At 48.0% G+C, this 57,671-nt stretch carries 55 protein-coding genes and 1 other annotated feature (1 of these 56 running past the window's edge); of the genes, 25 read left to right on the top strand and 30 right to left on the bottom strand.

The genetic code is table 11. The features are described 5' to 3' along the window. On the top strand, positions 1-910 hold the final stretch of the coding sequence (locus WIG73_RS06305) for a lectin like domain-containing protein (protein ID WP_337399752.1). 1,592 nt of this gene lie to the left of the window's left edge; the window shows 910 of its 2,502 coding nt (coding positions 1,593-2,502); its start codon lies off the left edge, out of view; its stop codon occupies positions 908-910. 42 nt (positions 911-952) lie between these two features. On the opposite strand, the gene WIG73_RS06300 is transcribed toward WIG73_RS06305, so the two are convergent. From WIG73_RS06300 to WIG73_RS06215, 18 genes are all read right to left on the bottom strand, one after another. Further along, a complete protein-coding gene (locus WIG73_RS06300; RefSeq protein ID WP_337399751.1) occupies positions 953-2,038 on the bottom strand; it encodes a polysaccharide deacetylase family protein in 1,086 nt (361 codons plus the stop codon). A gap of 25 nt (positions 2,039-2,063) precedes the next feature. After that, positions 2,064-3,131: an acyltransferase gene (locus WIG73_RS06295; RefSeq protein WP_337399750.1), complete on the bottom strand. Its 1,068-nt coding sequence runs from the start codon at positions 3,129-3,131 to the stop codon at positions 2,064-2,066. A 93-nt stretch (positions 3,132-3,224) separates the two neighbouring features. Next, a complete protein-coding gene (locus tag WIG73_RS06290) occupies positions 3,225-3,890 on the bottom strand; it encodes a TrkA family potassium uptake protein (protein WP_249313537.1) in 666 nt (221 codons plus the stop codon). Between the two features lie 32 nt (positions 3,891-3,922). Then, positions 3,923-5,044: a glycoside hydrolase family 88 protein gene (locus WIG73_RS06285; RefSeq protein ID WP_337399747.1), complete on the bottom strand. Its 1,122-nt coding sequence runs from the start codon at positions 5,042-5,044 to the stop codon at positions 3,923-3,925. 14 nt (positions 5,045-5,058) lie between these two features. After that, entirely contained in the window at positions 5,059-5,679 is a 621-nt protein-coding gene (locus WIG73_RS06280; RefSeq protein ID WP_337399745.1) for a thiamine diphosphokinase, read from the bottom strand. Next, entirely contained in the window at positions 5,676-6,329 is a 654-nt protein-coding gene (rpe, locus tag WIG73_RS06275; RefSeq protein ID WP_177679235.1) for a ribulose-phosphate 3-epimerase, read from the bottom strand. Before rpe ends, WIG73_RS06280 begins: the two co-directional genes overlap by 4 nt. A gap of 44 nt (positions 6,330-6,373) precedes the next feature. Further along, complete coding sequence (locus WIG73_RS06270; RefSeq protein ID WP_337399744.1) at positions 6,374-7,324, bottom strand: uroporphyrinogen decarboxylase family protein; 951 nt, start codon at positions 7,322-7,324, stop codon at positions 6,374-6,376. 65 nt (positions 7,325-7,389) lie between these two features. Then, the gene (rsgA, locus tag WIG73_RS06265; protein ID WP_337399743.1) at positions 7,390-8,271 is read right to left on the bottom strand and encodes a ribosome small subunit-dependent GTPase A; all 882 of its coding nucleotides are present in this window, start codon (positions 8,269-8,271) and stop codon (positions 7,390-7,392) included. 21 nt (positions 8,272-8,292) lie between these two features. After that, positions 8,293-10,191 carry a Stk1 family PASTA domain-containing Ser/Thr kinase gene (gene pknB, locus WIG73_RS06260; RefSeq protein WP_249313543.1) on the bottom strand — a complete coding sequence of 633 codons (1,899 nt, stop codon included), beginning with the start codon at positions 10,189-10,191 and terminating at the stop codon, positions 8,293-8,295. 27 nt (positions 10,192-10,218) lie between these two features. Continuing rightward, a complete protein-coding gene (locus tag WIG73_RS06255; protein ID WP_177679244.1) occupies positions 10,219-10,938 on the bottom strand; it encodes a Stp1/IreP family PP2C-type Ser/Thr phosphatase in 720 nt (239 codons plus the stop codon). A gap of 15 nt (positions 10,939-10,953) precedes the next feature. Beyond that, positions 10,954-11,994 carry a 23S rRNA (adenine(2503)-C(2))-methyltransferase RlmN gene (gene rlmN / locus WIG73_RS06250; RefSeq protein ID WP_337399742.1) on the bottom strand — a complete coding sequence of 347 codons (1,041 nt, stop codon included), beginning with the start codon at positions 11,992-11,994 and terminating at the stop codon, positions 10,954-10,956. 16 nt (positions 11,995-12,010) lie between these two features. After that, positions 12,011-13,345 (bottom strand): 16S rRNA (cytosine(967)-C(5))-methyltransferase RsmB, encoded by a 1,335-nt coding sequence (rsmB, locus tag WIG73_RS06245; RefSeq protein WP_337399741.1) that lies wholly within the window; start codon positions 13,343-13,345, stop codon positions 12,011-12,013. A gap of 28 nt (positions 13,346-13,373) precedes the next feature. Then, a complete protein-coding gene (locus WIG73_RS06240; protein ID WP_337399740.1) occupies positions 13,374-14,021 on the bottom strand; it encodes a TIGR03936 family radical SAM-associated protein in 648 nt (215 codons plus the stop codon). After that, positions 14,014-15,846, bottom strand: coding sequence for a TIGR03960 family B12-binding radical SAM protein (locus WIG73_RS06235; protein ID WP_337399739.1), 1,833 nt, complete (start codon positions 15,844-15,846; stop codon positions 14,014-14,016). Before WIG73_RS06235 ends, WIG73_RS06240 begins: the two co-directional genes overlap by 8 nt. 16 nt (positions 15,847-15,862) lie before the next feature. Continuing rightward, on the bottom strand, positions 15,863-16,609 hold the full coding sequence (recO, locus tag WIG73_RS06230; protein WP_337399738.1) for a DNA repair protein RecO: 747 nt from the start codon (positions 16,607-16,609) through the stop codon (positions 15,863-15,865). Positions 16,610-16,624: 15 nt separating this feature from the next. Beyond that, positions 16,625-17,515: a GTPase Era gene (gene era / locus WIG73_RS06225; protein WP_337399737.1), complete on the bottom strand. Its 891-nt coding sequence runs from the start codon at positions 17,513-17,515 to the stop codon at positions 16,625-16,627. Between the two features lie 11 nt (positions 17,516-17,526). Next, entirely contained in the window at positions 17,527-18,273 is a 747-nt protein-coding gene (locus WIG73_RS06220; RefSeq protein ID WP_249313550.1) for a WecB/TagA/CpsF family glycosyltransferase, read from the bottom strand. Further along, complete coding sequence (locus WIG73_RS06215; protein WP_337399736.1) at positions 18,266-19,747, bottom strand: glucosyltransferase domain-containing protein; 1,482 nt, start codon at positions 19,745-19,747, stop codon at positions 18,266-18,268. Before WIG73_RS06215 ends, WIG73_RS06220 begins: the two co-directional genes overlap by 8 nt. A gap of 217 nt (positions 19,748-19,964) precedes the next feature. On the opposite strand from WIG73_RS06215, the gene WIG73_RS06210 reads away from it, so the two are divergent. The 3 genes from WIG73_RS06210 (at position 19,965) to WIG73_RS06200 (ending at position 22,364) form a co-directional block, all read left to right on the top strand. Next, the gene (locus WIG73_RS06210; RefSeq protein ID WP_337399735.1) at positions 19,965-20,843 is read left to right on the top strand and encodes a stalk domain-containing protein; all 879 of its coding nucleotides are present in this window, start codon (positions 19,965-19,967) and stop codon (positions 20,841-20,843) included. A gap of 62 nt (positions 20,844-20,905) precedes the next feature. Next, the gene (locus tag WIG73_RS06205) at positions 20,906-21,406 is read left to right on the top strand and encodes a sigma-70 family RNA polymerase sigma factor (protein WP_337399734.1); all 501 of its coding nucleotides are present in this window, start codon (positions 20,906-20,908) and stop codon (positions 21,404-21,406) included. Next, on the top strand, positions 21,393-22,364 hold the full coding sequence (locus tag WIG73_RS06200; RefSeq protein WP_337399881.1) for a DUF4367 domain-containing protein: 972 nt from the start codon (positions 21,393-21,395) through the stop codon (positions 22,362-22,364). Before WIG73_RS06205 ends, WIG73_RS06200 begins: the two co-directional genes overlap by 14 nt. 34 nt (positions 22,365-22,398) lie before the next feature. On the opposite strand, the gene WIG73_RS06195 is transcribed toward WIG73_RS06200, so the two are convergent. Further along, entirely contained in the window at positions 22,399-24,186 is a 1,788-nt protein-coding gene (locus WIG73_RS06195; protein ID WP_249313554.1) for an ABC transporter ATP-binding protein, read from the bottom strand. Between the two features lie 315 nt (positions 24,187-24,501). Between WIG73_RS06195 and WIG73_RS06190 the strand changes: the two genes are divergently transcribed. The 11 genes from WIG73_RS06190 (at position 24,502) to WIG73_RS06140 (ending at position 38,817) form a co-directional block, all read left to right on the top strand. Then, positions 24,502-25,575: a D-alanine--D-alanine ligase family protein gene (locus WIG73_RS06190; protein WP_337399733.1), complete on the top strand. Its 1,074-nt coding sequence runs from the start codon at positions 24,502-24,504 to the stop codon at positions 25,573-25,575. A 3-nt stretch (positions 25,576-25,578) separates the two neighbouring features. Continuing rightward, positions 25,579-26,391 (top strand): glutamate racemase, encoded by an 813-nt coding sequence (murI, locus tag WIG73_RS06185; RefSeq protein ID WP_177679568.1) that lies wholly within the window; start codon positions 25,579-25,581, stop codon positions 26,389-26,391. 10 nt (positions 26,392-26,401) lie between these two features. Next, positions 26,402-26,836, top strand: a complete 435-nt coding sequence (locus WIG73_RS06180; protein WP_177679570.1) for a DUF1934 family protein — start codon at positions 26,402-26,404, stop codon at positions 26,834-26,836. Continuing rightward, positions 26,833-28,524 (top strand): arginine--tRNA ligase, encoded by a 1,692-nt coding sequence (gene argS / locus WIG73_RS06175; RefSeq protein WP_337399732.1) that lies wholly within the window; start codon positions 26,833-26,835, stop codon positions 28,522-28,524. Before WIG73_RS06180 ends, argS begins: the two co-directional genes overlap by 4 nt. 31 nt (positions 28,525-28,555) lie before the next feature. Beyond that, on the top strand, positions 28,556-30,010 hold the full coding sequence (locus WIG73_RS06170) for a S41 family peptidase (RefSeq protein WP_337399731.1): 1,455 nt from the start codon (positions 28,556-28,558) through the stop codon (positions 30,008-30,010). A 7-nt stretch (positions 30,011-30,017) separates the two neighbouring features. Then, positions 30,018-31,169 carry a peptidoglycan DD-metalloendopeptidase family protein gene (locus WIG73_RS06165; RefSeq protein ID WP_337399730.1) on the top strand — a complete coding sequence of 384 codons (1,152 nt, stop codon included), beginning with the start codon at positions 30,018-30,020 and terminating at the stop codon, positions 31,167-31,169. A gap of 34 nt (positions 31,170-31,203) precedes the next feature. Further along, a complete protein-coding gene (locus WIG73_RS06160; RefSeq protein WP_337399729.1) occupies positions 31,204-32,385 on the top strand; it encodes a S41 family peptidase in 1,182 nt (393 codons plus the stop codon). 63 nt (positions 32,386-32,448) lie between these two features. Next, on the top strand, positions 32,449-35,604 hold the full coding sequence (locus WIG73_RS06155; RefSeq protein ID WP_337399728.1) for a phospholipid carrier-dependent glycosyltransferase: 3,156 nt from the start codon (positions 32,449-32,451) through the stop codon (positions 35,602-35,604). Between the two features lie 20 nt (positions 35,605-35,624). Then, a complete protein-coding gene (gene rlmB / locus WIG73_RS06150; protein ID WP_337399726.1) occupies positions 35,625-36,374 on the top strand; it encodes a 23S rRNA (guanosine(2251)-2'-O)-methyltransferase RlmB in 750 nt (249 codons plus the stop codon). 36 nt (positions 36,375-36,410) lie between these two features. Further along, entirely contained in the window at positions 36,411-37,379 is a 969-nt protein-coding gene (locus WIG73_RS06145) for an ROK family protein (RefSeq protein ID WP_337399725.1), read from the top strand. Positions 37,380-37,455: 76 nt separating this feature from the next. Then, the gene (locus tag WIG73_RS06140; protein WP_337399723.1) at positions 37,456-38,817 is read left to right on the top strand and encodes an FAD-dependent oxidoreductase; all 1,362 of its coding nucleotides are present in this window, start codon (positions 37,456-37,458) and stop codon (positions 38,815-38,817) included. 35 nt (positions 38,818-38,852) lie between these two features. On the opposite strand, the gene WIG73_RS06135 is transcribed toward WIG73_RS06140, so the two are convergent. After that, the gene (locus tag WIG73_RS06135; protein WP_337399722.1) at positions 38,853-39,344 is read right to left on the bottom strand and encodes a GNAT family N-acetyltransferase; all 492 of its coding nucleotides are present in this window, start codon (positions 39,342-39,344) and stop codon (positions 38,853-38,855) included. Between the two features lie 16 nt (positions 39,345-39,360). Next, a complete protein-coding gene (locus WIG73_RS06130) occupies positions 39,361-39,981 on the bottom strand; it encodes a flavodoxin family protein (protein WP_337399721.1) in 621 nt (206 codons plus the stop codon). Between the two features lie 114 nt (positions 39,982-40,095). Further along, positions 40,096-40,217: a sequence feature (ribosomal protein L20 leader region), on the top strand. Between the two features lie 34 nt (positions 40,218-40,251). Between WIG73_RS06130 and infC the strand changes: the two genes are divergently transcribed. From infC to ychF, 4 genes are all read left to right on the top strand, one after another. Next, positions 40,252-40,755 carry a translation initiation factor IF-3 gene (infC, locus tag WIG73_RS06125; RefSeq protein ID WP_177678392.1) on the top strand — a complete coding sequence of 168 codons (504 nt, stop codon included), beginning with the start codon at positions 40,252-40,254 and terminating at the stop codon, positions 40,753-40,755. Between the two features lie 29 nt (positions 40,756-40,784). After that, the gene (gene rpmI / locus WIG73_RS06120) at positions 40,785-40,982 is read left to right on the top strand and encodes a 50S ribosomal protein L35 (RefSeq protein ID WP_177678381.1); all 198 of its coding nucleotides are present in this window, start codon (positions 40,785-40,787) and stop codon (positions 40,980-40,982) included. Positions 40,983-41,029: 47 nt separating this feature from the next. Beyond that, complete coding sequence (rplT, locus tag WIG73_RS06115) at positions 41,030-41,383, top strand: 50S ribosomal protein L20 (protein WP_177678382.1); 354 nt, start codon at positions 41,030-41,032, stop codon at positions 41,381-41,383. Positions 41,384-41,459: 76 nt separating this feature from the next. Further along, the gene (ychF, locus tag WIG73_RS06110; RefSeq protein ID WP_337399719.1) at positions 41,460-42,557 is read left to right on the top strand and encodes a redox-regulated ATPase YchF; all 1,098 of its coding nucleotides are present in this window, start codon (positions 41,460-41,462) and stop codon (positions 42,555-42,557) included. A 321-nt stretch (positions 42,558-42,878) separates the two neighbouring features. Here the strand turns inward: ychF and WIG73_RS06105 are convergent, their stop codons facing one another. Continuing rightward, positions 42,879-44,075, bottom strand: a complete 1,197-nt coding sequence (locus WIG73_RS06105) for a hypothetical protein (RefSeq protein ID WP_337399718.1) — start codon at positions 44,073-44,075, stop codon at positions 42,879-42,881. Between the two features lie 15 nt (positions 44,076-44,090). Continuing rightward, positions 44,091-44,846, bottom strand: a complete 756-nt coding sequence (locus WIG73_RS06100) for an aldolase/citrate lyase family protein (protein ID WP_337399717.1) — start codon at positions 44,844-44,846, stop codon at positions 44,091-44,093. A gap of 191 nt (positions 44,847-45,037) precedes the next feature. Here WIG73_RS06100 and WIG73_RS06095 point away from each other — a divergent pair, with 191 nt between their 5' ends. Genes WIG73_RS06095 through WIG73_RS06085 form a run of 3 tightly spaced genes read left to right on the top strand, consistent with a single transcriptional unit; the run spans position 45,038 to position 48,666 of the window. Next, positions 45,038-46,072: a LacI family DNA-binding transcriptional regulator gene (locus tag WIG73_RS06095; RefSeq protein WP_337399716.1), complete on the top strand. Its 1,035-nt coding sequence runs from the start codon at positions 45,038-45,040 to the stop codon at positions 46,070-46,072. A 16-nt stretch (positions 46,073-46,088) separates the two neighbouring features. Next, positions 46,089-47,744, top strand: coding sequence for a dihydroxy-acid dehydratase (gene ilvD / locus WIG73_RS06090; protein ID WP_337399715.1), 1,656 nt, complete (start codon positions 46,089-46,091; stop codon positions 47,742-47,744). Continuing rightward, positions 47,737-48,666, top strand: coding sequence for a phosphoglycerate dehydrogenase (locus WIG73_RS06085; protein WP_337399714.1), 930 nt, complete (start codon positions 47,737-47,739; stop codon positions 48,664-48,666). The genes ilvD and WIG73_RS06085 overlap by 8 nt, the downstream gene beginning before the upstream one ends. Before the next feature lie 20 nt (positions 48,667-48,686). On the opposite strand, the gene WIG73_RS06080 is transcribed toward WIG73_RS06085, so the two are convergent. The 6 genes from WIG73_RS06080 to WIG73_RS06055 are packed head-to-tail and all read right to left on the bottom strand — an operon-like array spanning position 48,687 to position 54,327. Next, positions 48,687-49,523: an AraC family transcriptional regulator gene (locus WIG73_RS06080; RefSeq protein WP_337399713.1), complete on the bottom strand. Its 837-nt coding sequence runs from the start codon at positions 49,521-49,523 to the stop codon at positions 48,687-48,689. Continuing rightward, positions 49,523-50,686 (bottom strand): N-acetylglucosamine-6-phosphate deacetylase, encoded by a 1,164-nt coding sequence (gene nagA / locus WIG73_RS06075; protein ID WP_337399712.1) that lies wholly within the window; start codon positions 50,684-50,686, stop codon positions 49,523-49,525. Before nagA ends, WIG73_RS06080 begins: the two co-directional genes overlap by 1 nt. A 14-nt stretch (positions 50,687-50,700) precedes the next feature. Next, positions 50,701-51,588 (bottom strand): Gfo/Idh/MocA family oxidoreductase, encoded by an 888-nt coding sequence (locus WIG73_RS06070; protein WP_337399711.1) that lies wholly within the window; start codon positions 51,586-51,588, stop codon positions 50,701-50,703. A gap of 15 nt (positions 51,589-51,603) precedes the next feature. Beyond that, complete coding sequence (locus WIG73_RS06065) at positions 51,604-52,671, bottom strand: Gfo/Idh/MocA family oxidoreductase (protein ID WP_337399710.1); 1,068 nt, start codon at positions 52,669-52,671, stop codon at positions 51,604-51,606. Between the two features lies 1 nt (position 52,672). Then, positions 52,673-53,542: a sugar phosphate isomerase/epimerase family protein gene (locus WIG73_RS06060; protein WP_337399709.1), complete on the bottom strand. Its 870-nt coding sequence runs from the start codon at positions 53,540-53,542 to the stop codon at positions 52,673-52,675. Between the two features lie 17 nt (positions 53,543-53,559). After that, a complete protein-coding gene (locus WIG73_RS06055; RefSeq protein WP_337399708.1) occupies positions 53,560-54,327 on the bottom strand; it encodes a glucosamine-6-phosphate deaminase in 768 nt (255 codons plus the stop codon). Positions 54,328-54,520: 193 nt separating this feature from the next. Here WIG73_RS06055 and WIG73_RS06050 point away from each other — a divergent pair, with 193 nt between their 5' ends. Then, on the top strand, positions 54,521-55,321 hold the full coding sequence (locus tag WIG73_RS06050; protein WP_337399880.1) for a ZIP family metal transporter: 801 nt from the start codon (positions 54,521-54,523) through the stop codon (positions 55,319-55,321). 90 nt (positions 55,322-55,411) lie between these two features. On the opposite strand, the gene WIG73_RS06045 is transcribed toward WIG73_RS06050, so the two are convergent. Beyond that, positions 55,412-55,765 carry a helix-turn-helix transcriptional regulator gene (locus WIG73_RS06045; protein WP_337399707.1) on the bottom strand — a complete coding sequence of 118 codons (354 nt, stop codon included), beginning with the start codon at positions 55,763-55,765 and terminating at the stop codon, positions 55,412-55,414. Positions 55,766-56,009: 244 nt separating this feature from the next. On the opposite strand from WIG73_RS06045, the gene WIG73_RS06040 reads away from it, so the two are divergent. Together WIG73_RS06040 and WIG73_RS06035 are read left to right on the top strand one after the other, a co-directional pair. Beyond that, complete coding sequence (locus tag WIG73_RS06040; protein ID WP_249313581.1) at positions 56,010-56,231, top strand: helix-turn-helix transcriptional regulator; 222 nt, start codon at positions 56,010-56,012, stop codon at positions 56,229-56,231. Between the two features lie 123 nt (positions 56,232-56,354). Next, entirely contained in the window at positions 56,355-57,395 is a 1,041-nt protein-coding gene (locus tag WIG73_RS06035) for a helix-turn-helix domain-containing protein (protein WP_337399706.1), read from the top strand. Positions 57,396-57,671: the final 276 nt, after the last annotated feature.

Here is a 57,671-nt window from a genome sequence, read left to right as displayed (position 1 = left end):
CCGTGCAGAGGGGACGTTCGTGACGGACGGTTTCACGTCCCGAAACCTTGAGCTTTCCCGAACAGATTTTGTGGAGCAGCCTGAATCTGACATGCCCTATGTAAAGGTGAAGGAAATTGCCTACCGGGCAACCGTGGAACCGGCAGAATTTGCCACGCTGAACCTGTATATGGGAAAGGCGGAAGGATTTAAACTTTATTATGAACCTCCGTCCGGCGGGCAGGCGGAGGTTGAGGAGCAGTTTTTAAGCGTAGATGCTGGCGGCAGGGTTCGGTTAAGCAGGGAGTTTTTAACGCCCTTTTTGGAGTGCGGCGAGGGCGGCGTTTCCCTCTTAGTTGTGTTCACCGGTTCGAACGGCTTAGAAATGAAGACGGACACCTGCCGGGTTGTATTTACAAAATCGGCCTTCGGGGGCGTGTTCAGCGCCCTTGCCAACGTGATTTATAACCCGACGGAAAGCGTAAACAGGGCATATGTGGAGCAGTTAATCAAAAAAAATCTGGCCATAGGCGGCCAGGTTGAAATCAAACAATATGACGTTGCCTATCCCACAAAAACGCAGAACGGATTTTTAACATGCGACATTTTGGTGCTGGACGCGTTCTCAGGGCGGTATTATCAGTTTGCGTTTCATGGGGAGGTGCCCCGGGTTTTACAGGAGGTTACGCTGCAAAACGGGAACTACCGCGTCAGGGTGCGGAACAATGTGGAGGGAATTCGCACGGTGAGCGTGTGTGCAGAATATGGTCCCGGCGGGAGGCTGCTCTCCGTCACCTATAAAAATGTGGCGCTGATTGAAAGCAGTTTTTCCTATCCCGACAAAGGAAACCGCGTGAAGCTTTTTGTTCTTTCCGCAGAAGATTTTATTACGCCTTACGCGCCTGCCTTTGACAGCGATTTCACAAAATAAAAACAGCGCCGGATGCAGCAAATGCGTCCGGCGCTGTTTTTATCAATGAAACGAACTGTATGCCTTTCCGTTTTTTAAGGAAACGCCCTTGGCCTCAGCCAGCTCGCTTATGGTAACTAGTTTGTAGCCCCGGGAGATAAGCTCGGGAATCGCCCGAACCGCAGCCTCGGCAGACTGGCTGTAGAGGTCGTGCATTAAAACAACAGAACCGTCTTTCACATTTTTTAAAATACCGTTTACGGTGCTGTCTGCGTTTCTGGTTTTCCAGTCCAGCGTGTCCACAGACCACATGATGAGCGGTGCGTCAGCCAAAGAAGAAACGGTGCTGTTATAATTTCCATATGGCGGGCGGATTAACGTTGGATTTGCGCCGGTGACGGCAGCAATTGCGTCGGAAACATCTTTTAGCTCCGCTTTCACGCCGTCTGCCCCCAGGGTTTTTAAATTTTTGTGGTTCATGGTGTGGCTTCCAATTTCCATGCCCAGGTCATAGGCCCGCTTGAGCACGGAGGAATGGGGTTTTATGTTATAACCTACCACAAAAAAAGTGGCTTTTGCGTTGTTGGCCTCTAAACAGTCTAAAATTTTTGGCGTAAACTTGCTGGGGCCGTCGTCAAACGTGAGGGCCACCATTTTGGTGCCGGTTGGGGCTTTTTTCGGGAAATCGGCCGGACTTTGATACCACCCGGCATCCAGGTACGAGTCAAGCTCCGTCTTTTTTATATCCAATGTGCGGCCGTCGGTGGCATAAACTGTCATTACAGGCTCCTCATACCAGCCAACCTCTTTATAATCCTGGATTTCGCTTTCATAAACGTCGATGGTGCGGCCGTCAGGGGCATACATGGTAACAAGTTCTACCGGCTCCGGTTCAGGCGTAGGAGTCGGCTCCGGCGCTTTCGTGTTTTCAGGCACCGGCGATTTTTCTGTCGCCGGAGGCGCCTCGTTCTGCTTTTTTATGGGAACAAGCTTGCCGCCGTGCTTCGTTTCGGTTTCAACTGCGCTTTGCCCAACAAGCCTGTCCGAGCCGTCGGGATAATATATCCTTGTCATGGCGCCTGCGCTGACACCTGCACAAATGCCAAAGGACATGATAACATAAAGCATGGTGCAAATAAATTTTTTCATACAAAACCCCTCCTTTACTCCATGTTTATCTGGAGCCGTTCATAAGTTTCCAAATTCCCCCGGCATACCGCTTAAGCAGCATCGACAGGGCCACTAACAGCGCCAGCGTAATTACTGGGAGCAGAAGATACTCAAACAGCGCAGTGACCGGTGTGACGGGAAAAATGAGCTGGTTTGCCGCCTGGAAAAACTCTAAAATCGTTCCGTGGGCGGAATATATGAAAAATGTAATGGTCGTAATATTTTGGGGCAGCGGCTTTGTAATGACGCTATCGAACAGAAACCAGAACGAAACGGCTGACACGGTGCAGAACAAAATGTGAAGCACAAGGGCCTGGGTTACCTGAAACAGCACGAAAAAGGCCTGTCCCAAAACCACGCCCAATACCGCCAGGCGTTTTATCTGTTTCTCTTTTTTATTTACTGCGTCAAAATAGTGCATTCCTACAAAACCGCCCAGCATATAGTAAAACAGGCCGTCGATTTGGATAAATTTTTGGTGGAACACATTCATGGAAAGGTTTCCTGCTGCGTCGGTGCAAAACAACAGAAACACCGCGCTTAAAGTGACAATTGCCACAGGCTTGTTTTTTAGAAGCACATAAATGACTGGGCAAAGCAGTGTGTATAAAATGAGCTGATACATGAACCAATAGCCCAGGTTGTATTTATATAAAAACACGCTCTCTAAAAAGTTTTCAGGGGTGAAAACCACACGGTTGATGTGTAGAACGTCCTCCACAACGTGAAACTTGCCCAAAAGATAAAAAAGCGAAAAGCGGAACAGGTTCCACAAAAGGTATGGAATGATCAGAGAAAAGAAACGGTTTTTCATTTTTTGCGGATATTTGCTGAAATTAAAATCCCGGTAAAACAGAATACCCGAAAACATGAAAAACGATGGAACGCCGATTTTAGCAATGTCACCGGAAATCAGCCGTTCAAAATAGTAAACAAACTTTTCAAAGACGGACTGATTGGGGGAAACAGAAAAATTTCCGAGATTTTCCGTATGGATTAAAATCACCAGAATGCTTAAAAAGGCGCTGTAGCTCAGCAGCTTTTCCTTATTTATGACACGCTCGCCGTTCAATCAAAAAACCTCACAATATATCACATAGTTATCCACTATTATAATATATTGTAAGGTTTTTTTCAAGCATTTCTCAGAATTTTCGACGTAAAATTATGTTTCCGCCTCAAATTTGCGAATATTTTCAGACTTGCCAATGACGATGAGTTTATCCTCCCGGTCAAAAATTTCGTCGGGCCTGATTTCAGTAATCACATCTTTTCCGCGGCTGATCGCGATGATGTTCAGCTTATACTTTTTCCGGATTTCCGACTCTAAAACCGTTTTTCCCGCGAAAGAATCCGGCAAGCTAATTTCTGCAATATCAATGTCACCCTTCAGCTCAAACAGGTTTTGAATCCGCTCAGACAGCAGGCGGCTTGCCAGCCGTTCCGCCATGTCCCGCTCAGGGTAAACCACCTCGGCCCCGATTTTTTCTAAAATTTCACCGTGGTCTGCATTGGTTGCCTTGGCAATGACGCGTTTTACGCCCATGCTCACCAAATGAAGCGTCACCAAAATGCTGGTGTCGATGTTCTCGCCAATTGCCACCACCACGACGTCGCAGTCCTGAATTCCGGTGGCCTCTAACGTTTCCTTGTCCAGTCCATTTTTAATTACAAAGGCATATTGGGTATAGTCCCGCAGCTTCCGAATGCTGTCTTCGCTGGCGTCAATCACCATAATTTCGCTGCCCGATTCCGCCAGATGCACCGCCAAAGCTGTGCCAAACCGGCCTAAGCCGATAATTCCATAGGTCTTTTTTATTTTTGATTTCATGTATGTTCCACGCGCCTTTCGCTTTGCGTTCTTTACCAGAAAAGCATGTCAAAGCCTTTCAGTTTATAAATTGCTTCTGCAAAATAATAGTCTGCATAAATAATCGGGAAGTTGTTCCCATGATAGCTTTCCGAGCCGCACCGAAGGATAGATTCCTCTTTGTTCGTCCAGTCGGCAAACGCTTCCTCAGCCGCGTGTAAAAGCTTCATTGCGGCGTTTTGGTAAAGCCTGCTTTCAAACTCCGGAACAGCCTTGGCAATTTCAATGAGCCCGCAGGCAGCAATCATGCCTGCTGTGGAGTCGTAAATCACCGGCTCCTCCGGGCTTCTGAAATCGGATTTAGGAAGATAGTCGTCGCACACCGCTGCGATAAAGTAGTGGGCAACCCGTTTTGCCGTGTCTAAATATTCCTGCTTTCCTGTATGGATAAAGCTCAGCACAAACCCATAAAGCGCCCAGGCCTGTCCCCGGGACCAGGACGACCCCTCGCCATAACCCTGCCCGCCAAAGGTTTTTACCAGCTCTCCCGTTTCCGGGTCATATTCGTTAATGTGGTTCACCGACCCGTCGGGACGCACATGAAATTTTTGTGTTTTTTCCGCATGGCTCTCGGCAATATAGCGGAACCGGTCGTCTTTGGCGTCAACTGCGGCGCGGTATAAAAGGGGAATGTTCATCATGCAGTCGATGATGGCCCAGCCCTCATGGCCGTCTCCGTTCCAGGCGCGGATAAAGCCGCCTTTGGTGTTATAGCGGGACGCTAAAATCGACGCCGCTGTCATAAACCGCGCGTGCGAGCGCTCGTTTCCGGTGAGCCGGAAGTTCACACCGGCGGTCAAGTTCCACATGAACCCAACGTCGTGATGCAGACCGAAAAAGTTTTCAAGCGCCTTGTCTAACAGTTCTTCCGTTACCTCCGCCGTTTTGCGGTATTCCTCGTTTTTTGTGCCGACATACATCAGCCACATCAGACCGCCCCAAAAGCCGTTTGTCCACCAGGATATGTCCTCACCCTGCTTGTCGTCAAACACGCCGTTCACCGTGGTGTAGGGCAGCTTGCCCCGGGCGGAAATGCAGGTTTTGGAAAGCTTTTTGTCTAACCTTTCCCACATTTCGTCAACCCACTTTTTTTCTGTTTCATTTAATGCAATCATTGTTCCACCGTCCTCTATTTTTTTCTGCAAACCATCAGTAACATCAGCCCGTTTCCCGGGTCAATTTCTGCATATTCCTGAATAAATTCGTTGCTGACCCCCAAAGAGTTTCCCAAATCCATTACCGCGTCGCTTAAGGGATAGTAAACTCCCCGGGCAAACACGTGCTCGCATTTGGTGAGTGGAATTAAAGAAAGACACCGGCCTTCCTGCCGCGGAATCCGCACTGGGGTGTTGATCAGCGTTATGTAATTGTCCTTGTCCGCAAGAGCGACTTTTATGCCGCGGTCAAGCCCAAACTTTAATAGTTGAATATTGGCAAGGGTGTGGTCAATCCGCCCTCCCAGCGCACCTAAAACCAAAATGCTGTCTGCGCCATGGCGGATTGCAATTTGAATGGCTTCCTGGGTGTCGGTCATGTCCTTTTCCGGCCGAAGGCGAACAATTTCCCGGCTTTGAATTTTGTTTTCGTCAAAGAAAGAGTCTAAATCACCAACAAATATGTCTGGTACCAGCCTTAAGCGTTCCGCATAGCTGTAGCCTTTGTCCGCGGCAAGAATCAGGTTGAAATCATCAGGGCAAACGCCCTCCGGCAGACCGTCAAAATCACCGCCGGCAAAAATCAACGCGTTCAATTGTCTATCTCCGTTTCGTTTAAAAATGAGCAAACCGCCTCTTTGGGCGACTGCGCCCCAAAAATTGCGGTGCCTGCAACCAAAACGTTTGCGCCGTTTGCTATGGGAACAGTTTTGTTCGTTAAATTTATGCCGCCGTCGACCTCAATGTCGAAATCCGGGCCGAAAAAGGTTCGCGCTGCCTGGATTTTGGCGTTTACACCGTCAATGTAGCTCTGACCGCCGAAGCCTGCAAACACCGACATAATCAGCGCCATGTCGATTTTGTCCCGGTAAGGGAACAGCCGCTCTGCCGGAACGTCGGGGTTCACAGCCAGGCCGCATTTTATGTTGTGCGACTTTATTTTATCCAGCGTTTCATCGATGTCGCTGCTGCAGCCAATGTGAAACGTAATAATATCTGCTCCGGCGGCCGCAAAATCGTCAATATAGCGCAGGGGGTCCGAAATCATTAAATGAACGTCGAACACCATTTGGCTCATTTTACGAATGCTTTTCATCACCGGCGCGCCAAATGAAATGTTGGGCACAAAATGCCCGTCCATTACGTCGATATGAAGATATTGCGCGCCTGCGGCTTCCACCGCAGACACCTCCTCGCCCAATCGGGAAAAATCTGCCGAAAGAATGGATGGAGCTAATAAAATCATTGGTATTCCTCCCTTTATGCTGCCGTTTTCTGCTGTTCTCTTATTTAATACATGCGCATCCGTTTCCAGATATCCAATACCAGCTGATAGCGTTTGGGATCCATTCCTTTAAACGGCACGTTGCTGGTGCAGAAGATGTATCCGCCGCCGGGCTTTCCGTAGGTCAGACAATATTCCGCGCTGTCTGTCACATCTTGTTCGGTGCCGGTTTGCAGCGCCGCACAATGCACATTGCCGCACAGGCACACTTTGTCACCCACCAGCTCTTTTACCTTTTTAATGTCCACGCCTGCCATGGGGTCTAACGAGTGCAGAGCGTGAGGGTTACATTCCACCAATTGGTCTAAAATCGGCATAATGTTTCCGTCTGTGTGTTTAATGGTATATAATCCGTCTTTTCTGGCAGCGTCAATAATCTGATACAGATACGACTGAATGAACTCGCCAAAGTTTTGGGGAGACAGAAACGGTCCGTTATTATAACAATAATCCGAACAGAGCAGCAGGCAGTCGATGCCGTTTTCCTGCAGCCATTTGTTGTGTTCAATCGCCGCGTCTGCCCGTTTCTGCGCTTCTGCTTTCAGTCCCTTGGGGTCGTCTGCCATGCGGTATGCAAATTCATACATTTCATTGCCGTCCGGGATTGCAAACGTACCGTCGCCGTGGCTTCCGAGCATTACGGTATCGCCTACAATTTCGCGCAGACAGCGATGATACAGGGCTAAGTCGTTTGGATCTTTTAATTCATATCCGTGCGCCGGAATAATGGAATATTCCAATTTGGAATAAACCTCTGCGGTATATTCCGCCTCTTCATAAATGGCGCGGTCCTTTTCCTTTCGGCTCATTTTGCGTTGATTTTCCTCGCTGAACTGCGCACCGAAAAAGGGCCTGCCGAACATTTCCTCTGCTAACTGAAACTCCAGTTCAAAAGTAGGAACCATATCCGGCGTCTGCAAATTTAGCGCCGCCACTGCACGTTCTTTTGGCGTCATAATGCTTCACCTCTTATTGTTCTGATTTAATAGAAAATGATATAAATTTTTAACAGCTGTTCTTTTTAAAGCTGCCAGTCTTTAACATCTTTTAAAGAGTTGTAAAGTGCACAGTAGCTGTTGTAGCGGTTTTGACCGATTTCGCCTCTGTTTAATGCGTCTTTCACCGAGCAGTCCGGCTCGGTGATGTGGCTGCACCCCGGAAACCGGCACTGGCCGCCGTGTTTTGCAATTTCCGGAAACATGGCGGAAAGATTCTGGGCCATCATCTTTTCCACTTCAAAAGAGCCAAACCCCGGTGTGTCGAACACAAAACCTCCGAAGGAGAGAGGGAACAGCTCTGTATGCCGTGTGGTGTGTTTTCCCCGCTGAATTTTATCGCTCACCGCTCCGGTTTTTAAGGTGAAGTTTTCCCCCATGGCGTTGAGCAGACTGGATTTCCCAACTCCCGAGCTTCCGGCCAGTGCGGTAACCTTTCCCTTTAACAGGTCTTTTAAACGATCCACACCCTCGCCTGTTTTGGCGGAGCAGACAATCACGGGAAAGTCTGCCAATGCATATTCCTTTGCTAAATCGGCGGCTTTTTCCCGGTTCAATTCTGCTTTATTAATGCACACGGCACAGTCTACCCCCTGGGATACCGCAGTAACTGTCAGCTTGTCAATCAATTCTAAGGCCGGTTCCGGTGCGCTTATGGCAAAGGTGACCAAAAGTAAGTCGATATTGGAAACGGGAGGCCGGAAAAACTGGTTTTTCCGCGGCCCGATTTTGGTTACATACCCTTCTTTTTCTTCTGGGTCGGTAATTTCAATCTCCACCCTGTCGCCCACCATGGGAACCTGCCCGTCTTTGCGGAACCGGCCCCTTGCGCGACAGGAGAAAACCGTGCCGCTGTCGCATTTTACATAATAGAACCCGCCGATTCCTTTCATGATTGTACCAGTCATTTATGCAAGCCGTCCTTTCGGTTAATCCTCATTTGTGCCGTTGTTGCCGCCCTCGTTTGGTTCGTCATCGCCGCCGCTGGTGGGCGTGGACGAAGGCTTCGGCGTGGAGGAGGGAGATGCGCTTGCCGAGGGCTTTGCAGAAGGTGTTGGCGTGGCGGAGGTTGCCGCTTTGCCGCTGCTGATGCGAATGTCGATGGCTTTATTTTTCTTCACCCGGTTACCTTCAGCTTCAGACTGTTTCACAACCGTTCCCTTTTCCTTTTCGCTTGCCACCTGCTGCACTTCACCAAGCTTTAAGTCGGCGCGCTCTAAAGCAGATTTCGCTTCGTTTTCCGTTTTACCAAGCAAATCGGGAACAATGGTATATTCATTTTCGGTGTTGTCGTTTTTATTGCCGTTGCTTACGTATATGGTAACGACAGAACCCTCCGATGCAGAGGTGCCGGCCGCCGGATGGGTACTGATAACGCGGCCTGCGGCTACGTCGCTGTTGTCCTGCCGTTCCACGGTAACGTCAAATTTCAGCGCTTTTAATGCAGAAGTTGCGTCTGCCTCCGTCATTCCTGCAACTGAGGGGATTTTTTCCATAGTGGCAGGCTGGTCGCCCAATGTGACGGTTATTTTTGCGTTGTTTTTAATTTTTTTGCCGCTTTTTGGGTCCTGCGTTACAATGATGCCCTCATCATCTGCCTGAATTTCCTTGCCGTTTTCCTGCACAATTTTCAGCTTGGTGCCTTCAATTAGTTCCAGCGCCTCGGCACAGGTGTGGTTCACAAGTTCAGGACACTCCACCTCGTTTTTTGAGCCGCCCGTCATAAACGACCAGCCCCAAATCGCTAAGGCAATCACCGCAATACCAGCAAAAATGCCGGCCACAATGCCTAAGGTGTCGCCTTTCTTTTTCTTCTTTTTCGCCTTGGCGAGCTCGGCGCGGGAGGGCTGTTTTTTCACAGGGGCTTTGCCTTGGCTGTTCTGGGATCTGCGCTGGGGGGTGCCGTTTTTCGCACCCTGGGGTGCACCGTTTTTGTTGCTTGCAGTTTGCGGATTAATCGGCGTGAATTTTTTCGTAAACTCATCTCCTTCGTCGTACCGTACCTCAGAGCCCACGTAAACCTTTTTTAAGTCAATCAGCATTTGTGTGGCCGTTTGATACCGTTCGCTCTGTTCTTTTTTCATTGCTTTTAAAATTACCGTTTCCAAGGATTTTGGAATAGACGGGTTAAACACCGACGGGCGCACAGGCTCGGTTTCTAAATGCTGCATGGCAATGCTGATGGCGGATTCCCCTTCAAAGGGGAGCCGTCCCGTCACCATCTCGTAGGTTAAAATGCCCAAAGAATAAAGGTCAGTTTTCGCGTCGGTAAACCCGCCCCGGGCCTGCTCCGGAGAAAAATAATGCACACTGCCCATGGTGAGGCCGCCGGTGGTAATGGTTCCCTGGTTTAACGCCTTTGCAATGCCAAAATCGGTAATTTTTAAAATTCCCTCTTTGGTGATGATAATGTTTTCCGGCTTAATGTCTTTATGCACAATGCCCTTTTTGTGAGCATGCTCAAGACCGGAACAAATTTGGGAAGCATAGTCAACCGCCTCTTTCCACTGGAGAACTCCCTTTGCGCTCAAGTATTGTTTTAAGGTGATGCCCTCCACATATTCCATGACGATATATTCCAAATCGTCTTCGTTTCCTACATCATAAATTGAAACGATATTCGGGTGAGACAGGCTGCCAGCGGACTGCGCCTCAATTTTAAACCGCTTGATAAACTCCAAATCGTCCCGGTATTCCGGACGCAGCACCTTAATTGCCACATACCGGTTTAGAACCAGGCATTTTGCCCGGTAAACAATGGCCATTCCGCCCCGGCCGATTTCCTCTATAATTTCGTATCTCCCATCAATAATCTTTCCACTCATCATGATTTGCCATCTCCGTTTCTGGTAATTTTAAAACCTGATTAAAATTACGGTTATATTATCCGTGCCGCCAGCGGTTTCCGCTTCCGCAACCAGTTTGTTTGCCGCGTCGTTTAGCGTTTCGCTTAAATTTATAACAGACAGAATTTCTTCGTCCTCCACCATGTTCACCAAGCCGTCGGAGCAGAGTAGAATTACGTCGCCCGCCTCTGCCCGAAACTCGTAAATGTCCGCTTCAACGGTCTTGTCCGTTCCCACCGCGCGGGTAATGATGTTCTTCTGGGGATGGCGCCGCGCCTCCTCCTTTGTGATTTTGCCGTTTTCTAAAAGCATTTCCACCAGGGAGTGGTCTTTTGTGATTTGCGTAATTTTCTCCCCGCGGATTAAGTATAGCCTGGAATCGCCCACCTGAACCGCGGTCACGTTGTGTTCCTCCGCAACGCAGGCCGTCATGGTGGTGCCCATGCCCGAAAGATTTCTGGCGTTTACGCTCATTTCATAAATTTCGCGGTTGGCGTCGTTTACGGCTTTTACCAAAACGTCTTTTGCATTTTTGCCGCATTTTCCAAGAACGTCCTTCTGCACAATTCCCACGGCCTTGCCGCTGGCAACCTCGCCTGCGTTGTGGCCGCCCATGCCGTCGGCAACAATGGCCAAAACCGTGCCGGACTGGTCAGGCTCGGACACAAAATAGGAATCCTCGTTTAGAGGACGGATGCGTCCGACGCTTGTAGCTGAACTCACTTCCATTCGTTTATCACCTCGTTAATTTATGTCTGTTTCTATGTGTGCTGCTTTTTTCCTGAGCTGTCCGCATGCAGCGTCTATGTCGCTTCCCAGCTCCCGTCTTACGGTAGCGTTTAAGCCTCTTTCGACAAGCCGTTTTAAAAACGCCGCCACATGCTGTTTTTCTGTTTTTTTAAAATCACGTTCCCGCACGTTGTTCACGGGAATTAAATTGATATGGTAAAGCCCGCCGGAAAACAGTTTTGCCAATTTGTCCGCACAGGCTGTGCTGTCGTTTTTGCCGCGGATCAAGGCATATTCAATGCTGATCCGCCGGTTTGTTTTTTGAATATAATGCGTCATTGCCGCGGTTAAGGTTTCCAGCGGATATTTTTTGTTGATGGGCATAATTTCGCTTCGTAAATCGTTAAAAGGCGCGTGAAGCGAAACAGAAAGCGTAATTGGCAGGTTCAGGCTTGCCAGCTCATAAATTTTCGGCACCACCCCGCAGGTGGACAGCGAAATGTGGCGGTAGCCGATATTCAGCGCGTCTTTATGGTTCACAATTTTTAAGAATTTTACCACGTTGTCAAAATTGTCTAACGGTTCGCCAATGCCCATCATCACAATATTGGAGATTTTTTCGCCGGTTTCCTTTTCTGCCGCCAAGATTTGCTCTAAAATTTCGGCGGCGGAGAGGTTGCGCACCTTGCCGCCGATTGTGGAAGCACAGAACGCGCACCCCATGGCGCAGCCCACCTGGGTGGACACACACAGCGTGTTGCCGTGGTGATAGCGCATGAACACGCTTTCAATCAGGCTGCCGTCGGAAAGGCAGAACAAAAATTTCACGGTGCCGTCTTTTTTCGACACCTGTTTTTCCTGGCAGGTGAGGGTTCCAATATAATAATGTTCCGAAAGGGTTTCTCTCAGCTCCTTAGAAAGGGTGGTAATTTCGCAAATCGCGTCTGTTTTAAAAACGGCGCTGAAAATCTGTCCGGCGCGGTAGCCGGGCAGCGAAAGCGACTTGCAAAGCGCCTGGGTTTCTTCAAATGTAAGGTTTCTGAAATCTGTTTTCATGGGTTAGCCTTTTCTTCTATCTTAATTTTTTCAGTCTGCAAACAAAAAATCCGTCGCTGTTATCCGTGTCCGGAAACAGCTCGATAAATCCCGCTTTGGCCCGCTGTGCCATTTCCCCGGCGATGTGGGGATTTTTCATTGCGTCCATTTCAAAATTCGGATTTTCCTTTAAAAAAGCATGAACGCGCCCCAAGTTTTCGGAAGGGTTTATGGTGCAGGTGGAGTAAACCAAAATGCCGCCGGGCTTTACATACTCTTTTGCCGTGTTTAAAATTTGCTGCTGCACAGATAAAATTTCATCAAAATCGGTAATGTGTTCTTTATATTTTATGTCAGGTTTGCGCCGGATAATACCCAGCCCGGAACAGGGCACGTCCAGCAGGACTTTGTCGGCAATCTGTCTAAGTGCCGGATTGGGCTCCGCCGCGTCTGCCTGTTTGGTTTTTATTATGGTAATGCCCAGCCGTTTTGCCGCCTCGTTTACGGCATGAAGCCGTTTTTCATACAGGTCTGAGGCGTAAATTTGTCCGCAGTTTTCCATCAGCTCTGCTAAGTGCGTGGTTTTGCCGCCCGGTGCGGCGCAAAGGTCTAACACCGTGTCGCCCGGCTCGGGCGAAAGGGAAAGTGCCGCAAGCTGTGAGCTTTGGTCCTGCACAGTGAAAAGAGAAGAAAACTCTCGCCTTGCCTGCTCGCTTGCGCCAAACAGATACAGTCCGCAGTCGGTAAACGGCGTTTCTTTCGTTTCAATGCCGGCGCGGTGCAGTTTTTCAGCCAGCTCCTGCCGGGTTGTTTTTAAAATATTTACCCGAACACAGAGGGGCGGTGTTTCGTTCCCTGCTGCCAAAAGCGCCTCTGCACGGCTCTTGCCAAAGGTGTTTACAAAAAACGAGGTCAACTCCTCGGGGTAGGAGAATTTTACGCTGAAATACTTTACGGCGTCTTTTTTTAAGGGCGAAAGGTCAGCCCCGCCGCTTCGCAGCACCGACCGCAAAACAGCGTTTACAAATCCCGCCGTGCGGCCGCGGCTTCGTTTTTTCGCAAGGGAAACCGCCTCTGACACAGCGGCGTGGTCGGGGATTTTATTCATAAACAAAATCTGATAAACGCCCAACCGCAAAATGTTTAATACCGTCGGTTCAATTTTTTTCAGACGCAGGGATGCGTTTGCGCGGATGATGTAATCTAAATAAAGCTTGTTTCGGTAAACGCCGAAAACCAGTTCTTTTATAAAAGCGGCATCTAAGGGCGAAAAGTTGTTCGCCTTTAAAACCTCCATATACACCAGATTTAAATATCCGTGATTTGTTTCGGTTTTCGTTAAAATTTTAAGTGCCGCCTGCCGCGCAGTCAATTCGTTCACCCCATTTCGGTATGTAAAACTACATCATCGGTTCGCCCCGTTCCGTTAGGATGCCCGTGCGGCAAATGCTGACCGTTTGGGGACGAAATTCTTCTATATATGTTTTCATTGCTTCTATTAATAAATCTGGTTTTAAGTTTGCGTTGCTGCCTGCGGAAATCACTGCAGAAAAAGAATGCTCCTCTTTCCGGCACAAATCCATAATATCGGGCCGAATGTCCGCCACGCCCTCGGAGCGTTTTGTTTTTTTCACAATTTTAACGGTTTCCCGCTCTAAAAAGCGTTCCAGTTTGTCTGCATCTATTTTCGCGTCTGTGGTGATATCATAACTTGCGTAGCGGATTTCCTTTGCTTTTCTGCTGGTTTCGTTTAACTCGCAAATTTGGGGAATTTCCATGCCCAAAGGCGCTGCGGATTTTAATTTTTTCAAGCACTCCAGCATGCTGACGCTTTTTTCAAACTCGGCGTCTAAATATTCGCAGGATGACTCAAACCCCACAGACAGCGGCAGCAGAACCGACATTTTCGGGTGGGGGTTAAATCCGTTGGAATATGCCACGGGCAGCTCCGCCCGGTGAAACATGCGCGTAAACAGGCGGATCATGTCTAAGTGGGACACATATTTCATGTCGCCATACTTTGTAAACTGAATGCGGAATTTAGCCACAGAACCCACCTCCAAAAGACGGAATGACACCGCAGCCGGCGCATTTTTCCCGGCAGTTTGCGGTTGGCTCGCCCCGCTTTGCCTTTTCGTTCTCATTCATCAAAAACGCTTTGGAGACGCCGATGTCAATGTGATCCCAGGGAAGAATTTCTTCATAGCTGCGCTCCCTCTCGTTATAAAATGAGGGGTCAATGCCGGTGTTTGCAAAGGCAGTTTGCCATGTTTCCATGTTAAAAAATTCGTGCCAGCTGTCAAACTTTGCGCCCAGTCGGTGCGCTTCAACCAATACTTTAGAAAGCTTTCGGTCTCCCCGGGCAAACACGCCCTCTAAAATGCTTAAAGAGGAGTCGTGCCAGTTATAAGAAACGTAGCGGTTTTTGATTGCGTCTTTTAAAAGCATCTGTTTTTCAAACAGCTGCCCCTGTGTGTTCTGCCCGAACCACTGGAATGGCGTGAAGGGCTTCGGCACAAAGGAGGAAACGCTCACCGTAACCCGCAGGTTTTTGTTGCGTATTTCCTTCGGCGTGTGTTTGTAGATGGAAACCACCTCGTCTGCCAATTTCGAAATTCCTAAAATATCGTCTTCCGTTTCGGTGGGCAGGCCAATCATAAAATAGAGCTTAATCGTGCCGTAGCCGCCGGAAAATGCCGTTTGCGCCGCAGTGCTTAAATCCTGCTCCGTAATGTTTTTATTAATTACGTCCCGAAGCCGCTGGGTTCCTGCCTCCGGCGCAAAGGTCAGGCCGGATTTTCTTACCTTTTGCACCTTTTGCATAAGCTCCATGGAAAAGTTGTCCAGCCGAAGAGACGGCAGCGACAGGCCGATTTTTTTCTGCTCTGTAAGGGCAAGAAGCCCGTCGGTAAGCTCTTTTAAGCTTGTATAGTCGCTGGTGCTTAAAGAGGAAAGGGAAATTTCTTCATACCCTGTGTTCTGAATAAGCCGCTGGGCCAAGGAAAGCAGCGTTTCCGGCGACCGCTCCCGCACAGGGCGGTAAATCATGCCCGCCTGGCAAAACCGGCAGCCGCGGATGCAGCCGCGGAAAATTTCCAGCATAATTCTGTCGTGGACGATTTCCATAAACGGCACAATGATGTTATCCGGCGCAAAGGAGCTGTCAAAATCTTTTATAATCCGTTTTTTTATTTTGTCCGGCGCATGTTCATCGTTTTTCGTAAAGGATTTGATGGTGCCGTCTTCGTGATACTCCACATCATAAAATTTTGGCACATAAATGCCCTCAATGGCCACAATTTCCCGCAGGAAATCGTCTTTTTTGCCGCCGTTTTGTTTCACCCTGTGGTAGACGTCCATCACTTCCATCATGATTTCTTCTCCCTCGCCCAGCATAAAAAAGTCGATAAAGTCGGCCAAAGGCTCCGGGTTATAAGCGCAGGGACCGCCTGCACAGATGATGGGATATTCCTCGTCCCGGTCCTTTGCATAAAAGGGAATGTGGCCCAAATCCAACATATTTAAAATGTTGGTGTAGCTCATTTCATACTGAAGCGTAAATCCCAAAAAGTCGAACTCTTTGGCAGGCGTTTTGGTTTCCAGCGAAAACAAAGGAATGTTTTCTGCACGCATCTGCTCCTCCATGTCCACCCAGGGGGCAAAGAACCGCTCGCAGTAAATGTCTTCTGCAGTGTTTAGCAGGTGGTATAAAATTTTCATTCCTAAATGGGACATGCCGATTTCATACACGTCGGCAAAGCAAAAGCCAAACCGGATGGAAATATCGTCAAGCGCCTTGTGTACGCTGTTATATTCGTTCCCGATATAGCGGGAAGGTTTTTCAACTGTTTTTAAAATTGCATCTAAATTCATAAATTCCTCCGGAAAATTAAAGTTTTCCTGTAATTTGTTTTAAATATGCCAAAGACGGCAAAGGGCGGGAAAACACCTGTTCGCACATTTTTTCCGTGCACTGGGCAAACTCGTCGATTGCACTTTTTGAAAGCGCAAAGGAAAAGGCCTTTTTGTCGTCGCTGTTTTGCGCATACCGCATGGCGGCCAGGGTGTTTTCGGTGATAATGCATGCGTCGTGAACACCGCCACAGCTGCGGCAAACCGTTCCTCCTGCCGAGGGGCTGAAAAAGCACAGCTTCTCGGTGTCGTCGCACATTGTGCAGGCGTCAAGCTCTGGGGCAAACCCCAAATAGCACAAAAGGCGAAGCTCAAACACGCATTTTATCAGCTCCATGTTCTTGCTGGAGTTTGAGAGCAGGTATAACGTGTTTAAAAGCAGGGGCAAAATGGCTTTTGCGTCCTCAGCGCCGGGGTGAAACGCGGCGGTGAGCTCTGCAAAGTATGATGCAAAGGAAAGCCGCTCAATGTTGGAGGAAAGGCCGAAAAACCCCTCTTTTTGTGCGCTTTGCGTCACAACAAAAAGTTCCTTGCCCGGCCGGAGCACAAAATCGCTGTAGCCAAACACCTGGCTTCCGGCAGCAAGCTTGCTTTTCATGTTTTTAACGCCCTTTACAGAGGCGGAGACCAGCCCTGCCCCGCTGGTCAAAATTTTAATAATGGCGTCTTTTTCTCCCACATAAGTCCGTTTTAAAACAACGCCGTCTGTTTTTATCAGTTCCATGCCATCGCCACTCGTTTATTGTAATTCAAACCCAAAGTTTGCAATTTTGCCCCGTTTGTTCCGCCAGTCTTCATTCACCTTAACCCACAGGGACAAAAACACCTTTTTATCATGCATGCGCTCAAGCTCAGTGCGGGCCTCGGTGCCGATTCTTTTCAGCATTTCGCCGCCCCTGCCGATGATAATTCCCTTGTGGGACTGTTTTTCACAGTATATGTTTGCCTCAATGGTAAGTTTCGAGGCCGACTCCTCAAAAGAAAAGATTTCAATTGCAATGCCATGGGGCACTTCTTTATTCAAGCTCCTGAGCAGCTTTTCCCGAATGATTTCCGCGGCAATCTGGCGCTGGGGCTGGTCGGTTACCATGTCCTCGGGAAAATATTGGGGGCCGGGTTTTATAAATTTTTCAATCTCTGCCTTCACGGCATCTACCCCGTCGCACTTTCTTGCGGAAATGGGCACTACGGCGGCAAAGTCAAATACATTTGTATATACCGTAATAACAGACAGCAACACGTCTTTTTTCACTGTGTCGATTTTATTAATCACCAAAATCACAGGCGTTTTTTGTTTTTTTAAACGCTCAATGATTTTTTCCTCCGTCCGTCCCACGTTGGCAATTGGTTCCACCAAAAGCAAAATGGCGTCGGTGTCAACTAAGGCGTTATTTGCGGATTTTACCATCATCTCCGCCAACATGCTGGTAGGTTCGTGAATTCCCGGCGTGTCGGTAAACACAATTTGTTTGTCTTCGTCTGTTAAAATTCCCAAAATGTTGTTTCTGGTGGTTTGGGGCTTGCTGGAGATAATTGCAATTTTTTCGCCCACAAGGCGGTTTATTAAGGTGGATTTCCCCACGTTGGGCCTGCCGATTATACTGACAAAGCCGGATTTAAATTCTGCCATTTAAAATCTCCTTATTTTTCTAAATATTGTTTCCCGTGGAGCAAAACCGTAAAGCCGAATTTGGGCAGCGCCAACATTCTGACAAACCGGGACGGCTGTTTGATCAGGCGGTAAAGCCACTCAAGCCCCAGTTTCTGAAACCCGACTGGTGCTCGCTTCACCGTGCCTGCAAACACGTCTAAGCTGCCGCCGATTCCCATACATACTTTGGCACCTAGTTCATGTTTATGTGTATCAATCCAAAGCTCCTGTTTGGGAAAGCCCAAACACACAAACAAAAGGTCCGGCTTTTTCTCGTTGATGTCTTCTATAATTCGCTGCTCTTTTTCTGTGTCAAAATATCCGTCCGCCGTGCCGCAGATATTGGTTCCGGGGTAAAGACGGCAAAGGTTTTCCGCCGCAGCCTCTGCCACGCCGGGTTTTCCGCCGAACAAATAAACCGATTTGCCCGTTCCTGCAATTTTGGCTAAAACCATGTTTGCCAGGTCGAATCCGCCCACACGCTCGGGTAGCGGCCGTTTTAAAATTTTTGAAGCGTGCACCACGCCGATTCCGTCAGGCGTTACCATGTCGCCCCGGTTTAAAACCGCACAGTATTCAGGATTTTTATAAGCATATAAAATAATTTCCGAATTGGGGGTATATACGCTGTAAACGGAACCGCCGTCCATTGCCGCAACTAACGTTTCCGCCGCTTCTTTCATTGCAGCGGTGTCAACGCCCACGCCCAAAACATTCAGCCTTTTTTTGTCACTCATTGGTTTCCTCCGTCACATGATAAAATTCATCCATATATAAAACCTGCTTTCCCTCGTTGTCCACATTTTCTAAGGAATATACGGGAGTAATGGTTTTAATCTTTATATTCCGCGCGCAGGCGCGGACAGCGCCGGTAACCGCCCAGTCCGCATAAAAAACGCTTTTCACATGGTCTTTGTAAAAAGACGTCTGCGGTGTGATAACCTCCTGCGAAAGCACTAAAACCGTTTCTTTTTTGCCGGCCAGCACCTCGTCGTCTAAGTGCTGTAACACCTCGTTTACAATTTGGCCGTCCAATTCGCTCACTGCTTTGTAGGTGTGCACCTCATTTACACAGCCCACCAAAAAAACCGACGTTAACAAAAACAGCGCGGCGGTTTTCGCACAGCGGTTTTGAAACGCCAAGGCCAAAAGCGGCGCAAACAGCACGCAAAAACCAGGCAGGCAAACCACAATGCTGCGGTAGGTCAGCCAAACGTCCGGCACCAATATGTTGGGCAGAAGGGGCAAAACAATCAGCAGCAGTCCCAGCGGCACGCACAGCTTTGCTTCGGCAAAGAGTTTATATTTTCCGCCGGCATATGCACAAAGAACAGAAACACATAAAATCAAAATGCTGATAACAATGCCGAAAACGCCGTTCTGCATTAGAATTTTCAGCCCGTCTAAAAAACCTGCGGCAGTGGTGCGGTAAAGTCCGGCGGTGAAGATATATCCAAACTGGGAGAAAAGCTCGCCCAGCCGGGCGCCAATGTGGGTGACAGAAAATTCTGCGGCACGGCTGCCTAAAGCGCCGATGTGGGCCGCCAGCTTATAATAGACTAGCACCGCGGCGGTGCACAAAGCCGGAATCGCCAAAAGCCACAGGCGTTTATACTGTTTTTCATCAAAGGTAAATTTTAAAATAATCAGCCCCTGAATAAGCCCGGACAGCACGGTGACAGACTCATAAAACCCGAAAGAGGCCAGGGAGCAGACCGCGTAAAGCACCAGTTGCCAGGCTTTTCTTTCTTTTATATATATAATTAGAAGATATGCCGTAAGCGCGGCGAAAAACAGCCCCACCACAATCCGTGAAGACGCTGAAATCCAATATGTTCCCTCAAACCCCAGGGGAAGCAGCAGATAAACCGCGTAGAAAAACGGTGTAACGGCGATTCCGCACAACGTGAAACACCGGTCAAACAGCTTTGCAGACAAAAACAACAACGCGCAGAGAATGAGCAGCGCAAGAGCCATGTTGGGAAAAAACGCACCCCAAACCGCCGGGTCGAAAAACGCCGCCAGAGGCCGGTTTGACGCGGTGCCAATTCCGAAATAAACCCTGGAAAGGTTGTCATACAGCGGATAGCAGCCATATTGAACATAGTCGTCCAGCACACAGAAGTAAGAAAATCCCGCGCTGAAAACCTTTATGAGCAGTGCCGCGGCGAAGGCTGTGTCCAAAAATAAGCCTGTCGTTGTTTTTTTCATACAAATCTCCTGTTTATACATAATTATACAAAATATATTATAACACGGAAGCCATGAAAAAACAAGAAAAATCGTTGGTGTTCACAGAATGTAAAGGTTTCGTAAAAGTTTCGATAAATTATTTTTGTTTTCCTGCAACATTTTTGCCTTGCCAGTTGTTTGTATTAGTGAAGGGCCCAAAAAACAAATTATGATACAACTTCAGGAGGTAACAATCATGAAAAAATTTACTACATTATTATTAAGCGGCGCGTTAATCTGCGCACAGGCGTTTGCAGTTTCGGCAGAAGGCAATTTAATATCAGCGGGCGGCGAAAACAACTACAGCATTTTTGTGAATGAAGAAAAACTGGACATTGGGGACAAAACGGTATATACTAAAGGAGATCAAATTATGGTTCCGGTCCGTTTCGTTGGTGAGAAGCTTGGTTTTGCGATTGAGTGGAAAGCGGAAGGCCAGGGAATTTTCTTAGACAACGGAACTGTGAACACATCGGTTTACATAGGGGCAGACAGATACTACAAGGCAAGTTCCGCTGCAATCGGCATGTCTGCGCCGACGGCGCTGGGCGCGGCCCCCGAACTGAAAGACGGCACAACCTTTGTTCCGGCCAACATGTTCAAAATTTTATTTGGCAATGACGATGCGGTTATCGTGAAAGACAACACGATAACCTTTCAGGTGGAAACAGAGTCGCAGGTTCAAATTCCCAACCCTGTAAAAGAGCACAAAACGGTGGAAGACGCAATTGTGGCATCAGGTTTTAACGCTGTTGTTCCAACCAAGCTTCCGGAAGGATATGAAATGAGCGCAGTTACCACTATTTCAAACCGAATACTACAGATTTTTTATGAATCGGGAAACGGTGTAATTTCATACAGAACGGCTGTAGGGGACGAAGATATCAGCGGTGACTATTCTGTTTATGAATCTGTGAAAGACGTAACAATCGGCGGGCTCACCGTAACCGTAAAGGGCGAGGGTGAAACCGTTCACAGCGCAGCTTGGACGAATAGCGGCGAAATGTTTGCCCTTCACGCAGAAAAAGGACTTTCTATGAATGATATCCGCGTTATCATTGAAAATATAAAATAAAATTTTTTAAGGCTGCGGTTTTACAGGCCGTGCGGCGGAAATGAAAAAAGGAGGCATCTTGTTTGGAGTCGACAGAACAGACCATATCGCGGCTTTTGAATTTATACGGTGATATGATACTACGATTATCCTTTTCCTACTTAAAAAACATGCAGGATGCCGAAGATGTTGTGCAGGAAGTTTTTATCAAGTTTATGGACTATACCCCGAATTTTAATGACAGCGGCCACGAAAAGGCCTGGTTCATGAAAACGTCTGTTAACCTTTGTAAAAACAAGTTAAAATCCTACGGGAGAAAACACACCTCCTTTTTTGAAGAGGAGGCACAAATTCCGATCTGCGACAGCTATGACGAGGGAAGCGATGTAACCCGCGCGGTTTTAAGCCTTCCTGAACAGTACCGCGTTGCGGTACACCTTTATTACTATGAGGGATACCGCACTGCGGAAATTGCAAAGCTTTTGCAGCAAACACAGACAACGGTGCGTTCCCATTTATTCAGAGCCAGAAAGCTGCTGAAACAAATTTTAAAGGAGGATTATGACTTTGATGAACCGATATAAAGCGTCGATGGATAAAATTGTTTTGTCCGACGAAATGAAAGCAAAAGTCATGAATGCCGCCCTTTCACATAAAAAAAACAGAAAGAAAATAATATACCGGCGCATCCGGTATGGAAGCCTTGCGGCGTGTGTGCTTTTATTTCTATGTCTTGCGCCGGTTTTAAAAAAAGTTCCTTTTGGCGGGCAGAGCGCTCTGCCGGAGGAGTTTGTGCCGACAGAGCCGCCGGCGCAGCAGACGCCCAATGCACCGCCGTCGGAGAGGGATGAGACAGTTACGGCAGAGAAGCCAACACCCCCTGCCGGCCAGGAAAAACCTGCGGTTAAAACGCCGGCAGGAAAGCCGGAAAAACCAAAGACTGGGAACGGGCAGAGCGATGGGCCTGCACAGACAGCGCGACCGGACGATTCCGGAAACAAGCTGGATACGTCGCAACAATCCGCTCCTCCGGCAGACGCCGAACCCGGCGGGAATGCCTCCTCCGGCGTGCTTCCACCGTTGGAGAGCCAGCTGCCCTCTGACGGAGAACCGCCTGAAGATACGCTTCCTTCTGTTAACGGCGGAAATCCGATGCAGGGCGCAGAGGAATTTTCAGAGCTTCATGCCCTTGCAGGCTTCGATTTTTTTGTGCCGGGATATATGCCGGAAGGGCATCAAATTACAAATATGTCCCAGCTGGGAAAAGATTTTATTCAGGTTGATTATGAAAGTGAAGACGACAGGCTCACCTACCGCACGGGAACCGGATCCGGTGATATCAGCGGCGATTATAACGCCTATGAGCTGACAGAAACCGAGCAATTCGGCGAAAACGCTGTGACGGTAAAGTCAAGCGGAGGGCTGTGCAAAGTTGCCGTTTGGCAAAATGGCCCGGCTGTGTTTTCTATCACCAGCAGCCATGGAATTTTAAAAGAAGAATTAAAAGCCATCATTTTAAATCTTGTATTTATTGAAGAATAAAAAAAGCCGGGCCGCATTTGCGGTCCGGCTTTTTTTATTTGTTATACTTTAAAAGTTCGGCAAACGTGCCGCCTTCCTTTTGACTGAGTGCGTCATAGGAGCCTTCTTCCACAACCTTACCGCTTTCAAACACCAAAATGCGGTCTACATTTCGAATGGTGGAAAGCCTGTGGGCAATGATGATAACCGTGTGGGTTTTCATTAAGGTTTCCATTGCGTCTTGAATGGCGTGTTCCGAGATGTTGTCTAACGCCGAGGTTGCCTCGTCAAATATTAAGATATCGGGGTTGCCCAAAACCGCGCGGGCAATGGCAATGCGCTGCTTCTGTCCGCCGGAAAGGTCTAACCCGCCGTCGCCTACCACGGTGTTCCACCCGTTTTCCAGCTCGTTTACAAACTCGTGCACGTGGGCAATTTCCATTGCGTTTACAATATCTTTGTTTGAAGCATCGGGCCGGGCAATTTTAATGTTATCCCAAATGGAACCGTAGAAAATGAAGGTGCTCTGGGGAACAATTCCAAACGACACCCGAAGGTCGTGGAGGCTGTAGTCCCGCACGTCCTTGCCGTGAACCAGCACCGCGCCGTTTTGCACGTCGTAAAGCCGCATGGCAAGCTTTGAAAAGGTGCTTTTGCCGCTTCCGCTGCTGCCAACCAATGCCACGCTTTCGCCGTAGCGGATGCTGCAGCTGAAGTTTTCAAATATTTTTCTGTTTTCATACGCAAAGTCAATGTTTTCAAACGCAATGCAGGGCTTTTGCTTCTTCATGGCGCTGTCGCGCTCAACTTCCACGCTTCTTTGGCGCGTTTCCTCTTTTTCAGGGGTGGCGGAGCTGGTGTTTAAAATGGCCATGATTTTGTTTAAGCCCGATTCGGCGCTGCTCTTTTGCAGGCCGATGTTCAGCCAGGTGATTAAAATGCCCAGAATGGAGGTCATGCTGGATAAAAACGCATAGAGCACACCAACGGAAACGCCCCGGTAAACACAGGAGATTGCGCCGACAAAATATACCACCGCCGTGCCGATATACTGAATTAGTTCAGGCTTTAAAGACTCCTTTTGCTGAGAGGTGGAAGCCACTACACCTTTTTCATACATCTGACCTAAAATGTTTTGAAAGTTTTTAAACGTGTTGTCTTCAATGGAATAGAGCTTCACCGCGTCCATACCGTTTAGGGTGTCGCTTAAATATTTGCTGGCCTCGGCCTCGCTGCGGATATAGTCGGTGGAAACCCGCCGCATTTTCCGCCGGGCAAACTTGTTAAACAGCGCCATCACCATTGCGGTGGCAAGCAAAATTACGGTGAGCACCCAGTCGTAATACAACAGGGCGGTGAGTGAAATTGCCAGAGATACCACCTGGTAGGGCACACCCATAAAAATTTGGCTCATATAGGTTTTAATGTTCACCATGGGAGTTCCCATAATGCAGTTAAACAACTCGCCCGCCGAGGTGCTTTCGTAAAACTTCATGCCCATTTGCTGCACATGGGCAAAAAATTTCGACCTCAGGTTGAACAAAGAGCCCTCTAAGGCGCGGAACATCTTGGTAAAGCCCATTCGCCAGATGAACACCCTGGTGGTCGCAATGGCGATGTATAACAGGCAAAGCATCCCTACAAACCGGATTTTGTCGTTGGGCATCAACGCATCATTTGAAATTCCGCTGTCAACAATATATTTAATTACAAGGGGCTGAACGGCCACACAAACGCCCACAATCAACGCACAAATCACGCAGAAAATCAGTTTTCCCTTGTGTTCGCGGATGTAGGGCCACATATGAATCCAAAAGCCTTTTTTATCATTGTTCTGTTTCATAACAATCACGCACGCTTTCTCAAAATTGAGCTTGTAGCTTGTTTTTGTTATTTCTTTTCAATCGTGATAATTATATGCCGTTCTTTTGGAAAAGTCAATACATTCCTGCCATGATTTTATTACAATTTTATATCTCCAATATTACAGCAAGATTAAGCTTGTTTCTTTTCTGTCAATGAAAATTTACTGTTTCGTGAATAAAATTTTAAATTTGTGATACAAATGAAAAAAAAGATTGTATAACGGCGGCAAGTGTACTATAATATAATAAGATTGTCATAATTATATGTGAATTGATGGAAAGGACGTAACGTTATGAAACCTGTTGTTTGCGTCGTATTCGGCGGCAAATCATCAGAACATGAGATATCCTGTATGTCGGCTTATAACATTATCAGCCACTTAAACAGAGAAAAATACAGCCTGCTGCTTGTGGGAATTACAAAAGAGGGAGAAAGCTTTCTCTACAGCGGAGACATTTCCCATATTAAGGACGGAAGCTGGGCAGATGCGCCCGGCAAATCCTGCGTAATTTCCCCGAACCCCAAGCACGGCGGCCTAATTGTTATGAATAAAAACGGCGACTTTTTCACAGAACATGTGGATGTTTATTTTCCGGTTCTCCACGGCAAAAACGGCGAGGACGGCACCATTCAGGGCGTTTTTGAACTTTCGCAGGTTCCCTATGTGGGCAACGGCGTCACCGGTTCCGCCCTGTGCATGGATAAAATTCTGACAAAAAAAGTGCTGATTCAAGAGGGAATTCCCGTAACTGACGGGTTCGACCTGGTACATAACGCGGCGGACAGTGTGGACGCGGCGGACGAACAAATTTGTAAAACCTTTGGCTATCCCGTTGTGGTGAAGCCTGCCAATGCAGGGTCTTCTGTTGGAATTACGCTGGTACAGGATAAAAACGAGTTAAAGACGGCTTTAAAAGTTGCGGCAAACGAAGACCGGCGGGTTTTGGTGGAAAAAATGATGGACATCCGCGAGGTGGAGTGCGCCGTTTTGGGTAGCCATGAAAAGGCTGAGGCCTCGTGCCTGGGCGAAATTGTGAAAACCACGGCCATGTATGACTATGACACCAAATATATTGACGACACCGCCGGGCTGGAAATTCCCGCAAAGCTAGATGGGGATTTGACCGAAACCATTCGCGGTTTGGCAGTGCGCGCCTTTTATGCGTTAGACTGCACCGGCCTTGCAAGAGTTGACTTTTTTGTGGAGAAAAATACAGGCAGGGTTTGTTTAAACGAAATTAACACTCTGCCGGGATTCACAGACATCAGCATGTATCCCATGCTTTGGGAGCGCAGCGGCCTTGAAAACAGCGTTTTGCTTGACAGATTGATTGACTTTGCTATGAATGAGTTCGGAGGGAGATAAACGTTGTCTTCAAACTATATTGGGATTTTCGATTCCGGTCTCGGCGGACTCACCGCGGTGAAAGAGCTGATGCATCTTTTGCCCAATGAGCCTATCGTCTATTTCGGCGATACGGGCCGCGTCCCCTACGGATCGAAATCTAACGACACCATTATTAAGTACACAAAAAGCGACATTCGGTTCTTAAATACATTTGACTTAAAGCTTATTGTCATTGCCTGCGGCACCGCCAGCACCATTGCGCTGCGGTCGGTGGAGGGAATGGTTGACGTTCCGGTTTTCGGCGTGGTTGGCGCGGCGGCAAAAGCGGCGGTCGCAGCCACGGAAAATAAGCGTATCGGCATCATCGGAACGGCGGGTTCTATCCGTTCCGGCGCGTATGAACGGCTGATTGCAGAAATTGATGAAAGCATTTTTACCATTTCGAAGCCTTGCCCGCTGTTTGTCCCTTTAGTGGAAAACGGGTTCACCACCGGCGAAATTGCACAGCTTGCCGCGAAGCACTATTTAACAGAGATGAAAGAAGCGGGCGTGGACACGCTGATTATGGGATGCACCCACTATCCGCTGCTGGCGGAAACCATTGGCGGGGTTATGGGAAATCATGTGACGCTTATTGACCCGGGAAGGGTCACCGCCGGGTTTGTGAAAGACTATTTAGAGCAAAACGGGCTTTTGTGCACCGGGAAGGCAGACGGACAGTATCAATTTTTTGTCAGTGACTGTCCGGACGATTTTGCCGAGCTGGGATCTAAGTTTTTGCAGCAGGAGATTCCGGGCGGCGTGGAAAAAATTGATATTGAAAAATACATGTGAGGAGAACAATATGGAAACAAACGCTTGGATAACGCTGTCGGGCAGACAGACGGTTGACGGCGAGGACGACAATTTTGAACTGACCACGGCAGGCAGATATTTAAAACGTGACGGAAGATTTTATGTGTCCTACGAGGGCAGCGAAATAACGGGGTATGACAACACCACCACTACGCTGAAGATTAAGGACGACTATGTGTCCATGATCCGCTTTGAAAACGGCGGCGGTGCGTCGCAGATGGTGTTTGAGACCAACAAGCAGTACACAGGAATTTACAGAACGCCCTACGGGAGCCTCAGCGTGGATGTGTATACCAACGAAATGCGCGTGGACGTAGATGACAGCGGAGGAGAGGTTGAGCTAGACTATTTTGTTCAGCTTAACGACAGCGATCCCGTTCGCAACAGCCTGCATGTTTACATAAGAAAGGTGGAAAATCAGTGACATTATATGAAGACATAACCGGCCTCGTAAGGAATGTGACAGACGGGGCAATTCATTCGGCAAACCAAAAGGGAGAGCTGGCGGCAAGCAGCGTTCCCGATTATTTAATTGAAGAGCCTAAGGACAAAAACTTCGGCGACTTTTCTGTGAATGCGGCCATGCTCATGGCAAAACAGGCAAAGCGCGCACCCAGGGACATTGCAAATATCCTGGTTTCCAACATGGATTACGCGGACACTTATATTAAGGAAGTTTCTGTTGCCGGGCCGGGGTTTATCAACTTTAAACTGGATCCCGCCTATGTTACACAAATTTTGAGCACCATTGAAGCAGAGAAAGACCAGTTTGGGCAGACGGATTTTGGCGGCGGAAAAAAGGTAAATGTAGAGTTTGTCAGCGCCAATCCAACAGGACCCATGCACATGGGAAATGCCCGAGGCGGCGCTTTGGGGGACTGTTTGGCTAACATTTTAAGGCTGGCAGGCTTTGATGTGACAAAAGAGTTTTATGTGAACGACGCAGGAAACCAGATCGAAAAGCTGGCGGTGTCGCTGGCAGCACGGTATCAGCAGGCCCTGCTGGGCGAGGACGCTGTGGAATTCCCGGAAGACGGGTATCACGGCGACGACGTGCGCAAGCACGCAGAAAACTTTGTCAAAGAGCACGGCGACAGGTTTTTAAACGTGCCGGAGGAGGAGTTAAAGGCAGCGCTGATTGACGCGACCCTTTATAAAAATATTGATGCCATGAAAGACGGGCTTTCTGACTATGGCATTCATTACGACGTTTGGTTCCACGAAAGTAAGCTGCACGAAAACGGCGACATTTTAAAAACTGTGGAGGAGCTTACAGAGCGCGGCTATACCTACGAACAGGAGGGCGCGATTTGGTTTAAGGCCACGGAGTTTGGCCTGGAAAAAGACGACGTGCTTGTTCGCGCAAACGGGTTTGTAACCTATTTTGCCGCAGACATTGCATATCATAAAAATAAGTTGGTCAGCCGCGGATTCGACACCGCCATTGACATTTGGGGAGCAGACCACCACGGCCATGTGGCGCGTCTTAAGGCCGCCATGCAAGCGTTAGGGATAGAGCCGGACAGGCTTGAAATTATTTTAATGCAGCTGGTGCGCTTAGTGCGCGACGGCGAAGCTGTGAGAATGTCGAAGCGGACGGGAAAGGCCATCACCTTAGGTGACCTGTTAGAGGAAATTGGCGTAGACGCGGCACGGTTTTTCTTTAACATGCGCCAGGCAAACAGCCACTTTGAGTTCGACTTGGAGCTGGCGGTGAGCCAGTCCAGCGACAACCCCGTGTTTTATGTGCAGTATGCCCATGCCCGCATTTGCGGTATAATAAATATGCTGGCAAACAAGGGTGTTTCCGTTAAAAACTGTGACGGCTTAAGTTTAACGCGCCTGACCGATCCTAAGGAAATTGATTTAATGAAAGAGCTTGCGCGGTTCCCGGAAGAAATTAAGCTGGCAGCTGTGGCCCGGGATCCCAGCAAAATTACAAAATACACTATGGAGCTGGCCACCGCATTCCACGGCTTTTACAGCGCGTGCAAGGTGGACTGCGAGGACACATCTCTTGCCGAGGCGCGGTTAAAACTTGTTTCCGCTACTGGGCAGGTGATTCAAAACGCTCTCGCAGTTTTGGGCATTTCGGCACCAAGACACATGTAGGGAACGAATATTCCTGAAAAGGGAGGTACCAATGAAAAAGATTAGAAAAATACTTGCAACCCTGCTTGCGGCAGTGATTTTCATTATGCCCCAGGGGGCAGCTTTGGTCAATGCGGCGGAAACGCCCGGGCAGACGGCGTCTCGTTACATTCGGGCCATTATCAACAAAATTGCGGAGGATTATCGTTTTGATGCGGACAAAGACGCCATGTATGAAGCGGTGTTAGATTATGTGATGAACATGGACCCAACGCTTTTGGAGGGTTCCATCAAAGCCGTTACCGACACCTTAGACCCACATTCGGACTATTTTACCCAGGAAGAGTTGGAACAATTTGTGAACGTTGTGGAAAAGGCCTATGTGGGCATTGGTGTAACAATAGAGCGAGTTCCCGAAGGCATTAAAATTGTTGAGGTAAATCCCGAAGGCGGTGCATTTGATGCTGGCATGCAGATAGGGGACGTGATTTTTCAAGTGGAAGGACAGGGCATTGTTGGATTGGAGTTAGACGAAGCTTCGGCGCTCATTCAAGGAGACGAAGGAACCATGGTGAACCTTAAGGTGCACCGAGGAGACGCAGATGTGGAGCTTTCTGTTCAGCGCAGGCGTGTTTTGGCCGAAACCGTGGGTTACACAGTGGAGGACAATGGCATTGGCTATATCTATATCAGTAAATTTGCGCTAAGCACACCGGAATCGGTGGAAAAAGCACTGGCCGACATTGAGGGGCAGGGCATTAAAAAACTGATTATTGACGTTCGGGATAATCCCGGGGGCGACCTTTCCAGTGTCATTGACATATTAAGCTTGTTCGTACCGAAAGACACAGTTTTAACAAAAATTGAGTATAACGATGAACGGTTCAGCACAGAACTAAAGTCTAACGCAAAATTTAAGAAAGCACCGGACAGAAAAATGGTGGTGCTGGTGAATGAAAACAGCGCCAGTGCAGCAGAACTTTTTGCAGGAGCAATGCAAAATTTAGGACTTGCCAAGGTTGTGGGACTTACCACTTATGGCAAGGGCAGCATGCAGGAATTTATGCGCCTGATTAACCCTCCCGGATTTCAGCTGGGTGACATTAAGCTTTCCGTCGCAGAGTTTACAAAACCCGACGGCAGCAAAATTAACGGCTTGGGCATTGAGCCGGATGTGCGGGTGAAAAACGCTTATGAACCTTATGATGCGTCGGGGCTGACGCCCATGACTATAAACGACCGGTATTCTATAGGCGCAAAAGCGGAAGACGTGCGGGCCATTGAAGAACGGCTCACGGTGCTTGGGTATTACACAGGGAATGTTGATGATACATTTGACAGTTTTACAGCCTCGGCAACGGAAAAGTTTCAGTCTGATTTGGGATTATATGCATATGGTGTGATGGACTATACTACACAAAATGCATTGAACAATGAAATTGACAAAGCGGAAGTTGAAATTGACCGGCAGTTTGACACGGCGTGTGAATTGTTGTTAAAGGAGTAGTGTGCAAATGAAAACAAGACGGAAACTGATTGCGGTAGCGGCGGCGGTTTTGCTTTGCCTCCCCGTTGGCCTGACGAACGACAACACGGCTGTGGTTCATGCACAAACCGTGCAGGAAAAAATTAATAACGCCAGCAAGGAAAAGCAGGAGGCGCTGGACAAAATAAAAGCTGCCGAAGCGGAGAAAGAAGACGTGGTGGCAGAAAGCGAAGCCTTAGACAGGGAAATCGACATTGTGCAGACCGAGATTTATGAAATCGATTCGATTATTGACGAGGCAGACGCAGAGATTAAGGCAAAAGAAGAAGAAATTGCAAAGCATGAACAAAACATAGAAAAGCGCAACGACGAGTTTAAAGAGGTGCTGCGCTCCATGGACGAAACCTCGGCAAGCTCCTATTTAGAGCTGTTGCTGTCTTCGGAAAGCTTTTCTGAATTTTTGGCCCATGTGGAAACCATAAATGAAATTACAAGGCACGACACGGCTGTTATTGATGAAATGGTCAGCTTAAAAAACAGCGTTGAAGCCGCAAAGGCTGTTGTGGAAACGAAAAAAAGCGAGCAGGAAGAGGCCAGGGGAATTGCCTCGGAAAAAGAAAACACGCTTCAGACAAAGTTAGATGAAAAGGAAAAGCTGACGGAAGAATTAGAGCAGGACATTGAAAACTACAAAAAGGTGTATGAAAAGGCGCGGAAAGAGGAGGAGGATTTAAAGGCTTCTTTGGTTCCCAAGCTTTCCAAAACCACTGACACAGTGAAATATACCGGCGGCAAGTTCTGCTGGCCAGCGCCCAGCTATGTGCGGATTTCTTCGCCTTATGGATACCGTCTGCACCCGATTTATAAAACCCAGAAGTTTCATTCCGGCGTTGACCTGGCGGCCCCCGGCGGCTCAAACATTTTAGCCGCGGCAGACGGCACGGTGAAAATGGCCGGCTGGAACGGCGGCTATGGCAACTGCGTTGTTGTAGACCACGGCGGCGGCACATCTACGCTTTACGGCCATTCCTCCAAGCTTTTGGTATCGGCTGGACAGAAGGTGACAAAAGGCCAGGTTATTGCAAAGGTTGGCACAACGGGCAATTCCACCGGAAACCACCTGCATTTCGAAGTTTTAATCAATGGCAAGACTACAGACCCCATGCCTTACATATCATAGTAATATATCATATTCATTCAGGGAGATGCGTAAGTTGTTCACAAAAAAAACACTTGTTGCAACGGCAATTTGTACATTTATTGCAACGGCGGCGGTTGCCGTTACAGGAACTTATTGTTACTTCAGATTCAGTCGATATGACGTTGTGGCCCAGGCCCGGAACTTAATCCGCGAACATTACGTGGACCAGTTAAGCGACGAGCAGATGGACAAAATGAACGACTATGCCATATCCGCCATGGTTGCAAGCTTAGAAGACCCATATTCTTACTATTTTGACGCCACCACGTTCGATTTCTATGAGGAAAGCACCAAAGAGGAATATGTGGGCGTGGGTATTACGGTTAGCTATAATGCAGAACAGAACCAAATGGTGGTAATTTCTCCTACAGACGGGTCTCCGGCGCAAAAGGCCGGGATTCTTCCCGGCGATGTTGTAACCCAGGTGGACGACATGACCGTTACCCAGGACAGCTACAACGACGTGGTGGACCACATCCGCGGCGAAGGCGCGGCTGCCGGAACATCTGTTAAAATCCATGTGCTGCGGGACGGGGAGGAAAAGGTGTTTGATGTGACACGGGATGTGATTCCGGTGGATACAGTGTCGTATAAAATGCTGGACGAAAACCTTGGATATATCCGTATTTCCGAGTTTAAGCACGGCACAGTGGACGAATTTTCTGAAGGATTGGAAAGTATTCAGGCGAGCGGTGCAAAAGGATTGATTATTGATTTGAGAAGCAATCCCGGCGGTTACGCCGACAGCGTACTTCAAATGACCGATATGCTCCTGCCCAAGGGCACCATTGCATATCTGGAGGACAATAAGGGAAAGAAACAATATTTTTATTCCGATGCAGACCATTTGGCGCTTCCTATGGCCATCTTGGTAAACGAGGGCACAGCCAGCGCGTCGGAACTGATGGCTGGCAGCACCCAGGCCTATGGGGCAGCAAAAATTATCGGCAAAAAAACCTATGGCAAGGCCGTAGGCCAATCGCCCTATATGCTGACGAAAGACACGGCCATTTATCTGACCAATGCAAGATATTATACGCCGAAAGGCGAATGCATTGATAAAAAGGGCATTATGCCGGACATTGAGGTTGATCTGCCCGACGAGCTGAAATCGAAGCTCACAACCCTTGAACCGTCTCAGGACGATCAGCTTCGCACAGCGGTAGAAACCCTTTACGACGAGATTCAAAAATAGGGCTTTTTACCGTGAAATGGGAAAGGCAATTCCCAGGGTTTTTATTAAGAGGGGAGAATGTGATTGAATTACCTGACAGTTTCTGCGGCGCTTTATGTTGCCCTGCTTTGGGGCGCATATAGAATGTTGACAAGCGAAAATGAGATGGAAAAGAAAACCGGAAGAACACATACCGTTGTTTTTGTTGCGCTTATTTTGGTCATTACGGCGCTTAAGGTGTGGCTCTCCCAAACTTTTTTCGGCCATTCTTCCGACATGAGCTTGTTTTCCGCATGGGCGGATTTGGGAAGACACGAAAGCGTCCGCGAGTTTTACGGCCCGCTGGGCGCGGAATATTTTGTGGATTACCCGCCGCTTTACCTCTATGTATTAACTGTCATTGGCAGACTGGCAGAACTGTTTCACATCTCCTTTGGAAGCGACGCTTATACAGCGCTGATCAAGCTTGTTCCGGTGCTCGCAGACACGGTGAGCGCGCTGGTGGTTTTCAAGCTGGCCTATGACGAATTCGGCAAGAAAACAGCAGGAATTTTGTCGTTGGCATTGCTGTTTAACCCGGCTTATATTTTAAATTCGGTGTTCTGGGGGCAGATTGACGGGCTTTATACCCTGATGATTTTCTGGCTCATCTTTTCGGTTTACAGAAAACGATATTTTCAGGCGGCTGTGGCGTTTGCCGTCGGCATGCTGACAAAGCCGCAGATGATTATATTTCTGCCGCTTTTGGGCTTTTGGCTGATTTACGACGTTGTTTCAGAGTTTAAAGAAGAAAAGCGCTTCCTTTCCCTGCAGAAGTTTTTGCTGGGACTTCTAACGTCTGCGGCCATTACCGTGGCAGCGGCAATCCCCATTTTCGGCTTAGACTTCGGAAGGTTTTTTGCGCTTTATAAGGAAGCCGCAGGGCAGTATCCCTATGCGAGCTTAAACGCTGCTAATGTGTTCGGCGCGTTTGGGTTAAACTGGGCAGACACGGCCGGAACCTTTTTGGGCATTTCCTATCAGAGCTGGGGATTTATCGGCATTATTTTGACCTCCCTTACAATTGGCCTGGGCACGTTTTTTGCCCAAAACAGGTCGGGCGTTTTGATTTTGGGCGGCTTTAATATCTTAAGCATTTATATGCTTGCCCACACCATGCACGAGCGGTATATGTTCCCGCTCATCTTAATTTTGCTGGTGATTTATATCTATACCCGGGACAAACGCATGCTGTTTGCCTTCGGAGCGGCAACGGTGCTGAGTTTTATTCAAACCGGCATTACGTTATTAGACAACGAGGGGTTCATCAGCTTCCCCGAACAGTCGTTTATTGCGTTGTCGTGGGTGCATATCATCTTTTTCGGATATATGGCCGTGGTGTGGTATAAAATGGTGATTCACGACGACGTGAAGCTGCCGGAAATGAGAACACCCAAAATTATCTGTATTGAAAAAAACGGCGACAAGGTTCGCTACACAAAAAAGGATTTTATCATTGTTAGTGTTTTAACCCTGGCTTACGGCGTTTCTGCATTTGCGAATCTGGGCAGCATGTCTGCGCCGGAAACCGGCTTTCGGCCGGAAGCGCCCGGCGAAACCGTAATTTTGGATTTTGGAGAAGAACAGGAATTTGACAGGATAAACTTCTTTTTGGGCTGGATTGACCGCAGGGACTCTGACAGCGAAGTTGAACGGATTTTAAGCGTTTCATTTGGCATTGACCCGGCGGAGGGCGAGGAAAACGCGGAACTGATTTTTGGCGACGCAGCCGAGTTGGTTGTGGATTCTGTGTTCAACTGGAACGGTTTTTTTGCTCAGGAGTGGGGAAGATTTATGAAGATTACCGTGGATGAGGGCAATTTTTTCATAAACGAAATCGCCTGTTTTGACGGGGAACAGAATTTAATTTCCCCTGTTGCGGCAATTTCTGAAAATTCTACGGCAAACCTGATGTTCGACGAGCAGGACAAGGCAGTTTATGAATATACCTGGTATGACGGTACGTATTTTGACGAGGTGTATCACCCCAGAACTGCCTATGAATATATAAACGGGATTTGGCCCTATGAAAACACCCATCCGCCTTTGGGCAAGCTGATAATCTCTTTGGGGATGATGATTTTTGGCGTAAATCCCTTTGGCTGGCGGTTTTTCGGAACGCTTTGCGGTGTTTTGATGGTGCCGGTGTCCTTTCTTTTGGGCAAGCAGATTTTAAAAGATTCCAAATGGGCCTTTGTGGCGTCGTTTCTGTTTACGTTTGATTTTATGCATCTGTCCCAGACGCGCCTTGCCACCATCGATTCGTTTACCGCACTGTTTGCTATGCTGATGTATTACTTCATGTATCAATATACGAAGCAAAACTTTTATGACGGGGGCGTTAAAAGAACTCTGCTGCCTTTGGGGTTAAGCGGTCTGTTTTTCGGCATTGGCGTGGCGACAAAATGGCAGGGCGTATATGCCGGAATTGGCCTTGGTGTGCTGTTTTTTTGGACGCTGCTGAAACGTTTTTTTGAATACAGAGCCGCAAAAGAGGGCCGGCTTGTGGGGGATGCGGACAAGATTTTAAAACAATTTGTGCCGAACCTGATTAAAACCCTTGCCGCCGCTGTGGTTTTCTTTATTGTTGTGCCGTTTGTGATTTACTTTTTGTCCTATCTGCCAATTATTTTGTCCGACGCGGCAGATATCAGCTATTTTTGGGACAATCAGCAAACCATGCTGAGCTATCATTCACAGCTGACGGAAACCCACCCCTACGGGTCACCGTGGTGGTCGTGGCCTCTTGACATGCGGCCGCTTTACGCGTATAATCCCAATTGGGACTTTGTTCCCGAAACCCAGGCCCAGGGAATTTCCTCTTTTGGAAACCCGCTGGTTTGGTGGCTCACTATTCCGTCTATGGGATTTTTAATTTATCTTTCAGTAAAAGGAAAACGGAACGCCGAAATGAATACAATTTTGGTGGGCTTCGGCGCGTTATATCTTCCGTGGGTGCTGATTTCGCGGCAGGCGTTTATCTACCACTTCTTCCCCTGCGTCATCTTTGTTACGCTGGCAATTGCCTATGGACTGAGAGAGATTTTAAAACGATATCCAATTGCAAAAATACCCATAAGGGCATATTTGGTGTGCGTGCTGGTGCTGTTTATTGCATTTTACCCCGTTTTAACAGGAATGAGAATTCCCGCCTGGTATGCGGACGCGCTCACGTGGCTGCCAAGCTGGGTGTTAGGATAAACTTTTGAAGGGAAACAGGTATGATTAAGACAGAACTTACCACAATTGAGGGCAGAAACCCTGTTTTTGAAGCGGTGGCTGCAAACCTGCCCATTGAAAAAATTTATATCAGCAACAAGGCATATGGCTCGCAGATTTCAAAAATCATTGCCGCCGCGAAAGAAAAAGGCGTGCCGTTTAAAGCGGTGCCGCCGGACAAGATTGACGAGTTGGCGAAAACTGAAGCAAATCAGGGCATTGTTGCTGTGTGTGCTGAGGTTTCCTATGTTACGGTTGCGGACATTTTAAATCGCGCGAAAGAAAAACAGGAGCCGCCTTTCGTGATTATTGCAGACGAAATTACAGACCCGCACAACCTGGGCGCCATTATCCGAACGGCCAACTGCACCGGCGCCCATGGCGTGATTATTCCAAAAAACCGGTCTGCCGGCGTAACCCCAGTGGTGTTTAAAACCTCCGCCGGGGCGGCGGCTCACACGCCCGTTGCCCGGGTGGGGAACTTAACCCAGGCCATAAACGAACTGAAAGAAAACGGGCTTTGGATTACCGGGGCCGACATGGCGGGTGAGCAGGAAATGTGCGACGCAGACCTTACCGGGCCGATTGCTTTGGTGGTTGGCTCAGAGGGCAGGGGGATTACGAAAAAAATCCGTGCGGGCTGCGACTTTTTCGTGCGGATTCCCATGGCTGGTGAAATCAATTCTTTGAACGCCTCTGTGGCGGCGGCAGTGCTGATGTATGAGGCGCTGCGGCAAAGAAGATTGAAATAAAATTATATAAAAAAATAAAGAAAAGGATGAGGGAAAATGTATTACATAGGTATCGATCTGGGCGGCACCAACATCGCTGCCGGAGTCGTAAACGAAAGTTGTGAAATTATTGCGAAGGGTTCGGTTCCCACAGGGCGGCTGCGCCCCTTTGCGGACATTATGAAGGACATGGCGGGCCTTTGCAAAAAGCTGATTGCAGACGCGGGAATTTCTGAGTCTGAGGTTAAGTCCATCGGTATAGCAAGCCCGGGCACACCCGACGTTGAAAACGTGAAAGTGGTGTATGCCAACAATCTTCCGGCGTTTATCGACGCGCCGGTGGGAGATGAACTGAAAAAATATTTCCCCAATGTGGAGGTTTATATTGAAAACGACGCGAATGCAGCGGCGTTCGGCGAAATCATTGCGGGTGCTGCAGCCGGAGAAAAGGATGTTGTTGTGATTACCTTGGGAACGGGCGTTGGCGGCGGCATTGTGATCGGCGGCAAGATTTATGCCGGTTTTAACCATGCTGGCGGCGAGCTGGGACACATGGTTATTGTGGCAGACGGTGCGCCCTGCACTTGCGGAAGATGCGGCTGCTGGGAGGCGTATGCCTCTGTAACCGGCCTGATTCGTGAAACTGCAGAGGAAATTAAAAAATATCCCGACAGCAAAATCCATCAGATGATTTGTGGGGATGAATCCAAAATCAGCGGCAGAACGGCTTTTGATGCAATGCGTGACGGCGACGAGGCAGGAAAAGCAATTGTGGATCAATACATAAAATATGTTGGCGTAGGCACGGCTAATTTGATTAATATTTTCGAGCCGAAAAAGTTTGTTATTGGCGGCGGTATCAGCAAAGAGGGCGAAACACTGCTTGCCCCCCTCAGAAAATATGTGGATACGCAGATTTATACGAGCAGCGCGGCAGGCGTTCCTGCAACCGAAATAGTTGCGGCAAAGCTGGGGAACGATGCCGGCATTATCGGCGCGGCAATGCTTTTTAAACAGGATATTTAAAAAATACGGTTTAAAATGCGGACTTAAGCCAAAGGTTTAAGTCCGCTCATTTGTGCATGGAGGAATGGGATAAAAGATGAGAAACAAACTGTTTGATGTGGCGGTTGTAGGCGGCGGCATTTCCGGCGTGTGCGCGGCAATTGGCGCGGCGCGGGCCGGGGCATATGTAATTTTAATTGAACGGTATGGCTTTTTAGGCGGCACGCTGACCGCCTGCGGAACCGGCCCTATGATGACCTTTCACGCAGGCGAAACCCAGGTGGTGGGCGGCGTGTGCGCCGAAGTCATTGAAAGGCTGAAACAAAAGGGTCTGTCTCCCGGTCACATTTACGACACCACAGCTTATACCTATACGGTAACGCCCTTTGACAGCGAGGGTATGAAGCTGGAGCTGGAGGCAATGTGCCAAGAAGCTGGCGTAACGCTTTTATACCACGCCTGTGTGACGGGAGTGGACAAAAAGGACGGAAAAATTACGTCTGTTTCAGTTTATCACAAAAACGGCGGAGAAAAAATCAGGGCAAAGATGTTTGTGGACGCAAGCGGAGACTGCGACCTTTCGTTTTTAGCAGGTGCAAAGGTGAACAAGGGAAGAAAGGCAGACGGCAAGTGCCAGCCTGTGACCATGAATTTTAAAGTTACCAATGTAGACACGGATAAAGTAAAAGCATATATTAAAACCCACGGGGAAGAGTTTCCGCGGCTTAAGGGGGATTTGGGCATTGTTGACCGCTCTTCCCGGCTTTCCATCGGCGGGTTTACAAAAACGCTGCAAAATGCCCGCCGCGACGGGCGCGTGTCGTTTTTAAGAGAGGATATTCTCTTTTTTGAAACCAACCGAAAGGGCGAGTTCATTGTAAACACCACCCGGGTGACAGGCATTGATCCAACCGACCCGGCAGACTTAACCAAAGCGGAATTTGAGGGACGAAAGCAGGCGCAGGAGATTTTAGCAGTTTTAAAGCGCGATATTTCAGGCTTTGAAGAATCCTACTTGGAATTTACTGGGCCGTTTATCGGCATTAGAAGTTCCCGGCAGATTGAGGGAAAGCATGTGATTACGGAGGAAGAGCTGATTTCCTGCAAACGGTTTTCCGACACGGTGGCCCATGGGGGATATCCCATCGACATTCACTCGCCGGACGGGCTAAATGAAAACATGTTTGAAGAAAAGGGATTGGCGCCCGGGGCGTTTTACAGTATCCCTTTGTCTGCACTCTATGGGGAGCTGCACAATCTTATCACCGTCGGGCGGTGCATCAGCGTGACGTTTGAAGCCCAGGCAGCAGTTCGGGTGTCCCCCATTGCAGGCGCGACGGGCCATGCCGGCGGCGTGGCGGCAGCGGTTTGTGCGACTGATAATATAAATATTGATGATGTTAATATTGAAGCGGTTCAGAAGGAGTTAAAAAAACAGGGCGCGTTTCTTGCGGTTTAAGAAATAGAGAGCGGCTGTTTTATCAGCCGCTCTCTTTAAAGCTCGTGATAATAGGGGCAAATGTCTTCATACGTCCCGTTTTTCATTAAAAATCCGCCGGGGATCGTGCCAAGCTGGGTAAATCCCAGCCGTTCGTAAAGCCTTCGCGCAGCAGCGTTTGTTTTTACCACCGCGTTAAACTGCAGAATACGAAACCCCAAAGCTTTTGCCTGTTTCATGCAGTCGGTCACCAATTTATCGCCGACATGCCGGCCCCGCAGGCCGGAGTTCACCGCATAGCTGGCGTTGCAGATGTGGCCGCACCGGCCCACGTTGTTGGGGTGGAGAATGTAAAGCCCGGCGAGGGTTCCGCTGTCTGCGTCCACAGCTACGCCGCAGTGGCTTTGGGAGGCAAAAAACGCCTTTGCACCCGACGCATCTAAAACATCTGTCTGGGGAAAGGCAATGCCTTCTTCCACAACCTCGTTCCAAATTTCGGTCATTTGGCTTAAGTCGCTTTCGCGGTATCCTCTTAATAGAATGTTCATTTGAAGCGCCTCCCCGTTACCGAATGAAGTTTGTTCTGATTACGGGTTCGCGTGTGGGGTAGGCAATGCCGGCCTTGTTCCCGGCTTCGATGCACGAAAGCAGCCAGGCCATGTTGTTGCCCAGCGTGCGCATGGTTTGCATGCCCTCTTCGTCTTTTATCACTTCGTCGGGGGTATTGCCGTGCACCATGTTCCAATATTGAGAGGGAACGGTGGGCATTCCGCAAATGCCAAAATATTTGTTTATCTGGTCTAACGCGGCAGACGCGCCGCCCCTGCGGCAGCTTGCTACCGCCGCTGCAGGTTTTCCGGCAAAAACAGAACTGCCAGAGTAAAACGCCCTGTCCATAAACGAGGTGATTGCACCGGAGGCGCTGGCATAGTGCACGGGGGTGCCAAATAGAAACCCGTGGGCAGTTTTTGCCTTTTCTACAAATTCGTTTACACAGTCGTCGAACACACAGCGCCCAGCCTTGCGGCAAAAGCCACAGCCAATGCAGCCGGAAAGGGGCTTGTTCCCTAACCAGAATCGTTCTGTTTCAACGCCGTTCTTTTCTAAGGCCTGTGCAGCCTCACAAAGCGCCGTATCGGTGCAGCCCTTTTCGTGTGGGCTGCCGTTCACCAAAATTACTTTCATGTGCGTCATTCCTTTCGTGTTGATTTATCATTATTATAGCACAGAAAGCAGAGTTGCTCAATGTTTTTTGAAAAAAAGCTTGACAAATGACGCGCAATGTGGTATTCTAATTAAGTATTCAAGCAGAAGCCTGTACGTTTCTCACCACCAGGATTGCCGAAGTGGTAAATATTCTCAGCTTTTTTAGTTGTGTTTATTTTTGCGGACAGGGTATCTGTCCGCATTTTTTATTTTATTTGGAGGTGTTTTTCCATTAGTAAACAAGATTTGTTGATTAACGAAGAAATCAGAGTAAAAGAGGTTAGGCTCGTCGGACAAGACGGCGCTCCCCTCGGAATTACAACGTCTGCCGACGCTTTGGAACAGGCCTATGCAAAAAATTTAGACCTGGTTTTAATCGCGCCCAAGGCCGAGCCGCCCGTGTGCAAAATTATGGACTACGGGAAATATAAGTTCGAGCTTGCCAAACGTGACAAAGAAGCAAGGAAAAATCAAAAGGTAGTCAGTATTAAGGAAATACGGGTTTCTCCGTCCATCGACAATCACGATTTTGAAACGAAGGTAAACCACACCAAAAAGTTTTTGTCAGACGGCGACAAAGTTAAAATCACGGTGCGCTTCCGCGGCCGTGAAGTTCATCACAGTGCTTTAGGGTTCCAGCTTTTAGAGAGATTTAAAGAAGCTGTGTCGGAATTCGGCGCAGTAGACAAACCGCCCAAGCTTGAGGGAAAGAACATGAGTATGGTCGTGTCTCCAAAGGGAGCCGCTAAATAAATTAATATTTCGGAAGGGGTTATACCATTATGCCTAAGATCAAAACACATAGAGCGAGTGCTAAAAGGTTTAGAATTACCAAAAACGGTAAAGTGAAAATGAAACACAATTACACAAGCCACATTCTGACGAAGAAATCGACCAAGAGAAAGAGAAAGCTCAGAAAGGGTGCTTATGCGTCCAATGCGAATTTAAAGACCATTAAGAAGATGATTCCTTATAAATAATTTCGCAAATTCGCTATAGAAAATAAATATTTTGGAGGTAACTACAAATGGCAAGAATTAAGGGCGCTGTCACCACGCGCAAAAGACATAAAAGAATTTTAAAACTGGCAAAGGGCTACAGAGGTGCGAAAAGCAAACAGTTCAGAACAGCAAAAGAAGCGGTTATGAAATCTTTGGCTTATGCTTATGTCGGCCGTAAGCAGAGAAAGAGAAACTTCCGTCAGCTGTGGATTGCCAGAATTTCTGCTCAGGCAAAAATGAACGGCATGAACTACTCAACGTTTATGAACGGTCTGAAAAAAGCGGGCATTGAAATGAACCGCAAAATGCTTTCTGAAATCGCAATCAGCGACAAAGAAGCCTTTGCAGCTTTGGTGGAAAAAGCCAAGGCAAGCTTATAAACCGCAAATAAAGCTGCTGCATGGCTTATGTTATGCAGCAGCTATTTCTTTATTCTTTAAAAAAGGTGGTTCAATCATGAAATTAGGTATCGTGGGGCTTCCCAACGTGGGAAAGTCCACTCTTTTTAACGCCATCACACAAGCAGGGGCAGAGTCTGCAAACTATCCTTTTTGTACCATAGAGCCCAATGTGGGAATTGTGGCCGTGCCGGACGAGCGGCTGAACGTTTTGGCGGAGATGTATCATCCCCAAAAGGTGACCCATGCCGTTATTGAATTTGTTGACATTGCCGGTTTGGTGAAGGGTGCCAGCCGCGGTGAGGGGCTGGGCAATAAATTTTTGTCCCATATACGGCAGGTGGACGCCATTGTCCACGTTGTTCGCTGCTTTGACGACTCTAATATTATTCATGTGGAGGGTTCTGTCGATCCTGTCCGTGACGTGGAAACCATTAACTTAGAGCTTATTTTTGCAGACTTGGAAATGGTGGAAAAACGCCTGGACAAGACAAGAAAGCTCATGAAGTCTGGCGAAAAAAAGTATAAAATTGAAGTGGAGTTTTTAGAAAAGCTGAAAGAAGTTTTAGAAGCAGGCAAGCCCGCCCGGTCGCTTGCGCTTTCCGACGAGGAGGAAGAGCTTGCAAAGGAAATTGACCTTTTAACCTTTAAACCTGTGCTGTATGCGGCCAACGTGGGAGAGGACGATTTTGCAGGCGGCATTGAAAACAACGAATATGTAAAAATTTTAGAGGAGCTGGCAGAATCGGAAGGTTCGGAGGTTATGCCCATTTCCGCTAAAATTGAAGAGGATATTTCAGCCTTAGAACCGGAGGAAAAGCAGGAATACCTAGACGAGCTGGGTATTAACGAATCTGGTTTGGACAGGCTGGTGAAGAAAAGCTATAAGCTTTTGGGACTGATCAGCTATTTGACAGCAGGCGAGCCGGAGGTGCGCGCGTGGACCATAACCGCCGGCACCAAAGCGCCCCAGGCCGCGGGGAAAATCCATACAGATTTTGAAAAAGGTTTTATCCGCGCCGAAGTAGTGCGGTTTCAGGATTTAATTCACTGCGGAACCTATGCCGCTGCCCGTGAAAAGGGGCTTGTGCGCTCTGAGGGCAAGGAATATGTAATGTGCGACGGCGACGTTGTTCTGTTTCGATTTAATGTTTGATTGTAAAAAGTGAATAAAATAAATAGTTTAATAATCTTATTTATTGTGCAAGTTGTATATTGATTTTTAGCATATCCTGTGCTAAAATTAAAACATGGATATGCTTTATGTGTGTATCTTGTGTGTGTAGAAATGCCGCAGTGATTTTACTTCGCTGCGGCATTTCGTGTTTTGTGCACTGAAAAAAAGAATGTTTAGCACGGTAGATGGGAAAATTCAGCTTTCGTGCGAGATAAACCAGCAGGCAAAGCACCTGCTGGTTTTATTTATATAAAAATTTATTTGTACGTTGGATAGAAGTTGCTAATATTAGCACTAATTTCAGTCGTCTACTTCCGACCAAAGCCCTGACAAAAATTCTTCCGGAATTTTATGCAAACGGGTAACGGTTTTTTGGGTTTCGGCCAAATAATAGTTTCCATCGCATTCAAACAAGTCGGGATAGCTCATGCCCTCTTTTTTATCTTCGCTGAACAAAACGATTTCGGGCTTCGACCATTTGATGGTTTTACCATTTTCAGAATCGCACTCCACACCTCCGCAGAGCCATGCCGGATTTCTGCCGCCCCATTCCTCTCCGTTGGTGTTGTGAAACCAGTAAAGATATTTTCCATTTTTACACTTCCAAACAAAATTTGCCGCTCTGGGGTGCTTCATCTCGGTGCCATCGGCAAAGCATTGATAGCGCAACGCATCAAAGGTGCGTCCTCCATTTTGGCTTCTCGTGTAACCGGGCTTTCCGTCTATGGTGCGGAACACGTCGTAAATGGTGCCGTCAGACAGAGGAACAAAACAGTGTTCTTCGGAAATCCTTGTGCCGGCAGGGCTTTGAATGCCCTTGGTTCCCTCCGGCAATGTTTCCCACCGAATTTTTTCCGGGTCCTTTTCCGTCAGCAAATTGTTGCTTTTTAACAGAACGCCCTCTGTTCGATAGAGAACATCGCCGTTTTGATACATAATTTTGTTCATGGGATGATAAAAAGCGTCGCCCAATGCAAAAGGGTTGCTCACGTTCCAAAAGCAACGCCTTGTTTTGCCTCGCACTTTGATGGGATTTGCAAAGTCAATGTCAAAGTCGCGCATGGGAATTTCGAACCGTTTTTTGCTCCAGGTTTGACCGTTGTCGTCGCTGTATTTAAAACAAAAAATACCAAAGCCCATGTCGAACCGCTGTGCGCGGGAAACCGTGCCATCGGCTTCTTCAATTTCATCATCTGTGTTCAGTCCATCTACGTTGAAGTCATAAAAGCAATAAATTCTGCCGAAGTCTGTTTTAAACAGGCTGGAGTAGGAGCTCTCGAAAGGGGAATCGTCAATTCTTTTAAGCTCAGACCAGGTTTTTCCTAAGTCGCGGCTGAGCGCAATGCCCACAAAGGTATTTTTCGTGCCTTCTGCGCCTTCACCGGTGGTGATGGTGTAAACCCATGTGCCATTGTCCGCCTCGATTAGCTTGGGCTGGTCGGCATATCCAATGGAGGGCAAAACCAAACCATTTTTAATGTTTTTAAAATCGTCCATCGTTTTATTCACTCCTTATTGTTTTTGTTCTGCCATGTTCAGTGCGGCTTTTGCACCTTCCGAAACAAAAACTGTGTCCATTCCCAGCGCCAGAAACGTAAATCCCGAGGACACCGCCTCGGAAACATTTTCCTGCGTGGGCGTTACAATGTGCTGCCCTGCGGCCTTTTTATAGCGCTTGCAGGCGGTGAGCACTGTCTGCATGGCGTCTTTCACCGTTTTGTGTCCGGTCTGACCGGGAATTCCGTAAGAGCCGGATAGGTCGTAAGGACCAATAAACACGCCGTCTACGCCGTCTACCGACAAAATTTCATCTATGTTTTCTACTGCGGCCTTTGTTTCAATCATCACAATCACCACGGTTTCACAGTTGGCACGCTTTACATAGTCATTAAAGCTGTCGCCCCAGTCGTTCGCCCGAACAAAGGCAAATCCGCGAACGCCCTCCGGCGGATATTTGCACGCGGCAACGGCTTTTTTTGCTTCCTCTGCGGAATTTACCATGGGAACAATAATGCCTTTTGCTCCGCAGTCTAAATATTTTCGGATTTCGACCGTATTGTTTTCGCTTGCCCGAACCATTGGAAAAACGCCGTAATTTTCCATAGACCTGGCGATGTTGGTAAACTCCTTTAAAGAGGTTTCCGTGTGCTCCATGTCCACTGCCAGCCACCGAAAGCCTGCGTTTGCAAGAATTTCAGCCGCCGCCGGACTGCCCGTTTGAATCCAGCTCCCGTAAAGGGGGGTTAATGCCAATAAATCCTTTCTCATTCATACCTGTCCTTTCATTTTCCGTCTTGGTTGGAATTATAACGGAAAAGCACTGGCTTGTCAATGAATTCGGCCTGAATTTATTACTAATATTTTAATGAATATTAGCGGCGGATTTACAGGAATTATGAGGAAAGGTAATTGACAATATTGCTAATAACGCATATAATTACACCCAAGGGGTGTAGAAAATGAAAAAAGCTACGATGCAGGATGTTGCAAAACTTGCGGGTGTGTCGCAGTCCACGGTTTCGTTTGTTTTCAGCGGAGCCGATATGCGCATTTCAGAAAGCACAAAGCAAAAAGTGTTTGAGGCTGCCAGTGAGCTTGGGTTTGTCCCCAGGGGCAAGCTGAAAAACTATCATAAAGTGTCAGACAGCGTATTGGCGCTCTTAGTGCCCAATATGTCGAACTTATATTATCCGGCGCTGGCAAAGGAAGTTGACGAGATTGCCGCCGCCAAGGGCTATGGCTTAATTGTGATTAATACCAACCGCAGCGAAACGAAAGAAGCACGGTATTTTAAGCTTTTAATCAGCCTGAAAGTGGCGGGTATTCTCTATGGGTTTACGCCCGCCGCAGGAGAGATGGAAACGGCCCGGCGGCTGGGTTTGCCGGTGGCCATTGTGGGCGAAACAGAGCCGGGCACCGCGGCCGACTGCGTCAGCTTAAACAGCGGCCTGGCGGGGGAGCTTCTGGCAGAGCATCTGCTTCATTTCGGGCACAAAAAGATTGCGGTTATCACTGCACCGAAACATTCTATTACCCTGTCGCGCAAACGGAGGATTGACGGAATGAAGCGCGTGCTGAGCGGCCGTGCGGAACTGATTGTTATTTCCGGCGACACAGAACAGGAGATGGAGCACGCAAACTATGAAATTGAGTTGGGATATCAAAAAACGAAAGAACTGTTTGAAATAGGCGGCCGCAGGCCTACGGCGGTGGTTGGCATCAACGACATGACGGCAATCGGTATTTTAAAAGCCCTGCAGGAGCTTGGGCTTAAGGTGCCGGAAGACGTTTCCTGCGCGGGATTTGACAATCTGCCGGTTTCGGAGTTTGTTTCTCCGGCTCTGACTTCGGTAGACCATCTGACGGCCCAGCGGACGCGCCAGGCCATTGACTTGATTGACGATAAAATAAACAAGCGGAACAAGTATCCCGTGACGGTGGACTTTCAGCCGCGGCTTGTGGTGCGGAGTTCCACGCAGAAAGCAAAAATTTAGGAATTGAGGGTTTTTTATGAGCGACTTAAAACAGAACGCGCCGGAAATTGACGCATTGCGCCAGGGCATGGACTGGGACGAAACAGATATTTTACGAAAACAAATTTTAATCGATTCCACCTTCGGAGACAGCCATCCCGGAAGCGCACATTTAGACCGGCTGGTGCAAATGGCGGCAGACGGTGTGAAATACAGCGGGGCAAAGCCGTCGGTCTTCACGGTGACCGACATGTGCGACGGCATTGCTCAGGGGCACGACGGCATGAACTATTCTTTGGTTTCAAGAGACATCATTGCCGGCATGGTAGAAATTCACGCAATGGCCAACGATTTTGACGGGCTGGTGGCCATTTCCAGCTGCGACAAGAGCGTGCCTGCGCACTTAATGGCCATTGCGCGGCTGAACCTGCCTTCGGTGTTTGTTCCCGGCGGCGTTATGCCGGCGGCGGCAGGCGGTTTTACACTGGAGCAAATTGGAAATGTCAGCGTGAAATGCCGCCGGGGCGACATGACGGAAGAGGCGTTTCACAAGTGCCAGCAAGACGCATGCCCCTCCTGCGGGGCGTGCCAGTTTATGGGCACCGCGGCCACCATGCAGGTTTTAAGCGAGGCGCTGGGGCTTGCGCTGCCCCATTCCGCGCTGATGCCTGTTGGGCTTAAGTTTATTCAAAACGCCGCAAAAGCGGCGGGGCGCGCCTGTGTGCGTTTGGTGGAACAAAACATACGCGCACGGGACATTTTAACCGAAAAGGCAATGAAAAACGCCATCGTCATTCATGGCACCATCGGCGGCAGCACAAACGCGCTTCTGCATTTGCCTGCCATTGCCCATGAATTGGGAATTGATTTGGATATGCGTCTGTTTGACGAGCTGCACCGAAAAACGCCGTTTTTGGTGAACACCCGTCCGGTTGGCGAGTTTAGCACCGAAATGTTCTGGTATGCCGGCGGTGTGCCGCGGGTAATGCTTGCGGTGAAGGATTTGCTGGAGCTTGACGCATTAACGGTAACGGGCAAAACGCTGGGCGAAAACCTGGCGGAGATTGAGGGCGAGCTTGTCCGCTGGGAGGGGTATCTTGCCAACTACGGACTAAAGCGGGAGGATGTTATCAAAAAACTTTCCGACACCGGCGCAATTGCCGTGCTTTACGGGAATTTGGCGGAAGACGGGGCAGTGCTGAAATATACGGCGCTGCCGAAAGAGATGCAGGTGTTCTGCGGCCCTGCCAGGGTGTTTGACGACGAGCTTTCAGCAAGAAACGCCATTATCGAAAAGAGAATTAACCCCGGGGACTGCATTGTCATTCGCTACGCTGGGCCAAAGGGAAGCGGCATGCCGGAAATGTTTTACACCACCGAGGCACTGTGTGCAGACGAAACCCTTGTTTCCACCACGGCGATTATTACAGACGGCCGGTTTTCCGGCGCAAGCCGGGGGCCGTGTATCGGGCACATTTCGCCGGAGGCCGCCCAGGGCGGCAATCTTGCGCTGATAAAAGACGGCGACATGATTTCTATTGACGTTCCCAACCGACGGATTGAAGCAATCGGCGTGGATTTTGAAAGCCGGAGGAAAGGGTTTTCCTATACGCCGCCAAAGGAGAGCGGCATTTTAGGGATTTATAAAAAGAATGCGGTTTCGGCAATGAAAGGCGGTTACATGGATGTATAATGTGTTAATTACCAGCGAATATTTCGGAAAGTTTTCCGGCGAGGCAAAACAGCTGTTGCTTGCAAACGGATTTTCGGTGACAGACAACCCCTATGGGCACAAGTTTTTAACGCCGGAAGAGATCATTCCTTATGCAAAACACGCAGACGCGCTGATCTGCGATTTAGAAAAGATTACGAAAGAGGTCATTGACAGCGCGCCGAACTTAAAAATTATCTCCCGGCGGGGCGTGGGCACAGACAGTGTGGACGTAGCCTATGCAGAAAAAAAGAACATTGCGGTAGCACGAACGCTGGGCGTGGTGGAGCCGCCGGTGGCGGAGCTGGTTATGGCGTATATCTTAGAATTTTCACGCAGGATAAGCGTTTTAAACCAAAGCATGCACGCAGGGCGCTGGGAGCGGTGTCAATGCTACAGCGTGAACGGAAAAACCTTAGGAATTGTTGGTATGGGCAAAATCGCATATGAAGTTGCAAGGCGCGCCCACAGCTTCGGTATGCATATTTTATACACGGATACGGTGCGCAATGATCGGGCGGAAGCGGAGTTTGGAGCACAGCAAAAACCGGTCTGCGAGCTGTTAGAAGAGTCCGATTTCGTGACGCTGCACCTGCCGCTGACTGAGAATACCGCAAATTACATGGATTATGGCAAGCTGTGCAAAATGAAACAAAGCGCCTATTTGATTAACGCGGCCCGGGGCGGCGTGGTAAATTGCGCCGATTTAAAGCGCGCTTTATGTGAAAACAAACTTTCGGGCGCGGCAATTGACGTTTTTGAAAAAGAACCGGAGACAAACAGCAGCTTTCGCGGCATGGAAAACGTAATTTTAACGCCCCATGTGGGAACGTTTACAGAAGAAATTTTTGTCAAAATGGACGTTGCGGCGGCGGAAAACATTATTTCTTTCTTTCAAAAATAAAGAGCAGACCCGCTGTTTGGTTACAGCGGGTCGGTTAATTTCTCTAAGTTTCCGGGAGAATATCCTTCAAAGTTTTTAAACGTTCTGATGAAATTGGAGTAGTTGTGAAAGCCGGAAAGAAAACAGGCTTCTTTCACCGAAGCGCCCATATACAAATATTTTTTTGCTTCTGCAATTTTTCTCACAATCAAATAGTTTTCCGGTGTGAGGCCAAACTCCTCTTTAAACAGCTTGCTGAAATAGCTTTCGTTCACAAACAGCGTTTCTGCAATTTCAGAAATTTTTATGTCTTGAAACTGATCTTCAATTAACACCAGGGCCTTCTCCGCAATGGAGTCAGGAGGGCTGCCCGCGGGAGAAGCCGTCCGGCCGGGAAGGAAAAATCCGCCGATAAAGGCCAAAATTTCAATTAAGGCGGCATACCGCTTTAATTCATGGGACTCCTGCAGGTGATATTGTTTGATCAGGTTCATAAATTCTTCGTGTTCCTGTTCGTTCAGGTTTGCCTTTTTGGGAAAAGGCGAGCCCGCAAGCCAGCTCAATGGCCGGTTCATGTGGGGTGCGGCGTTAATTGCGTCGATAATTTTTGTGTCGATATTGATAATACACCGTTCATAAACCGCGCCGCGGCTGACAATTACCTTGTGAACGCATGCCTGGGGAATGGCAAACAGGTCGAAGCCCGTGCAGTCGTAAAACCGCTTGTCTGCAAAAAATCCCTTTGCGCCGTCGATGTTATAATAAATTTCATATTGGCTGTGCAGATGCGGAACGTCCACATGGGGACGTTCATTTTTATTGTGATACACAATTACAGGCGAGGGCGCGTCCCTGTAAAGCGAAATTTTTTCCTCCATTATCCATACACCACTTTCCCGCCGACTATGGTTTTCATTATGTGAATGTCTTTGTTAAAAATGACAATGTCTGCGTCGAACCCTTCTTTTATCTGTCCCTTTCCTGCAAGGCTTAAAATGTCCGCCGGCGTTTGAGATGCCATTTGAACAGCTTTAGAAAGCGGAATTTCAGCGAGCTGCACCATTGTTTTCACCAGCCTGTCGCAGGTGGCCACGCTTCCCGCAAAGGCGGTTCTGTCAGGCAGTTTTGCCACGCCGTCTTCCACAATTACAGGCAGACCGTCGGAAATGCAGCCCAAAACGCTTTTGCCCTCCGGCATACCTGCGCCGCGCATGGAATCGGTAATCAGTGCAATTTTTTCGGGACCCTTAATTTTATAAACGAGCTTTAACAGCTCCGGCGGCAGATGCGCACCGTCTGCTATGAGTTCAACCGTCATAAAATCGTTTAAGAATGCCGCTTCTACAACGCCGCCGTGACGGTAGCCGTTTGTTCTGTGAACGCTGCTCATGCAGGAATACAGGTGGGTCACGTGGCGAAACCCCCAGCCGTAAGCTTCAAGGGCACAATTACAGTCGGCGTCGCTGTGCCCGGTGCAGGGAAGAATGTGAAAGTCCTTAAGCCGTGCGGCAAAGGCTTTGGCTCCGGGCAGCTCTGGCGCGGCGCTCCACCTTAAAATGCGTCCGTCAGAGCCGGCTAAAATTGCTTCGTACTCGTTTTTGTCAAAGGGTTTTATAAACCGTTCCTCCTGGGCGCCTTTCTGCGTCACTGCAAAATAAGGCCCTTCTAAGTGCAGGCCCAAAAGATTGGCCCCGTTTTGGTTTTGGATTTTTGCCTCGTCAAACACCGCCATTGCCGCTTCTATTTTTTCAGTGCTGACAGAGGTCAGCGTCGGCACAATGCTGGTTGCGCCGTGCTCTGCATGTACCCTGGCCGCGGTGAGGAAGGCGTTTGCCGTGCCGTCTAAAAAGTCGCTGCCGCCTGCGCCGTGGGTGTGAATGTCGATAAATCCGGGCGCGGCAAACAGGTTTTTTGCGTCAACCGTTTTTTCTGCCGGAAGGTCTTTTGGCGTGATGGCGCAAATCTTGCCGCCCTCAAAATAAATATTGGCGCGGACGGATTCGCCGCCGGTTACCACAGTTCCGTTTTTAATCGCTATCATGACCGCTTTGCCCCTTACACTTCGGGAATGGTGACTGCTGTTTCCCTGTTTTCTTCAAACGCCCGTTTGGTTGCCCCAATTAAGATTACCGGGGCAATAAATTCACGAAAATCGGCAACTCCGCGCCCTGTTTTAATCATTTGATAAAAATCGTTCAGTTCAGGAAGAAAATAGTCGTCGCCCAAATGAATGTTACAGCTTACTGCGTCATAACCGCTCTTATAGACGCTTGCCGTGTAGCCTGTGCCGAAAAAGGCGGTGACGCAAAAGTCTTCATAGCGGTAAACGGCGCGGACGGAGTTGTTTTCCCTTTTAGCCGTGACGCTTTTTACGTCAATGCCGAACACCGCCGTAATCATTTGCACTAGATGCTGGGAATAGAACCAGAACCCACCGTAATCGTTTTCTAAATTTACCGGTGCGGTGACGTGGCCGCCCAAAACGTCGGCCCGGTTTTCTTTTACATATGCACAGAGCCGTTTGATTTCGTCGGTGTGCACCAAAGAGGAACCGCCGCAAATGGGTGCGCGGTGTTTTTTTGCCAGGGCAGCAAGGGCCGCCGCGTCGGCTTCGTTTGCCGTAATGGGCTTGTCAATCCACACCGGAATTCCCTTTTCTATGTATTTATATGCATATTTCAAATGGTTATCTCCGTGGCGGGCTGTCACCATAACGGCGTCGGCTTCGCTGAGAAAATCGTCGTAATGGCCTGCAAATTGCGGACAGCTGCTTACCTTTGCAATTTCTTCATTTCCCTTCCGCCCATCCTCCCGGGAAATGTCGCCGTAAACGCCGATAAGCTCTATGTCTTGATACAGCCTGCTTCCGTCTTTGCCGGACAGCGCCGCGGCAAAGTGCCAGGCGTGGCTATTTTCGCTTCCTAAAATCGCAACCTTCGTCATGTTTTGTTCCTCCGTTTAAAAGCGGGTTTCCGCCGGGTTTTGTGCGTGAATCAGCTCTGCTATGCGGATTTGCTGAAGAATTTTTTCCGGGCGAATGGCCAGGGGCGTACCCAAGGTGAAATGGCTGTGGACGTTTTCATAAAATTTAGCGGTGCCAAAATCGAAAGCGGTACCGCCGACCTCTTCTTCAAATTCGTGCCAGGTAAGAGATTCGCTGCAATATGCAGGAGATATGCCGTCGCCTCCCGTGAGCGGGGTTAAGGTTAAAGGCGGAAGGGGCGCGGGGTCAAAATATTTCCACTTTATGTTTTTCTGCGTTGCCCGCAGGCTTCCGCGGCTGCCGCAAACTTTATATGTAAAATCGGAATAGGCGTCTGCCGGGTTTATTTCCACCTCAATAAGCGGCCTGCCGGGGCAGGTAAGAATTACCTTTGCATAATCCTCCGCGTCGCCGGCAGAGTTTATGTTTTTCAGGCAGGAAAACACAGCGGGCATCTCGTCGGTGTCCAGCAAATCCAGCGCCTGGTCCATGGGGTGCGGCCCGGTGTTGAGCAGTGCGCCGCCGTAGAAACGCTGGGAACACTGCCAATCCCACCGGCGGGAAAAGCCGGAAAAGGAGATTGCAATTTCGTGAATGGTGCCAAGCCTGCCGCCGGCAATAATTTCTTTCACCCTTTCATAATAGGGTGCGAACCGCGACTGCTGAAACACCGTAAGAAAAACGCCTTTTTCTTTTGCCGCTTTTATCATTTGTTCACATTCCATGGCATATTTGGAAAATGGTTTTTCCACAATTACATTCAATTTGTGGCGGAGCAAATCCATGGTAATGGGAAAGTGCAGGTAAGAAAAGGTCGAGTTAATGACAACGTCGATGTTATTTAAGTCAAACAGCTGACGGTAATCCTCAAACACCGGGCAGCCGAACTCCTCTTTTGCACGGTTTCTGCGCGCTTCGTTTTGCTCGACCACTGCAACTACATTATAAAGTTTTTTTGCATCTTCTGTCAACAGGTATTTTCCGTGTATATCGCGGCCGCTTCTGCCCTGGCCGATGATTGCGGCGCTGAGTTTTCGTTCCATGTTACAAGACCTCCCTTTTTGCCTGCCTGATTATATTTTTTAAATTTACAATGCATTCCTCGCTGGCGGCTTCGCCGCCAGACGAAATTTGGCTGCCCTTTGGATTTCTTAAAGCCCCGTCAGATATGGCGCCGCTTTTGCGGTAGTGGGTTTCCAGCACCACGGCACCGGAAAAGTTGGATTGAAGAAGTTCTTTTATAATAGCAGAATAGTCCACCAATCCGTCGCCCACTGCAACGCCGACAGCTTTTCCGCCAGTTTTCATTGCGTCTTTTACATGAACGTGGCAAAAACTGTTTTCCACAAACCGAAACCCATCGGGATATGGAATTTCGGCGGTGGGGCTGTAAATGTCGTTCCCCGGCTCATACAAGGATTTCACTGCCGGGCTGTTTATATAATTTACAATGGCCGCCGTTTTTTCACAGTCGCAGGAATTTGTGGAGGGTTCCGATTCGATTAAAATGGTGAGCCCTTCCCTTTCGCACAAATCAATTGGCTCTTGAAATGCTTCCTTAACCATTTCCTTTGTTACCCGTTCGTCCCGCAGAAAGTCAAAACAGCGGATATAGGAAACACCGAGAAGCTTTGCATGCCGAACGGTTCGCGCAAATCCTGCCAGGTGGGCAGCCTTTGTCTGCTCGTCAAAATAGGAACATTTGTAAAAGGGCGACGAAACAGCAGCAATGGGCATGTGATATTGTTCTTTTAATGCCTTTATTTTTAAAATGTCGTCGTCTGTAAATTCAAAAGGCCCTTTTTCCCAGGCAGACCGCAGTTCAACACAGTCAAGCCCGTGCCGTTCGGCAAATTGCAGGGCAATTTCAAAATCTTGCGACACCTCGTCTGTGATAACACCTAATTGAAACATGTTAAATCCCTCCTAATTTAAAGCAAATCCTGTCCGCTTTCCCCATCACAGTATAAAACGGCGTTTTGGCAGCGCCTTAAAACAGATGCAGGGCAGTCAACCGAAATTTCGCCGTTTACCGCCGTGTTTACCGCCGCCCGCTTGGTTTTTGAGGGCACGGTGCAAAACAAATAAGGCGCGGCAGTTAAAGCCGGCACCGTTAGAGTGACGGCGGTTTTCGGAACCTGGCCGAGGGAGGCAAAACATCCGTCGTGCACCTGCTGTCTGCGGCAAATTTCGTCTAAGGGCACGGTTTTTACCAGGGAGCTATCTTCAAAATCTGCCACCCAGGGGTCGTTAAACGCAATGTGGCCGTTTTCGCCGATGCCAAGGCATACAATGTCGGCGGGATAGCTTTTTAAAAGCGTTTCATAGCGCCGGCACTCTGCCGCGTGGTCTTTTGCGTCGCCGTGAATCAGGTTTGCCGAATGAAGGTTTACCTTGTCAAACAGCGCGTTGTTTAAAAATTTCGCAAAGCTTTGCGGGTGGTTTTGGGACAGGCCGATATATTCGTCCATATGAAAGGCGTTCACCCTGTTCCAGGCAATCTCCCGGTTTGCGGCAAGGCCGGAAAGCACCTCGTTCTGTGAGGGCGCGGCTGCAAAAATCATGTTAACTTCTTTTTTTTCCTTTAACAGGAGCAAAATTCTTTCGGCAATATCCTCTGCGGCTTTCGCCCCCATTTCAGCTCTTGTGGAAAAGACATAATACAACAAGCGTTCTTTTTTCGATTGTTTTAAAAGCATAAAATTCCTCCCTTTTTCGTTACGCATATTATATCCGACAAACGCTTTGCATGTCAACAAAACACAGAACAATCCCAAGGAAACGCAATATAAAAAAGAGCTTTATGCCCTTAAGTTTGCGCAAAAGCAATTGACATTTTCGTAATTCCGTTATATCATAGAAAGAAATGGATATGCTGTTTATTATGGAGGGATTTTATTGCTTACAAGGGAACTGTTGTTTGCCCTTTTGGGAACGGGTTTTACATGCCTTGCCACCGTTTTGGGCGCGGGCATGGTGTTTTTCTTTAAAAAGGATATGTCGGATAAAACGCAGAAAATTTTTTTGGGTTTTGCCGCCGGGGTGATGATTGCCGCGTCTGTCTGGTCTTTGCTGCTTCCTGCCATGGAGATGGCGGAAACCCAGGGAAAAAGCCCGCTGGTTCCCGTAGGCGGTGGGTTTATTTTGGGCGGTGCGTTTTTAATGCTGCTAGACCAGCTTTTGCCCCATTTGCACATCGGCAGCACAGAGCCGGAGGGTCTTCCTTCAAAACTGCGCCGCACAACCATGATTGTTTTGGCCGTGACGCTGCATAATATTCCCGAGGGCATGGCGGTGGGCCTTGCGTTTTCTGTGGCTGGCAGGGAGGTCGGCCACGACGTGCTGGCCGGCGCAATTGCCCTTGCCATTGGCATGGGCCTGCAAAACTTTCCCGAGGGGGCGGCCATCTCTCTGCCGCTGCGGTCGGAGGGCATGAGCAAGGGAAAATCCTTTGTCTACGGTGCGCTGTCGGGTGTGGTTGAGCCGGTTTTCGGCCTGCTTACCGTGCTTGTGGCCGGAAGCGTTACAGGCATTATGCCGTGGGTGCTTTCCTTTGCGGCAGGAGCCATGATTTATGTGGTTGTGGAGGAATTAATTCCTGAGGCACATTTGGGGGAACATTCCCACATTGGCACCATCAGCGTAATGGCGGGATTTTTAATCATGATGATTTTAGACGTTGCTCTGGGCTGAGGCATGGGAGAATTGCGGCTGATAAAGGGAACGGGTGAATTATCGGTATGGTTTAAAAAAGCATGCCCCGCAAAGGTGCGCGGGGCATGCTTATTTTTTATCTTTCTCGTATTTTTGAACCATTTCTTTTATGCTGTAAATTTCATTTGCGGTAAGCTGCGGTTTGGCGCCGTTCCCCGTTTCAGCCATAGAAAAACTCTGCGGCGTTAGCGAATGTGTTGTTTCTGCAGAATAATTCGCAGGTTCTGTGCGGCCTGTCAGCAAATAATCTGCCGTAACTTGAAAAAATTTGCACATTTCCCGCATTTTTTCAATGCCCGGCTTGCATCTGCCCTCTAACCAGTTGGTAATGGTGCTGGGGGAAACGCCCAACTGCCTTGCCAATTTTGCCTTTGAAATTCCATGAACTTTCATGATGTTACATAAATTTTGTGAAAAATCCACAATTATCACACTCCAATTTTATGAAATAATAATTCAATATTTTGGAACATACATCTTGACAACTCCAATAAATTGAAATATAATATAACTGTAAACAAGATAAAACAAAAATCGACATCTCGTTGCTTTTCAATGTTTTTATACCGTTAACTATAACATAAAAAGCAGGTTTTGTCAATATTTGCCGCAAAAAAGAAAAAATACAGTTCACATTATGTAATTTGTTGGAGGGAGGATTTTTATTATGACAAATAAAGAAATTTCAATTTTTTGCAATAATGTTAAAATATTGAGAAAGAGAAACGGCCTTAACAGGGAGGAGATGGCACACATTTGCGGAATATCTGTGCCGGAATTAATACAGATTGAGCAGGGCAGCCTGCCGAAGAGCATCACGGTGGATATAGCAATTCGGCTTTTCCGCCATTTTGACATATCCCCGGAAAATCTATTTCGCCCGCTTTAAAACTGTTTTGCGGGCATTGATAAGCATAAAAAAGTTTATATTTTTTTAATTGTTTGATGTCATAATTCTTGACTTTTTTTGTTTTTTTGTTATAATGAAAGTAAAGAAGGTTGAGGTGATGGCATGTCTCAAATTCGTTTGTTAAAAGAACCGGGTTATATTTATGACCTGCTTTTTATATTTTATCTTAGATTTAATAAACAATATTATATTAATACGTTTGAGAATAGTGAGAAACAGGCTGATAATATTAAATATTTTAACGGCTTGCTGGACATTTTTCCTGACATTCCGGAAGATTTATATGTTTTTTTTCATGCCATTGAAAACGGACGCTGTTTTTTTGCAACACAATATTTTAATCCATATAAAGAACAGTTCACGACAACCTATAACTTTAAACTGATTCAGAAAGAACTGGCAGACAGTGACCAGCTGCTTCGCGCTCTGATTCGATTTTATTTTTACGAAATTTCCGACGAGAAGATTGATGCGTGCATGAACTCTACGTTGGAACTATTTTCGCTGATAAAAACATCGCACTATTCCACTGAGGTAAAAAGTAAGCTGTATGAATTTTTTATTCATCCGGAACCATATATTCGAACGCTGCACTTTGAGCTGATTGCAAAAGAATTTATGCTTTCTCAATATTATGAAAAGAATTATCAGAAAATCCTCGATGTTTATAACCAGACGACATTTGAAATTTTAAGCAAGCATATTAGAGGAATAATGGATTTAAGTTTTATTAAAAAAAACAATTTAAATTTATATGTATCCTATTGTCTTGTAAATAAGTATAGCATTAATTTTTTTGGTGTGCAGGAAGGCGCTGTTTATCTTCTTGGATATGACTATCTTTCAATTTTAGATTTTGTAAAAAACAAAAAGGATTTAAGTCTATTGGATTTCGGCAATGCGCTGTGTGAAGAAAGCCGGGTAAAAATTATGGAGCTGTTGTTAGAACGAAACGAAGTTACCTGTAAAGACCTGGAAAAGATTTTTAGCTTTTCCGGCTCTACGGCCTATCATCACATTACCATGCTGACGAGAATTGGGCTTGTAAAAACGCGGAACGAGGGAAAAACCATTCTTTACAGCCTAAACAGAAAGTACTTTAGCGCCATCATCGGCGTTTTAAGTAAATATTCAGAAAGATGACACGAAAGGGGGAATGACATCATGAATAAAACCTGGAAAAAGCCTGTTTGCTCCACCGTAAAGGCGGATCAATTATCAGCTTACATTAAAGCGGCGGCCCGTTCTGGCTGTACTATTTCGGTTATCCGCTAAATAACTAAGCATAAATCCCAGCAAGTGAAAAGCTTTGCCGGGATTTATTTTTTTATAAAAAAATCGGAACGGAGCAAAGTCCGTTCCGATGTGGCACCCCGCACCGTGAATTATCCGAAACCTGCGAGGAGGCAGTTTCAAAGT

Origin of the sequence: Congzhengia sp., from assembly GCF_037235575.1 — a bacterium.
Lineage (GTDB): Bacteria > Bacillota > Clostridia > UBA1381 > UBA9506 > Congzhengia > Congzhengia minquanensis.
Note: the sequence above shows the minus strand (reverse complement) of the source record. Positions and strands in the feature narration are given on the sequence as shown.

Bases quoted from the DNA above. Each gene is read 5' to 3' on its own strand.
- WIG73_RS06065 (WP_337399710.1), bottom strand. From the start codon at position 52,671: ATGGAACGAAAACTCAGCGCCGCAATCATCGGCCAGGGCAGAAGCGGC.
- recO (WP_337399738.1), bottom strand. From the start codon at position 16,609: ATGGAACTGATAAAAACAGACGGCGTTGTTTTAAAACGGACTTATGTG.
- ychF (WP_337399719.1), top strand. From the start codon at position 41,460: ATGAAATTAGGTATCGTGGGGCTTCCCAACGTGGGAAAGTCCACTCTT.
- WIG73_RS06070 (WP_337399711.1), bottom strand. From the start codon at position 51,588: ATGACGAAGGTTGCGATTTTAGGAAGCGAAAATAGCCACGCCTGGCAC.
- WIG73_RS06255 (WP_177679244.1), bottom strand. From the start codon at position 10,938: ATGGAAGTGAGTTCAGCTACAAGCGTCGGACGCATCCGTCCTCTAAAC.
- WIG73_RS06095 (WP_337399716.1), top strand. From the start codon at position 45,038: ATGAAAAAAGCTACGATGCAGGATGTTGCAAAACTTGCGGGTGTGTCG.
- WIG73_RS06035 (WP_337399706.1), top strand. From the start codon at position 56,355: ATGTCTCAAATTCGTTTGTTAAAAGAACCGGGTTATATTTATGACCTG.
- WIG73_RS06210 (WP_337399735.1), top strand. From the start codon at position 19,965: ATGAAAAAATTTACTACATTATTATTAAGCGGCGCGTTAATCTGCGCA.
- WIG73_RS06055 (WP_337399708.1), bottom strand. From the start codon at position 54,327: ATGCTTTTAAAACAATCGAAAAAAGAACGCTTGTTGTATTATGTCTTT.
- nagA (WP_337399712.1), bottom strand. From the start codon at position 50,686: ATGATAGCGATTAAAAACGGAACTGTGGTAACCGGCGGCGAATCCGTC.
- WIG73_RS06105 (WP_337399718.1), bottom strand. From the start codon at position 44,075: ATGGACGATTTTAAAAACATTAAAAATGGTTTGGTTTTGCCCTCCATT.
- WIG73_RS06100 (WP_337399717.1), bottom strand. From the start codon at position 44,846: ATGAGAAAGGATTTATTGGCATTAACCCCCCTTTACGGGAGCTGGATT.
- WIG73_RS06270 (WP_337399744.1), bottom strand. From the start codon at position 7,324: ATGACGCCAAAAGAACGTGCAGTGGCGGCGCTAAATTTGCAGACGCCG.
- WIG73_RS06180 (WP_177679570.1), top strand. From the start codon at position 26,402: ATGGAAACAAACGCTTGGATAACGCTGTCGGGCAGACAGACGGTTGAC.
- WIG73_RS06200 (WP_337399881.1), top strand. From the start codon at position 21,393: ATGAACCGATATAAAGCGTCGATGGATAAAATTGTTTTGTCCGACGAA.
- WIG73_RS06140 (WP_337399723.1), top strand. From the start codon at position 37,456: ATGAGAAACAAACTGTTTGATGTGGCGGTTGTAGGCGGCGGCATTTCC.
- WIG73_RS06145 (WP_337399725.1), top strand. From the start codon at position 36,411: ATGTATTACATAGGTATCGATCTGGGCGGCACCAACATCGCTGCCGGA.
- WIG73_RS06220 (WP_249313550.1), bottom strand. From the start codon at position 18,273: ATGAGTGACAAAAAAAGGCTGAATGTTTTGGGCGTGGGCGTTGACACC.
- era (WP_337399737.1), bottom strand. From the start codon at position 17,515: ATGGCAGAATTTAAATCCGGCTTTGTCAGTATAATCGGCAGGCCCAAC.
- rplT (WP_177678382.1), top strand. From the start codon at position 41,030: ATGGCAAGAATTAAGGGCGCTGTCACCACGCGCAAAAGACATAAAAGA.
- WIG73_RS06300 (WP_337399751.1), bottom strand. From the start codon at position 2,038: ATGAAAAAATTTATTTGCACCATGCTTTATGTTATCATGTCCTTTGGC.
- pknB (WP_249313543.1), bottom strand. From the start codon at position 10,191: ATGATGAGTGGAAAGATTATTGATGGGAGATACGAAATTATAGAGGAA.
- WIG73_RS06130 (WP_337399721.1), bottom strand. From the start codon at position 39,981: ATGAAAGTAATTTTGGTGAACGGCAGCCCACACGAAAAGGGCTGCACC.
- rlmN (WP_337399742.1), bottom strand. From the start codon at position 11,994: ATGAAAACAGATTTCAGAAACCTTACATTTGAAGAAACCCAGGCGCTT.
- ilvD (WP_337399715.1), top strand. From the start codon at position 46,089: ATGAGCGACTTAAAACAGAACGCGCCGGAAATTGACGCATTGCGCCAG.
- WIG73_RS06190 (WP_337399733.1), top strand. From the start codon at position 24,502: ATGAAACCTGTTGTTTGCGTCGTATTCGGCGGCAAATCATCAGAACAT.
- WIG73_RS06040 (WP_249313581.1), top strand. From the start codon at position 56,010: ATGACAAATAAAGAAATTTCAATTTTTTGCAATAATGTTAAAATATTG.
- rlmB (WP_337399726.1), top strand. From the start codon at position 35,625: ATGATTAAGACAGAACTTACCACAATTGAGGGCAGAAACCCTGTTTTT.
- rpmI (WP_177678381.1), top strand. From the start codon at position 40,785: ATGCCTAAGATCAAAACACATAGAGCGAGTGCTAAAAGGTTTAGAATT.
- WIG73_RS06235 (WP_337399739.1), bottom strand. From the start codon at position 15,846: ATGAATTTAGATGCAATTTTAAAAACAGTTGAAAAACCTTCCCGCTAT.
- WIG73_RS06085 (WP_337399714.1), top strand. From the start codon at position 47,737: ATGTATAATGTGTTAATTACCAGCGAATATTTCGGAAAGTTTTCCGGC.
- rsgA (WP_337399743.1), bottom strand. From the start codon at position 8,271: ATGACTGGTACAATCATGAAAGGAATCGGCGGGTTCTATTATGTAAAA.
- WIG73_RS06215 (WP_337399736.1), bottom strand. From the start codon at position 19,747: ATGAAAAAAACAACGACAGGCTTATTTTTGGACACAGCCTTCGCCGCG.
- WIG73_RS06290 (WP_249313537.1), bottom strand. From the start codon at position 3,890: ATGAAATCAAAAATAAAAAAGACCTATGGAATTATCGGCTTAGGCCGG.
- rpe (WP_177679235.1), bottom strand. From the start codon at position 6,329: ATGATTTTATTAGCTCCATCCATTCTTTCGGCAGATTTTTCCCGATTG.
- WIG73_RS06195 (WP_249313554.1), bottom strand. From the start codon at position 24,186: ATGAAACAGAACAATGATAAAAAAGGCTTTTGGATTCATATGTGGCCC.
- WIG73_RS06165 (WP_337399730.1), top strand. From the start codon at position 30,018: ATGAAAACAAGACGGAAACTGATTGCGGTAGCGGCGGCGGTTTTGCTT.
- WIG73_RS06285 (WP_337399747.1), bottom strand. From the start codon at position 5,044: ATGATTGCATTAAATGAAACAGAAAAAAAGTGGGTTGACGAAATGTGG.
- WIG73_RS06135 (WP_337399722.1), bottom strand. From the start codon at position 39,344: ATGAACATTCTATTAAGAGGATACCGCGAAAGCGACTTAAGCCAAATG.
- WIG73_RS06170 (WP_337399731.1), top strand. From the start codon at position 28,556: ATGAAAAAGATTAGAAAAATACTTGCAACCCTGCTTGCGGCAGTGATT.
- WIG73_RS06060 (WP_337399709.1), bottom strand. From the start codon at position 53,542: ATGTTTCAATTAGGTGTTATCACAGACGAGGTGTCGCAAGATTTTGAA.
- WIG73_RS06080 (WP_337399713.1), bottom strand. From the start codon at position 49,523: ATGGAGGAAAAAATTTCGCTTTACAGGGACGCGCCCTCGCCTGTAATT.